Source organism: Pseudomonas sp. D47, from assembly GCF_045447305.1.
Classification (GTDB): Bacteria; Pseudomonadota; Gammaproteobacteria; order Pseudomonadales; family Pseudomonadaceae; genus Aquipseudomonas.
In genome coordinates this window covers 57172-114842 of record NZ_JBJGXU010000012.1, presented here as the reverse complement: position 1 = coordinate 114842, position 57671 = coordinate 57172, and the positions used below count along the sequence as shown (strand labels likewise).

General features: G+C 62.0%; 48 protein-coding genes and 2 pseudogenes (1 of these 50 running past the window's edge). 25 read left to right on the top strand and 25 right to left on the bottom strand.

Annotated elements, in window-relative coordinates:
• The 3 genes from ACI77I_RS11270 to ACI77I_RS11260 form a co-directional block, all read left to right on the top strand.
• Positions 1 to 682, top strand: partial view of an ABC transporter ATP-binding protein gene (locus tag ACI77I_RS11270; RefSeq protein WP_242150867.1) — the 3' portion only. The gene continues 158 nt to the left of window position 1, outside the view; 682 of the gene's 840 nt are visible here — the last part of the coding sequence; its start codon lies off the left edge, out of view; the stop codon is at positions 680 to 682.
• Between the two features lie 4 nt (positions 683 to 686).
• The gene (locus tag ACI77I_RS11265; protein WP_029296543.1) at positions 687 to 1184 is read left to right on the top strand and encodes an Lrp/AsnC family transcriptional regulator; all 498 of its coding nucleotides are present in this window, start codon (positions 687 to 689) and stop codon (positions 1182 to 1184) included.
• 114 nt (positions 1185 to 1298) lie between these two features.
• On the top strand, positions 1299 to 1739 hold the full coding sequence (locus ACI77I_RS11260; RefSeq protein ID WP_406997514.1) for a hypothetical protein: 441 nt from the start codon (positions 1299 to 1301) through the stop codon (positions 1737 to 1739).
• Here ACI77I_RS11260 and ACI77I_RS11255 read toward each other — a convergent pair.
• The 4 genes from ACI77I_RS11255 to ACI77I_RS11240 all read right to left on the bottom strand — a co-directional run bounded on the left by ACI77I_RS11255 (position 1736) and on the right by ACI77I_RS11240 (position 5807).
• Positions 1736 to 2584 carry a TIGR03915 family putative DNA repair protein gene (locus tag ACI77I_RS11255; RefSeq protein WP_094951332.1) on the bottom strand — a complete coding sequence of 283 codons (849 nt, stop codon included), beginning with the start codon at positions 2582 to 2584 and terminating at the stop codon, positions 1736 to 1738. The genes ACI77I_RS11260 and ACI77I_RS11255 overlap by 4 nt on opposite strands.
• A complete protein-coding gene (locus ACI77I_RS11250) occupies positions 2581 to 3801 on the bottom strand; it encodes a putative DNA modification/repair radical SAM protein (RefSeq protein ID WP_094951331.1) in 1221 nt (406 codons plus the stop codon). The genes ACI77I_RS11255 and ACI77I_RS11250 overlap by 4 nt, the downstream gene beginning before the upstream one ends.
• Positions 3802 to 3867: 66 nt before the next feature.
• Complete coding sequence (locus ACI77I_RS11245) at positions 3868 to 5205, bottom strand: lysine N(6)-hydroxylase/L-ornithine N(5)-oxygenase family protein (protein WP_094951330.1); 1338 nt, start codon at positions 5203 to 5205, stop codon at positions 3868 to 3870.
• Between the two features lie 119 nt (positions 5206 to 5324).
• A complete protein-coding gene (locus ACI77I_RS11240; protein ID WP_094951329.1) occupies positions 5325 to 5807 on the bottom strand; it encodes a sigma-70 family RNA polymerase sigma factor in 483 nt (160 codons plus the stop codon).
• A gap of 256 nt (positions 5808 to 6063) precedes the next feature.
• Between ACI77I_RS11240 and ACI77I_RS11235 the strand changes: the two genes are divergently transcribed.
• From ACI77I_RS11235 to ACI77I_RS11165, 15 genes are all read left to right on the top strand, one after another.
• A complete protein-coding gene (locus ACI77I_RS11235) occupies positions 6064 to 7236 on the top strand; it encodes an efflux RND transporter periplasmic adaptor subunit (protein ID WP_094951328.1) in 1173 nt (390 codons plus the stop codon).
• 1 nt (position 7237) lies between these two features.
• Positions 7238 to 9211: a MacB family efflux pump subunit gene (locus tag ACI77I_RS11230; RefSeq protein ID WP_406997513.1), complete on the top strand. Its 1974-nt coding sequence runs from the start codon at positions 7238 to 7240 to the stop codon at positions 9209 to 9211.
• Entirely contained in the window at positions 9204 to 10619 is a 1416-nt protein-coding gene (locus tag ACI77I_RS11225; RefSeq protein ID WP_406997512.1) for an efflux transporter outer membrane subunit, read from the top strand. The genes ACI77I_RS11230 and ACI77I_RS11225 overlap by 8 nt, the downstream gene beginning before the upstream one ends.
• A gap of 102 nt (positions 10620 to 10721) precedes the next feature.
• The gene (locus ACI77I_RS11220; RefSeq protein ID WP_094951325.1) at positions 10722 to 11483 is read left to right on the top strand and encodes an alpha/beta fold hydrolase; all 762 of its coding nucleotides are present in this window, start codon (positions 10722 to 10724) and stop codon (positions 11481 to 11483) included.
• 109 nt (positions 11484 to 11592) lie between these two features.
• A complete protein-coding gene (locus ACI77I_RS11215) occupies positions 11593 to 12360 on the top strand; it encodes a FadR/GntR family transcriptional regulator (protein WP_406997511.1) in 768 nt (255 codons plus the stop codon).
• 177 nt (positions 12361 to 12537) lie between these two features.
• On the top strand, positions 12538 to 13740 hold the full coding sequence (locus ACI77I_RS11210) for an ABC transporter substrate-binding protein (RefSeq protein ID WP_406997510.1): 1203 nt from the start codon (positions 12538 to 12540) through the stop codon (positions 13738 to 13740).
• Between the two features lie 58 nt (positions 13741 to 13798).
• Positions 13799 to 14659 (top strand): branched-chain amino acid ABC transporter permease, encoded by an 861-nt coding sequence (locus ACI77I_RS11205; RefSeq protein WP_406997509.1) that lies wholly within the window; start codon positions 13799 to 13801, stop codon positions 14657 to 14659.
• 1 nt (position 14660) lies between these two features.
• Positions 14661 to 15671: a branched-chain amino acid ABC transporter permease gene (locus ACI77I_RS11200; protein WP_406997508.1), complete on the top strand. Its 1011-nt coding sequence runs from the start codon at positions 14661 to 14663 to the stop codon at positions 15669 to 15671.
• The gene (locus ACI77I_RS11195) at positions 15668 to 16417 is read left to right on the top strand and encodes an ABC transporter ATP-binding protein (protein ID WP_094951320.1); all 750 of its coding nucleotides are present in this window, start codon (positions 15668 to 15670) and stop codon (positions 16415 to 16417) included. The genes ACI77I_RS11200 and ACI77I_RS11195 overlap by 4 nt, the downstream gene beginning before the upstream one ends.
• Complete coding sequence (locus ACI77I_RS11190) at positions 16417 to 17112, top strand: ABC transporter ATP-binding protein (protein WP_094951319.1); 696 nt, start codon at positions 16417 to 16419, stop codon at positions 17110 to 17112. The genes ACI77I_RS11195 and ACI77I_RS11190 overlap by 1 nt, the downstream gene beginning before the upstream one ends.
• Before the next feature lie 13 nt (positions 17113 to 17125).
• Positions 17126 to 18394, top strand: coding sequence for a Zn-dependent hydrolase (locus ACI77I_RS11185; protein WP_406997507.1), 1269 nt, complete (start codon positions 17126 to 17128; stop codon positions 18392 to 18394).
• Positions 18391 to 19791 carry an amidase gene (locus ACI77I_RS11180; RefSeq protein ID WP_406997506.1) on the top strand — a complete coding sequence of 467 codons (1401 nt, stop codon included), beginning with the start codon at positions 18391 to 18393 and terminating at the stop codon, positions 19789 to 19791. The genes ACI77I_RS11185 and ACI77I_RS11180 overlap by 4 nt, the downstream gene beginning before the upstream one ends.
• A 92-nt stretch (positions 19792 to 19883) precedes the next feature.
• Positions 19884 to 20159: a hypothetical protein gene (locus tag ACI77I_RS11175; protein WP_176462947.1), complete on the top strand. Its 276-nt coding sequence runs from the start codon at positions 19884 to 19886 to the stop codon at positions 20157 to 20159.
• A gap of 272 nt (positions 20160 to 20431) precedes the next feature.
• The gene (locus tag ACI77I_RS11170; protein ID WP_406997505.1) at positions 20432 to 21295 is read left to right on the top strand and encodes a LysR family transcriptional regulator; all 864 of its coding nucleotides are present in this window, start codon (positions 20432 to 20434) and stop codon (positions 21293 to 21295) included.
• A gap of 58 nt (positions 21296 to 21353) precedes the next feature.
• On the top strand, positions 21354 to 22358 hold the full coding sequence (locus tag ACI77I_RS11165) for a LacI family DNA-binding transcriptional regulator (protein ID WP_406997504.1): 1005 nt from the start codon (positions 21354 to 21356) through the stop codon (positions 22356 to 22358).
• Here the strand turns inward: ACI77I_RS11165 and ACI77I_RS11160 are convergent.
• The 6 genes from ACI77I_RS11160 to ACI77I_RS11135 form a co-directional block, all read right to left on the bottom strand.
• A complete protein-coding gene (locus tag ACI77I_RS11160) occupies positions 22355 to 23080 on the bottom strand; it encodes an SDR family oxidoreductase (protein WP_083357830.1) in 726 nt (241 codons plus the stop codon). The two genes, ACI77I_RS11165 and ACI77I_RS11160, sit on opposite strands and share 4 nt — an antisense overlap.
• A 77-nt stretch (positions 23081 to 23157) precedes the next feature.
• Positions 23158 to 24690, bottom strand: coding sequence for an FGGY-family carbohydrate kinase (locus tag ACI77I_RS11155; RefSeq protein ID WP_406997503.1), 1533 nt, complete (start codon positions 24688 to 24690; stop codon positions 23158 to 23160).
• A gap of 1 nt (position 24691) precedes the next feature.
• Complete coding sequence (locus ACI77I_RS11150; RefSeq protein WP_094951548.1) at positions 24692 to 25771, bottom strand: alcohol dehydrogenase catalytic domain-containing protein; 1080 nt, start codon at positions 25769 to 25771, stop codon at positions 24692 to 24694.
• Positions 25772 to 25797: 26 nt separating this feature from the next.
• A complete protein-coding gene (locus ACI77I_RS11145; RefSeq protein WP_094951553.1) occupies positions 25798 to 26790 on the bottom strand; it encodes an ABC transporter permease in 993 nt (330 codons plus the stop codon).
• A complete protein-coding gene (locus ACI77I_RS11140) occupies positions 26756 to 28264 on the bottom strand; it encodes a sugar ABC transporter ATP-binding protein (protein WP_094951547.1) in 1509 nt (502 codons plus the stop codon). The genes ACI77I_RS11145 and ACI77I_RS11140 overlap by 35 nt, the downstream gene beginning before the upstream one ends.
• Before the next feature lie 64 nt (positions 28265 to 28328).
• Positions 28329 to 29252: a substrate-binding domain-containing protein gene (locus tag ACI77I_RS11135; RefSeq protein WP_242150892.1), complete on the bottom strand. Its 924-nt coding sequence runs from the start codon at positions 29250 to 29252 to the stop codon at positions 28329 to 28331.
• A gap of 330 nt (positions 29253 to 29582) precedes the next feature.
• Between ACI77I_RS11135 and ACI77I_RS11130 the strand changes: the two genes are divergently transcribed.
• Positions 29583 to 30254 (top strand): sterol desaturase family protein, encoded by a 672-nt coding sequence (locus ACI77I_RS11130; RefSeq protein WP_094951545.1) that lies wholly within the window; start codon positions 29583 to 29585, stop codon positions 30252 to 30254.
• Positions 30255 to 30318: 64 nt separating this feature from the next.
• On the opposite strand, the gene ACI77I_RS11125 is transcribed toward ACI77I_RS11130, so the two are convergent.
• From ACI77I_RS11125 to ACI77I_RS11110, 4 genes are all read right to left on the bottom strand, one after another.
• Entirely contained in the window at positions 30319 to 31764 is a 1446-nt protein-coding gene (locus ACI77I_RS11125) for a hypothetical protein (RefSeq protein WP_406997502.1), read from the bottom strand.
• A 260-nt stretch (positions 31765 to 32024) separates the two neighbouring features.
• The gene (locus tag ACI77I_RS11120) at positions 32025 to 33089 is read right to left on the bottom strand and encodes a lipocalin-like domain-containing protein (protein WP_406997501.1); all 1065 of its coding nucleotides are present in this window, start codon (positions 33087 to 33089) and stop codon (positions 32025 to 32027) included.
• Complete coding sequence (locus ACI77I_RS11115; RefSeq protein ID WP_406997500.1) at positions 33079 to 35541, bottom strand: FtsX-like permease family protein; 2463 nt, start codon at positions 35539 to 35541, stop codon at positions 33079 to 33081. Before ACI77I_RS11115 ends, ACI77I_RS11120 begins: the two co-directional genes overlap by 11 nt.
• 1 nt (position 35542) lies before the next feature.
• The gene (locus ACI77I_RS11110) at positions 35543 to 36211 is read right to left on the bottom strand and encodes an ABC transporter ATP-binding protein (RefSeq protein WP_242150905.1); all 669 of its coding nucleotides are present in this window, start codon (positions 36209 to 36211) and stop codon (positions 35543 to 35545) included.
• 276 nt (positions 36212 to 36487) lie between these two features.
• Between ACI77I_RS11110 and ACI77I_RS11105 the strand changes: the two genes are divergently transcribed.
• The 3 genes from ACI77I_RS11105 (at position 36488) to ACI77I_RS11095 (ending at position 40550) form a co-directional block, all read left to right on the top strand.
• A complete protein-coding gene (locus ACI77I_RS11105; protein WP_406997499.1) occupies positions 36488 to 37165 on the top strand; it encodes a histidine phosphatase family protein in 678 nt (225 codons plus the stop codon).
• Between the two features lie 186 nt (positions 37166 to 37351).
• Positions 37352 to 39007, top strand: a complete 1656-nt coding sequence (gene arnT / locus ACI77I_RS11100; RefSeq protein ID WP_406997498.1) for a lipid IV(A) 4-amino-4-deoxy-L-arabinosyltransferase — start codon at positions 37352 to 37354, stop codon at positions 39005 to 39007.
• Between the two features lie 25 nt (positions 39008 to 39032).
• A complete protein-coding gene (locus ACI77I_RS11095) occupies positions 39033 to 40550 on the top strand; it encodes a glycosyltransferase family 39 protein (protein WP_263273563.1) in 1518 nt (505 codons plus the stop codon).
• On the opposite strand, the gene ACI77I_RS11090 is transcribed toward ACI77I_RS11095, so the two are convergent.
• From ACI77I_RS11090 to ACI77I_RS11075, 4 genes and pseudogenes are all read right to left on the bottom strand, one after another.
• A complete protein-coding gene (locus tag ACI77I_RS11090; protein ID WP_406997497.1) occupies positions 40531 to 40728 on the bottom strand; it encodes a hypothetical protein in 198 nt (65 codons plus the stop codon). The genes ACI77I_RS11095 and ACI77I_RS11090 overlap by 20 nt on opposite strands.
• A gap of 65 nt (positions 40729 to 40793) precedes the next feature.
• Positions 40794 to 41765, bottom strand: a complete 972-nt coding sequence (locus ACI77I_RS11085; RefSeq protein ID WP_406997496.1) for a hypothetical protein — start codon at positions 41763 to 41765, stop codon at positions 40794 to 40796.
• A gap of 375 nt (positions 41766 to 42140) precedes the next feature.
• Positions 42141 to 46403, bottom strand: coding sequence for an amino acid adenylation domain-containing protein (locus ACI77I_RS11080; protein WP_406997495.1), 4263 nt, complete (start codon positions 46401 to 46403; stop codon positions 42141 to 42143).
• Between the two features lie 37 nt (positions 46404 to 46440).
• A pseudogene (locus tag ACI77I_RS11075) lies at positions 46441 to 48534 on the bottom strand (condensation domain-containing protein); the annotation flags it as partial.
• Between the two features lie 490 nt (positions 48535 to 49024).
• On the opposite strand from ACI77I_RS11075, the gene ACI77I_RS11070 reads away from it, so the two are divergent.
• Both ACI77I_RS11070 and ACI77I_RS11065 read left to right on the top strand, forming a co-directional pair.
• A complete protein-coding gene (locus tag ACI77I_RS11070) occupies positions 49025 to 49819 on the top strand; it encodes a helix-turn-helix transcriptional regulator (protein WP_406997494.1) in 795 nt (264 codons plus the stop codon).
• Positions 49819 to 51240 carry an efflux transporter outer membrane subunit gene (locus ACI77I_RS11065; protein ID WP_406997493.1) on the top strand — a complete coding sequence of 474 codons (1422 nt, stop codon included), beginning with the start codon at positions 49819 to 49821 and terminating at the stop codon, positions 51238 to 51240. The genes ACI77I_RS11070 and ACI77I_RS11065 overlap by 1 nt, the downstream gene beginning before the upstream one ends.
• Before the next feature lie 5 nt (positions 51241 to 51245).
• On the opposite strand, the gene ACI77I_RS11060 is transcribed toward ACI77I_RS11065, so the two are convergent.
• Entirely contained in the window at positions 51246 to 51647 is a 402-nt protein-coding gene (locus ACI77I_RS11060; protein ID WP_094951534.1) for a RidA family protein, read from the bottom strand.
• Positions 51648 to 51866: 219 nt separating this feature from the next.
• Positions 51867 to 52141 (bottom strand): annotated as a pseudogene (locus ACI77I_RS11055) (hypothetical protein); the annotation flags it as partial.
• Positions 52142 to 52452: 311 nt separating this feature from the next.
• Between ACI77I_RS11055 and ACI77I_RS11050 the strand changes: the two are divergent.
• Complete coding sequence (locus ACI77I_RS11050) at positions 52453 to 53004, top strand: Dabb family protein (protein WP_094951533.1); 552 nt, start codon at positions 52453 to 52455, stop codon at positions 53002 to 53004.
• 60 nt (positions 53005 to 53064) lie between these two features.
• Here ACI77I_RS11050 and ACI77I_RS11045 read toward each other — a convergent pair whose 3' ends face one another.
• From ACI77I_RS11045 to ACI77I_RS11025, 5 genes are all read right to left on the bottom strand, one after another.
• Positions 53065 to 53994 carry a pyridoxamine 5'-phosphate oxidase family protein gene (locus ACI77I_RS11045; RefSeq protein WP_406997492.1) on the bottom strand — a complete coding sequence of 310 codons (930 nt, stop codon included), beginning with the start codon at positions 53992 to 53994 and terminating at the stop codon, positions 53065 to 53067.
• 79 nt (positions 53995 to 54073) lie between these two features.
• On the bottom strand, positions 54074 to 54958 hold the full coding sequence (locus ACI77I_RS11040) for a LysR family transcriptional regulator (protein WP_406997491.1): 885 nt from the start codon (positions 54956 to 54958) through the stop codon (positions 54074 to 54076).
• 16 nt (positions 54959 to 54974) lie between these two features.
• Positions 54975 to 55895, bottom strand: a complete 921-nt coding sequence (locus ACI77I_RS11035) for a LysR family transcriptional regulator (RefSeq protein WP_242150936.1) — start codon at positions 55893 to 55895, stop codon at positions 54975 to 54977.
• 34 nt (positions 55896 to 55929) lie between these two features.
• On the bottom strand, positions 55930 to 56562 hold the full coding sequence (locus tag ACI77I_RS11030) for a glutathione S-transferase family protein (protein ID WP_094951529.1): 633 nt from the start codon (positions 56560 to 56562) through the stop codon (positions 55930 to 55932).
• Positions 56563 to 56666: 104 nt separating this feature from the next.
• Positions 56667 to 57539, bottom strand: coding sequence for a LysR family transcriptional regulator (locus ACI77I_RS11025; protein WP_406997490.1), 873 nt, complete (start codon positions 57537 to 57539; stop codon positions 56667 to 56669).
• Positions 57540 to 57671 lie beyond the last annotated feature (132 nt).

Here is a 57671-nt window from a genome sequence, read left to right as displayed (position 1 = left end):
CCAGGGCGATGTGATCAGCCTGATCGGCGCCAGCGGCTCGGGCAAAAGCACGATGCTGCGCTGCATCAACTTTCTCGAACAGCCAGACGCCGGGGTGATTACTCTCGACGGCATCAGCATCGAAATGCAGCCAGGCCGCGCCGGCACCCGCGCGCCGCAGCAGGCGCAATTGCAGAACCTGCGCACGCGCCTGGCCATGGTGTTCCAGCACTTCAACCTATGGAGCCACATGACCGTGCTGGAAAACATCACAATGGCCCCGCGCCGCGTGCTGAATGTCAGCGCGGCCGAGGCAGAAAAACGCGCGCGCATGTACCTGGACAAAGTCGGCTTACCGGGCCGTGTGGCAGACCAATACCCGGCGTTTCTCTCCGGCGGCCAGCAACAGCGCGTGGCCATCGCACGGGCGCTGGCGATGGAGCCGGAAATCATTCTGTTCGACGAACCAACGTCAGCGCTGGACCCTGAACTTGTAGGAGAAGTCCTCAAAGTCATACAGACGTTGGCCGAGGAAGGTCGTACCATGCTGATGGTCACCCACGAAATGGGCTTTGCCCGCCAGGTGTCCAGCCAAGTGCTGTTCTTGCACCAGGGCCGTGTCGAGGAGCAAGGCGGCGCCGAGATTCTCGACCACCCCAGCAGCGAGCGCTTGCAGCAATTTCTTTCCAATCGTTTGAAGTGAACTCATGGATACCAAGGCCAACGGACCCCACTCTTCCCCTGCGCTGGACCGCATCGATGAGGCCATCATCGACGTGTTGCGGCACCAAGGGCGTATCACCTACGAAAAACTCTCGTCGCTGGTGCATTTGACGCCCAGGCCCTGCCTGGAACGGGTGCGCAAATTGGAACGACGCGGCGTGATTCGCGGTTACGGGGCGATCATCGATGTGCAGATGGTCTCGCCGGGGCTGTCGCTGCTGGTGCTGGTGGCCTTGTCCAATCAGAGCGGGCGCTCGGCGCAGAAGGCTTTCGAGGCGTGCGTCAAAGCTTGCCCGCAGGTGTTCGAATGCCAACTGATCAGCGGGCCGTTCGACTACAGCCTGCGCATGCGCTGCCGCGATATGGAGCATTACCGGGTGCTGACGGAGACGTGGTTGAATAATGACGAGTTGCACATTGATAAGTTGGTGGCGCATCCGGAGTTGGCGGTGGTCAAAAACACCGCGACTGAGCTGGCCTGAACACCGTCCATCGCTATAAATCGCTCCCACGCAGAGCGTGGGAACGACCATCATGTTGCAGTTTGAAACACCACGATGTTATACCGAGCTTACTGCTGGTTGGCCGTTTCAAGGATGAACACCATCAAAACGTCATTATTGATTTGCGCACTGTTCACTTGCCTCCTCTCGCCTGCCGCTCAGGCAGCCCCACCCGGCAGCGACGCTTCAGCCGCGTGGTTTAAGGTAGTCGTCGGGATATTGTCGGGGGCTTCTTGTCAGAATCGCCTGGTGCCTGCAGAACGAGAACGGTGTATTCGCAAAAACCGCGAACAGGCCTGTCGTGATTTCCCGGAGGGCATCGAGAAAGAGAACTGCCTGAAAGAGCTGCCTGGCGTTGCAAGCCAACCCACCCCTTCAGGCACTCAACCTTCCGGCGCCGATTACGCATTGAAGAATGTGATACCTGCCAGCACTCAAGACTTTCGCCCGCCGGTTAAAACCGATGACCTGGATTCGCCGCTGAAGCAGTTCATCAGCCCTCCCGCGCAAAGCCCCACCCCGCGCACGAACTAAACAACAGCTCCCGCATTGATAGGGTTCGCAATTCGCTTACCGGGCTTGGCGCCTACAAGCTTCGCCTGCCCATCTTTCTGTTTGCCCGTCCGCGCCTCACTGATCAACCCCGGGATCAACTTACCCTCCGGCAAGTTCTTCCAGAACCGGCTGGGCAAGTGCCCCTCCATTACCTTGGGGTTCAAGCGCGCCGGGTTGAAGATGTGGCTGTAGTAGGTCAGCCACATGGCGCTATGCGGGTCTTCGACATTTTGCGCCAGTTGCTGCCACGCCTCGGGGCACTGCCGTTGATGAATCAACTGCTCACCATCGTAGTAAACCCCATCCAACGGCGTGGCGATCATCCAGCGATGGCGGCCCATGCGCCCGATAAAGTGCTGGCTGGCTGATTTCAATATGTCGTGGGCCGGCTCATGCCAGGCCACGTACTCCGGCAGCTCAGGGCCAGCCTCTGCGGGCACGGCAATAAACCGCACAAATGCATGCAAGTGATGGGCTTCGCGGCTGACCTGCTTGATCCGCCGCTGTAATTCGCTGCCCAGTTTGTCACCTGCCAGCATGGCCGTACGGTCGCCATGACTGACCCGCCACAACACCTCGTAGAGCAAACTCCAACGCTGATCGCCGTGATAGCAAGCCGCCGATTCCAGCAGTTCCAACAAGGCTTTGGGAATCCGCGCCTGGAACGGCCCAAGCTGTTCAGGAATGGACTCGTCGGTGGCAAACAGGTCCGCCACGTGCACCTCACCCCAGCTTACTTTGCTGGGGTCGACCTGATGGCTGAGCAGCCAGCGCGCCTGCTCACGCCAGGTGCTGAACAGGTTGTCGCATTCCAGGCTGATCATCCCCACAACCCCATTTGCTGTGGCTGCGGGCGATCGCGCAGTTGCTCGCGCAGCAGCACGCTGGTGCTCTCGGCCTGTTGCGGGTGGTAGTCGCTGGTGATGAAAAACGGCTTGGCCTTGGCCAGCACGCAGCGCATGCGCGCCAGGTCTTCGAAACGGATCTTGCGCTCGCGGCGCAGGTCCACCAGGCGCTGAGTGGTGCGCAGGCCGATGCCGGGGATTCGCGCGATCAAGGTCGGTTCGGCGCGGTTCAGATCCAGGGGAAACACCTCGCGATGCTCCAGGGCCCAGGCCAGCTTGGGGTCGATATCCAGCGCCAGATGGCCCGGCCCTTGGAACAGTTCGTTGGCACTGAAGCCGTAACTACGCAGCAGAAAGTCCGCCTGGTACAAGCGGTGTTCGCGCATCAACGGCGGCGCGGCCAGGGGCACGCTTTTCGGGCTGTTGGGGATGGGGCTGAACGCCGAGTAATACACGCGGCGCAGCTTGTAGTTGCCATACAGCGCTTCGGCGCCATGCAAGATGGTGCTGTCGTCGGTGTCGTCGGCGCCGACAATCATCTGCGTGCTCTGCCCGGCCGGGGCGAAACGCGGCGCGCGTGGCTCGTTGAGGACGGTTTGCTCGCCGGTATAAATGGTCTGCATGGCTTGCTTGATCGAAACGATCTGCTTCTCCGGCGCCAGGGTTTGCAGGCTGGCATCGGTGGGCAGTTCGATATTCACGCTGAGCCGGTCAGCATAGCGCCCGGCCTCGGCGATCAGCGCCGGGTCGGCTTCGGGAATGGTCTTGAGGTGAATGTAGCCGCGAAAGTCATGCTCTTCGCGCAGCAGTTTCGCCACCCGCACCAACTGTTCCATGGTGTAGTCGGCCGAACGGATGATGCCGGAACTGAGGAACAGCCCGCTGACGCAATTGCGCCGGTAGAAATCCAGGGTCAGGGTGACCACCTCCTCCGGGCTGAAACGTGCACGGGGCACGTCGCTGGAGCGGCGATTGACGCAGTATTGGCAGTCGTAGAGGCAGAAATTGGTCAGCAACACCTTGAGCAGCGACACGCAACGGCCGTCCGGGGTGTAGCTGTGGCAGATGCCCATGCCATCGGTCGAACCCAGGCCGGCTTTGCCTTCGGAGCTGCGCTTGGGCGCGCCACTGCTGGCGCAGGAAGCGTCGTACTTGGCGGCGTCGGCGAGGATGCTGAGTTTTTCGATCAATTGCATGGAGGGCTACCGATACTGGTTTTTTGTACAGTATCAGCGAGCCCCCGATGTCACAAGTGTTGCCTGTCAGCTCGCAGTGGCGAGCAACACGTCCTGCACCGAACGCGCTTTGCCACGGTGACGGTCATGCTCATACAACGACGCCGCAATCTCATCCGCGCGAATCGGCAGTACCGACAGCAAGGTATCGCTCAACCCATGGCTGGCCTGGCTGAAGCCCTGGATATAGATGCCGGCCTTGCAGCGCTCGTCGGTGACGATGCGGTAGTCGCGCGCCACCTCGAAGTCGCCCATGTAGGCTTCCAAGGGTGCCAGCAGTTCGCGGTGCATCTGGCGTTCGTAGCCGGTGGCCAGGATCACGGCATCGTAATGGCTGACACTGGTTTCGCCGCTGGCGTTGTTGCGCAAGGCCAGTTCGATGCCCAGCGGGCTGGCGCTGGCTTTCTCGACCACGGTCATGGTGCGGAAAGCCTGGCGAGCAACGCCGGAGACTTTCTGGCGATAGAAAATGCCATAGATGCGCTCGATCAGGTCCAGGTCCACCACCGAATAGTTGGTGTTCTGGTATTCCGCCACCAGGCGCTCGCGCTCGGCGCCGACTTGCTGGAACACCAGGTCAGTAAACGCCGGCGAGAACACTTCGTTGACGAACGGGCTGTCATCGGCGGGCTTGAGCGCCGAACCGCGCAGGATCATGTCGACCTGCACCGATGGGAAGCTGTCGTTGAGGTCGATAAAGGCTTCAGCCGCGCTCTGACCACCGCCGATGATTGCAATGCGCATCGCCTTGCCTTCAACGCACGGCTGTTGGGCCATACGCGCCAGGTATTGGGAATGGTGGAACACCCGGCCGTCATCCTTGAGGCCTTTGAACGCTTCGGGTACACGCGGTGTGCCGCCGGCGCTGACCACCACCGAACGGGTGGTGCGCACATGCTGGTCACCCTGCGCATCCCGGGAGATCACGCGCAATGCTTCAACCTGTTGCTGATGCAGGATCGGCTCGATGGCCAGCACTTCCTCGCCATAGCTGGCCTGCGGCTGGAACTGCCCCGCGACCCAGCGCAGGTAGTCGTTGTACTCCATGCGGCACGGGTAAAAGGTGCCCAGGTTGATGAAGTCCACCAGCCGGTCATGGGCTTTGAGGTAGTTGACGAAGGAGTACGGGCTGGTGGGGTTGCGCAAGGTCACCAAGTCCTTGAGGAACGAAATCTGCAGCTCGCTCTGGGTCACCAGGGTATTGCCGTGCCAGCGGTAGTCGGCCTGTTTATCGAGAAACAGAACGTCCAGTTTGCCCTGGGCTTTTTCGCGCTCCTGCAGGGCGATGGCCAGCGCCAGGTTCGAAGGGCCGAAACCGATACCGATCAGGTCGTGAACCGCGGGCGAAGCAATTGCCTGTGTCATTCCAGTGTCCTCTGGATAAGCCCCTTGGCGGTGGGGCGGGAATACCTTCAAGACCTGAACAACAGGTCATGTGTTGATAGGAAACGAGGACAATGAAATAAAATTTAACTGATCGTTGATCAGTGCGCTTCCCACTCACGCATGCGCACCCGGCAATGCTTCATGGCGTTGACGATATGTTTTTCCACCACGCTGCGGGAAATACTCAGGCGCTCGGCGATTTGCAGGTGGGACAGGCCCTCGAGTTTGCGCAGCAGGAAGCTGTCGCGGCAGGCCGCCGGCAGTTCGGCCAGGGCACGTTCGAGCATTTCCAGGCGTTGGCCCTGATCGTGGCTGACATGCGGTGAACTGGGGGCGAAACGCCCTTCGTTATCGAGCACCTCAAGGGGTTCGCACTGGCGCAAAGCGTTGCGCCGGTGGCCGTCGATCACCAGGTTAAGTGCCGTGCGGTACAAAAACGCGCGCGGTTGGTCGATCGGCGTGTCGCTTGCGCGCTCCAGCACCCGGACATAAGCGTCATGCACCACATCCTCGGCCACCTGACGGTTGCCCAGCTTGGCGTTGAGGAAACACACCAGCTCGCGATAGTAGTTTTCCAACATGACTCCCGGCCGCCAGGGGAGGCGGCATCTAATCCTTGAGTGCTAAAGAAGGCAGGCCATGAATGATGGCAGTTTGAGTACGTGCAATTTATAGTAATTCTCATCTAGTTTTAAAGAAGTCTTGCATTAACGTACGATTTTTTTATTCGATAGAGCTGTTACCGCGTATGTAAACACCTAAATTCTCGGGCAATTTTCTCGTATAACTGTCAGCCCTCCGCCAATGCGGCCTCAATTTCCTGGCTGGAACCAACGCATGAAACGCCCTCGCCCCGCCCGACGCGCCCTGCTTGTTGTCGCGTGCCTGTTCCCCATCCTTGCGGTGGTGGCCTGGCAAGTGCTGCCGCCGGGCCGCGACAGCCTGCCCACGGTCACCGTAACCCGCGGCAACATTGAAAACAGCGTCACCGCACTGGGCACCCTGCAACCACGCCGGTATGTCGACGTGGGCGCCCAGGCGTCCGGGCAGATCCGCAAAATCCACGTGGAAGCGGGTGACCACGTCGAGGAAGGCGAGCTGCTGGTGGAAATTGACCCCGCCACGCAACAGGCCAAGCTCGATGCCAGCCGCTACGCCATTGAAAACCTCAAGGCCCAGTTGCAGGAGCAGAAAGCCCAGCACGAACTCGCCCGCCAGAAATACCAGCGCCAGCAACGCCTGGTTGCAGGCAACGCCACCCGCGAAGAAGACGTGCAAACCGCCAGGGCCGAACTAACTGCCACCCAGGCCCGGGTCGACATGTTCCAGGCGCAGATCCGCCAGGCCCAGGCCAGCCTGCGCAGTGACGAGGCTGAGCTGGGCTATACACGCATCTACGCGCCCATGAGCGGCACCGTGGTGGCGGTGGACGCGCGGGTCGGCCAGACGCTCAACGCCCAGCAACAGACGCCGCTGATCCTGCGCATCGCCAAATTGTCGCCGATGACCGTGTGGGCCGAGGTGTCCGAAGCCGACATCGGCCACGTTAAACCAGGCATGAGCGCCTATTTCACCACCCTCGCCGGCGGCAAACGGCGCTGGACCAGCACCGTGCGCCAGATCCTGCCGATCCCGCCCAAGCCGCTCAATGAAGCCAGCCAGGGCAATGGCAGCCCCAACAGCACCAGCAAAACCGGCAGCGGCCGCGTAGTGCTGTACACCGTGCTGCTGGACGTGGACAACAGCGACAACGCGTTGATGGCCGAGATGACCACCCAGGTGTTTTTCGTCGCCAGCCAAGTCAAGGACGCCCTTACTGTGCCGGTCGCCGCCCTGCTCGGCAGCCAAGGCAGCGACAAGCAGATCGCCCGGGTCGTGGCCAAAAACGGCGCCATCCAGGAACGCGAAGTGCGCCTGGGCATCAGCGACCGCCTGCGGGTAGAAGTGCTGGACGGCCTGAACGAAGGTGATCACCTGCTGATCGGCCCGGCCGACGGCAGCGGAGGTTGATTTGACCACGCCGCTGATTGAACTCAAGAACATCTGCAAATCTTACGGCGGCGGCGACAGCCCGCAGGTCGATGTATTGCGCGGGATCGACCTGTCGATCCATGCCGGGGAGTTCGTCGCCATCGTCGGCGCCTCGGGCTCCGGCAAATCCACGCTAATGAATATCCTCGGCTGCCTCGACCGCCCCACCGTGGGCGACTACCTGTTCGCCGGGGAAAACGTCGCGCACCTGGACAGCGACGCACTGGCCTGGCTGCGCCGCGAAGCCTTTGGTTTCGTGTTCCAGGGTTACCACCTGATCCCGTCGGGCTCGGCCCAGGAAAACGTCGAGATGCCGGCGATCTATGCCGGCATCAGCGCCGCCGAACGCCACGCCCGCGCCAAGGCCCTGCTCACCCGCCTGGGCCTGGCTGACCGTACCAACAACCGCCCGCACCAGCTCTCCGGTGGCCAGCAACAGCGCGTCTCGATTGCCCGCGCACTGATGAACGGTGGGCATATCATCCTCGCCGACGAACCCACCGGTGCCCTCGACAGCCACAGCGGCGCCGAGGTGATGCTGCTGCTGGATGAACTGGCAAGCCAGGGCCACGTGGTCATTTTGATTACCCACGACCGCGAAGTCGCGGCGCACGCCAACCGCATCATCGAGATCAGCGATGGCCTGATCATCAGCGACTCAGCGCGCAGTGACACCCACGTGCCCGTCACGGCCAACAGCGACGCACTGCAAGCCGTGGACCTGCGCCAGCGCCTGGCCGACGGGGCCGAACACAACGGCGCCTGGAAAGCCGAACTGCTGGACGCGGTGCAAGCGGCCTGGCGGGTGATGTGGATCAACCGCTTCCGCACCGCGCTGACGCTGTTGGGGATCATCATCGGCGTGGCGTCGGTGGTGGTGATGCTGGCGGTGGGCGAAGGCAGCAAGCGCCAGGTCATGGCGCAGATGGGCGCGTTCGGTTCCAACATCATCTACCTCAGTGGTTCATCGCCTAACCCGCGTACGCCGCCGGGCATCGTGACCCTCAACGACGTCGCGGCCTTGGCGGAACTGCCCCAGGTCAAGCGCATCATGCCGGTCAACGGTAGCTACGCCGGGGTGCGCTTCGGCAACCTGGACTACCTGGCGTACGTGGGCGGCAATGACGTCAACTTCCCGGAGATTTTCAACTGGCCGGTGGTTGAGGGCAGCTACTTCACTGCGGCCGACGAGCGGGCCGGGGCTACGGTCGCGGTGATCGGCCATCGTATCCGCGAGAAACTGTTCAAGAACGTCGCCAGCCCGCTTGGCCAATACATCTTGATCGAAAACGTGCCATTCCAGATCATTGGCGTGCTGGCGGAAAAAGGCTCCAGCTCCGGCAGTGAAGACAGCGACGACCGTGTCGCCATCCCCTACACCGCCGCCAGCGTGCGCCTGTTCGGCACCTATAACCCCGAATACGTGGTAATTGCCGCCGCCGATGCGCGCAAGGTGCATGAGGCCGAACAGGCTATCGACCAGTTGATGCTCAAACTGCACAATGGCAAGCGTGACTACCAGCTGACCAACAGCGCTGCGATGATCCAGGCCGAGGCGCGCACGGCGAACACGCTGTCGTTGATGCTCGGTTCGATTGCGGCAATTTCCCTACTGGTGGGCGGGATCGGCGTGATGAATATCATGCTGATGACCGTGCGTGAACGCACCCGCGAAATTGGCATTCGCATGGCCACCGGTGCGCGTCAGCGCGACATCCTGCGCCAGTTTCTCACCGAGGCGGTAATGCTCTCGGTGGTCGGCGGTCTGTGCGGCGTCGCATTGGCGCTGCTGGTCGGCGGCGTGCTGGTGCTGGCCGAAGTGGCCGTGCAGTTTTCCCTGGTGGCGGTATTGGGCGCATTTGGCTGTGCGCTGGTCACCGGTGTCGTATTCGGCTTTATGCCGGCCCGTAAAGCTGCCCGGCTCGATCCGGTTAAGGCGTTGACCAGTGAATAAACAAACCCTCACACCGCGCTTGTCGGTGCTCAGCCTGTGCCTGTTGCTCAACGCCTGCGCCGGTAACCCGCCTGCCGTCGACAGCGGCATTGCGCCGCCTGCTGCGTGGCAATACGCCGAGCGAGAGGCAGCCCAGGCGACCAACCAGCGCTGGTGGACACAATTCGGCAGCCCGCAACTCAACCGCCTGATCGATCAGGCGCGGCGTGACAGCTATAACGTGGCCGCCGCCATGGCGCGGGTGCGCCAGGCCCAGGCCAGTGCCGTGATTGCCGGCGCGCCCTTGTTACCCGAGGTGAATTTCAACCTCACCGCCAGCCGTCAAAAGCTGCTGCGCGGCAGCGGCAACTCGACATTGGATGCCACGCAAAGCGACAAGACCGTCGACAGCTTCGGCGCCAATCTGACGGCCAGCTATGAAGTGGATTTCTGGGGTGGCCGCGCCGCCGCCCGCGATAGCGCCGTGCAAACCCTGCGCGCCAGCGAATTCGACCAGGCCACGGTAGAGCTAACCCTGCTCAGCAACGTGGCCGACCGCTACGCGCAAACCCTCGCTGCACGCCAACAACTACAGATCGCCGCGTTGAACCTGGCGAACGCGCGCAATGTGCTCGACCTGGTGCAAACCCGCTTCGATGCCGGCTCCGCCACTGCCCTGGAACTGGCCCAACAGAAAAGCCTGGTGGCCAGCCAGCAACGGCAACTGCCGCTGATTCAGCAAGTGGCGCAAGAATCGCAGATCACGCTGGCCGGCCTGCTCGGCCAGCCCGTGCAAGCCCTCAACCTGGGTACCGAGCCATTCCAGGCGCTGACTTGGCCGACCATTGGCCCGGGCGTGCCCAGCCAACTGCTGAGCCGTCGCCCTGACCTGGCCCAGGCCGAAGCACAGCTGGCCGCGGCCAGTGCCGACGTCACGGTGGCACGCGCGGCGATGCTGCCCACAGTGACCTTGGGCGCGACCCTGGGCTCAGGTTCGGACAAGGCCGCAGACATTTTACGCAGCCCGTTCTACACCCTGACCTCGGGCCTGGTGGCGCCGATTTTCAACAATGGCCGTTTAAGCGCCGAACGCGACAAGGCTCGCGCGCGCCAGGACGAGCTGCTGCAAACCTATCGCGGCGCAATCATCAATGGCTTTGCCGACGTGGAGAAATCCCTCAGCAGCATCACGCGCCTGGATGAGCAGCGCCAATGGCAAGCCGAAGAATTGCTGCAGGCCCAGACCGCCTTCCAGATCGCCGAAAGCCGCTACCAGGCGGGTGCCGAAGATTTGCTGACTGTGCTGGAAACCCAACGCACGCTGTACGCGGCCCAGGACTTGAACGTGCAACTGCGGCTGTCACGCCTGCAAGCCAGCATTGCGCTGTACAAAGCATTAGGCGGCGGCTGGAACGCCGACACCCGATAACAAAACTCCGATTTCCTACACAAACCGTTTAATAAACCTACATTCGTCTACCCCTGGTACTTGGTAAAAAGCCGTCCTCAGACGTCTGCCCGGTACCTCTAGATGAAACCCAGCGTTTTTGTAAAAAGCCTGGCGTGCCTCTGCCTCTGGCTGATCGCAGGCCGGGGGTTTGCCGAGCCCCTGATCGCGCCCACCGCGATTGACTGGCTGTTGGATTGCCCCTTCCCCGCCTTTCACCAACCGGACCCCGAGGTGCTGGATCGCACCCAATGCGGCAGCGTGAGCGTGCCCCGCGACTATGCCGCGCCCAAGCGCGGCAACGTGCGCCTGGCCCTGACCCGTGTCGGTGCCCGGCACCCGCTCAACCGCGAAGGCGTGGTGTTCATCCAGGCCGGCGAGCCGCAAAAAGGCCAAGGCGTTACCTTTGCCATCCATTTGGTCAGCCGCTGGGAGTCCTACGCCACCCAGGCCTATCGCACCTTGACCAACCGTTATGACGTGATTGAACTGAGCGCCCGCGACCTGAGCGAGGAATCCGGAGTCGAGCAAGCTGCGCGAGATATGGAATTTGTACGCGCACAACTGGGCGAGGCGCAGCTCAACTACCTCGGCAACGCCGATGCCACCCGGCTCGGCAGCCGCTATACGGCGTTGTTTCCCGAGCGCGTCGCACGCATGGTCTTGGTCAACGCCGGGCGAGCTGAGCCACCGCCCACCGGCGTCGAGCAATTGCTGCTCAAGGACTCGACTAAGCCCGGCACCGCCACCGCCGGGTGCGTCAACCGCTGGGTGGGCGATTTCCTGGTATCCGGCAAACAGCCACCCGCCTCCACACGCTGCCTCGACCTCGGCAGCTGGGAATAGTCACCGCGTTTACGACCTCTTAATGCCGAAAACGACACCCTGCGTTGACGCTCTCGCCCAATCGTTATTAAGTACTATTAATCCGCATTAATAGGATCAATAGACCACCATGCTCAGCCGCCCTTTGCGCCGCAAACGCCAGAAGCTCTCCGATGTGATTGTGGAGTCGGTCAAGCGCTCGATCGTCACCGACGCCTTGAAACCCGGCGATCGCCTGCCCACGGAGCGCGAGCTGATGGAAAGCTTCCAGTGCTCCAAAGGCTCAGCCCGTGAGGCGCTCAAGGCCCTGGAAGTGGAAGGTTTGGTGAGCACGCGCACCGGCCCCAGTGGCGGGGCTTACTTGAACCAGGCCGGCACCGAGCCCGCCAGCCGCGCGTTGCGTAACTACCTGCACTTCCAACATCTGGATGGCGAGCAGGTGTACCAGCTGCGCAAGGTCATCGAAGTGGAACTGGCGGTGTCGGTGCTCGGGCGCCTGAGCGAAGAGGATTACCAGGCCCTGCAAGACAACGTGGATTTTTGCAGCGCGCCGGAAGACAGCGAAGCCGGCCAGCGCGAACAACGCCTGGCAGAGTTGGAGTTCCACAACCTGCTGGCCAAGGCCTGCCCCAACCCGCTGCTGAGTTTCATGGCGCAGTTTCTCAACGACTTGCTGCGCGATCTGGTGGTGCTGAAAAAAGCTTACAAACCCAAGCGCAAGCAGTTCGACGCGGCCAACCTCGACTACCACAAGCAGTTGCTGAGCGCCTTTCGCGCGGGTGATGAACGCGCGGTGCGCAGCTTGATGCACGAACATATGTGCGATGCCGAACACCACATGACTGCGCTGGAAGGCGAGGTCAGCCCGCACTTTTTGCTGGAGTTTGATCACTCTTAAGAACACCACAGATCCACCTGTGCAAACCCAATCAATGTGGGAGCTGGCAAGCCAGCTACCACATTTGACCGAGTCGCCCAATAAATCGCCTTATCCAATAAAAGGCCTGCCCACAGGCCCTGCTCCACCGTATCGCCATTGCCGCTCCTGCCAATAACTAAACCAGGGAGTCACCCCATGCAGCGTCGTACGTTGTTGAAAGCCAGTCTCACCGCCGCCGCCGCGCTCAGCCTTCCGCTGAGTGTGCGCTCTGCATTCGCCGCCGAGCCCTTTACCTTTTACGGCCTCAAGTCCATGTCCGGCGCCTTTGCCAGCTATGGCAAGTTTGCCGACATGGGTTCGCGCCTGGCGGTGGAACAACACCCGCAGATTCTCGGGCGGGCGCTGAACTACAAAGTCATCGACACCGAAGGCAACGCCGGCAAGGCGGTGCGCAAGGTGCAGGAGGCCATCCAGCAGGACGGCGCGCGGTTCTTCCAGGGTTGCACGCTGTCGTCATCGGCATTGGCGGTGGCCAAGGAAGTCAGCAAGGTCGGCGGCGTGTTCATGACCCCGGTGGGTGCCGATGAAGTTACCGGTAAGGACTGCAACAGCGCGACGTTTCGCTGGTCGGTGCCCACCTACGGCGCGATTCGCGAAACCATCGTGCCGCTGATCAAGCTGCTGCCGGACGCCAAGCGCTGGTACACCATCACCCCGCAATACGTGTTCGGCGAGGCCTTGCTCGAAGGCGCCAAGACCGTGCTCAAGGAAAGCGGCCTGGAGCACGTCGGCAACAGCTACCACTCGTTGCAAGAGCAGGAGTTCTCCGGTTACCTGACCAACGCCATCGCCGCCAAGCCTGACGTGCTGGTGCTGCTCAACTTCGGCAGCCAGTCGTCCAACACCCTGCGCCAGGCAGTGAACTTCGGCATCAAGGAGCGCATGAAAGTGCTGCTGGTGTGGTCTGCCGGCCTCGACCAGTTCCAGGAGCTGGGCAGCGACGTGCTCGAAGGCGTGTACCTCGGCGCGCAGTACTGGCACCAGGTCGACAGCCCGCTCAACCGCGAACTGGTCAAGCTGACCCAGGCCAAATATGGCATCAACCCTACCTACCCGCTGGCTGCTGACTACATCAGCACCAAGGTCATGCTCGACACCATCATCGCCACCGGCAGCGTTGATGGCCCGACCGTGGCCAAGGCCATGCAAGACCTGAGCTTCGACGGCCCGACCGGCAAGGAATCAATCCGTGCCGGCGACCACCAGGTGATCAAGGATTACTACCTGATGATCGGCAAAGCCGCCGGCGACATGGCCGACAAGGACGACCTGGCCAAAGTGCTCAGCGCCGGCCAGTCGTTCCCGCCGGTCGAGGCGACGGGCTGCACGCTCGCCTGATCCCCTGAAACAGTGCACCGCAGGGCTGCGCGAGCAGCCTCCTGCTGAGGGTTCCTGCATGCTTAATCTTTACCTGTTCCAGATTCTCAACGGCCTTGGCTTGGGGATGATCTACTTCCTGATCGCGGTCGGGCTGACGATCATTTTCGGCCTGCTCAACTTCGTCAACTTCGCCCACGGCGCGTTCTTCCTGCTGGGCGCCTACATCTGCTACACCGCCGTAAGCCTCACCGGCAACTTCTGGCTGGCGCTGCTGATCGCGCCGCTGGTGGTGGCCGCACTGGCGTGGGTGATCGAGCGCGTGTTGATCCAGCGAATTTACCACCTGCCGCACATGTTCCAGATCCTGGTGACCCTGGGGATCGCACTGATCATCCAGGAAGCCAGCGTGATGATCTGGGGCCCGGTCGGTAAAAGCGTCGCCGTGCCGGACCTGCTGCGCGGCGTGCTAGTGGTCGGCGACTTCGTCTACCCCTACTACCGCCTGTTCCTCATTGTGTTCTCCGGGCTGGTCGGCCTGGGCCTGTGGCTGCTGCTGGAACGCACGCGCTTTGGCGCCCTGGTGCGGGCCGGCAGTGAAAGCACTGAAACCGTGTCGCTGCTGGGCACCAATATCTTGCGCCTGTTCTCCATGACCTTCGCCCTCGGCGTGGCCCTGGCCGGCGTGGCCGGTGTGCTGTTTGCGCCCTTGCGCGGTGCGCAACCCTTCGTCGGCCCGGAGATTCTCGGCGTGGCCTTCGTGGTGGTGGTAATCGGCGGCATGGGTTCGTTCAGCGGCGCGCTGGTCGGCGGTTTACTGGTGGGCGTGGTGCAAAGCCTGATGACCACACTCTGGCCCCAAGGCGCGAGCCTGATGATCTACGGCGCAATGGCCGTGGTGATTCTGGTACGCCCTTACGGCCTGTTTGGGAGAGCCTGACATGAGCGAGAAAAACCCCCTGCCATTTGCTAAAACCCAGTCCAAAGCCATGTTGCTGTGGGTGCTGGCGGTGCTCATCGGCTTGCCGTTGATCTTGCCCTCGGCAACCTTGGCCACCGAAATCCTGATCTTCGCCATGGCCGCCCTGGCCTGCAACCTGTTGCTGGGCTACACCGGCCTGTTGTCTTTCGGCCAAGGCATCTTCTTCGGTGCCGGCGCCTACTGCGCGGCGCTGCTGATGATCCACCTGCAACTGGGCCTGTTCACCGCCCTGCTCGGCGCCGCCGTGGCCGGTGGGTTCCTGGCGTTGCTGGTGGGCGCCCTGGCGATTCGGCGCACCGGCATTTACTTCGTGATGCTGACCCTGGCGTTCAGCCAGATGGCCTACTTCGTCGCCTACACCTTGAGCGACTGGACCGGCGGTGACAGCGGCCTGCTCAGCGTGCCGCGCCCGGAAATCCGCATCGGTGAAACCGTGCTGCTGTCGCTGGCCGACGCCCGCGCGTTCTACGGCTTTGTCGCGGTGCTGTTCCTGCTGATCTTTATCGGCGCGCGCCGGGTGATCGCCTCGCCGTTCGGCAGCACCTTGATGGCGATCCGCGAAAACGAAACCCGCGCCTCGGCGATCGGCTACGACACGCGCCACTTCAAGATCCTGGTGTTCGTGCTGTCCGGCGCGGTCACGGGGATTGCCGGGGCGTTGTACGCGATGCTGCTGCACTTTGTGCCGCTGTCGAATATCGACCTGGCGATGTCCGAAAACATCCTGATCATGACCATCGTCGGCGGCACCGGCTCGCTGTTCGGCTCCTTGCTGGGCGCCGGTTCCATCGTGCTGCTGGGGGATTTCCTCTCCGACCTGTGGCCGCGCTGGCTGATGCTGTTGGGGGTGATCCTGATCCTGGTGGTGATCTTCATGCGCGGTGGCTTGTGGGGCGGGTTGTCGTCGCTGTTCGAACGCGTACGTGGCAGTCGCAAAACCGCCGTCGTCGCCAAGGAGCAAGGGCTATGAGCATCCTATTGGAAACTAAAAACCTGGCGCTGGCCTACGGCGCGTTCCATGCGGTGAACGGCGTCAACCTCAAGGTCGAAGCCGGCACCATCCACACCATCATCGGCCCCAACGGCGCGGGCAAGACCAGCCTGTTCCACTGCCTCACCGGCGAACGCCAGGCCACCGCCGGGGCGATTCATTTCGACGGCAAGAACCTGATGCGCAAACCGGCTCACGCCCGCGTCGGCCTGGGCATGGCGCGCTCGTTCCAGCTCACCAGCCTGTTCCAGAACCTCAGCGTGCGCGAGAACCTGCGCCTGGCCGCCCAAGGCCGCGACGGTGCGCGCGCCCTGAATTTCTGGCGCCGGGTCGACAGCAAGCGCGAACACCTGGAGATGGCCGACCAGGTACTGGAGCGCCTGCAGCTCACCGCCCGCGCCGACACCCTGGCTGGCGAGTTGTCCCACGGCCAGCAACGCGTGCTCGAGGTGGGCATGTCGATCTGCTCCAAGCCCAAACTGTTGATGCTCGACGAGCCCACCTCGGGCATGGGCATCGATGACATCCCGATCATGACCCAACTGATCAGCGACCTGGGCCGCGACCACACGGTGCTGTTGATCGAACACAACATGAGCATCGTCATGTCCATCAGCCAACGCATCACCGTGATGAGCCACGGCCAGATCCTGGTGGAAGGCACGCCGCAATTTGTGCGCGCCGATGAGCGCGTGCGCACTGCATACCTTGGGGAGGCTGCCTGATGCTGATCGTCGAGAACATCCATTCCTACTACGACAAGAGCCATGTGCTGGAAGGCGTGTCGCTGACCGTCAACCCCGGCGAGCTGGTGACGTTGCTGGGGCGTAATGGCGCCGGCAAGACCACCACACTGCGCAGCATCCTCGGGATTATCTGCCCGCGCCAGGGCCAGATTCATTTCAACGGCCAGGCGCTGGTGGGGCAAAAGATCTTTGAAATCGCCCGCCGGGGTTTGGCGCTGGTGCCGGAAAATCGCGGGATCTTCCGCCTGCTCACCGTCGAAGAAAACCTGCGCATCGCCGTGCGTAAGACCAGCCGCTGGCAGCTGGAAGATGTGTACGGCATGTTCCCGCGCCTCAAGGAGCGGCGCAAAAACGCCGGCCACGCCCTCTCCGGCGGCGAGCAACAGATGCTCGCCATCGCCCGCGCGCTGCTCAACGACCCCAAGCTGCTGATCCTCGATGAGCCCACCGAAGGCCTGGCGCCGGTGATCGTCGACGAGCTGGTGAAGATCCTGCGCAAGGTCAAGGACGACGGCCTGCCGGTGCTGCTGGTGGAACAGAACCTGATGGTCTGCGACAAGCTCGCCGACCGCCATTACGTACTCGAACAAGGCCGCGTGGTCTACGAGGGCAGTGCTGCTGCGTTCCGCGCCGACCCGACGATCAAGAACCGCTACTTGGCGCTGAGCGCCTGACCGGAGACTGCCCATGAAGAGTTTTGCGCAACCGCTCCAGAGCAACGCCCCGCTGATCAACCGCGACCGCCTGTGGCAATCGCTGATGGACCTGGCCCAACTCGGCGCTACCGTCAAAGGCGGCGTGTGCCGTCTGGCGCTCACCGATCTGGACCGCCAGGCCCGCGACCTGTTTGTGCAGTGGTGCGAGGCGGCCGGGTGCAGCGTGAGTGTCGACGCCATCGGCAATATTTTCGCCCGTCGCGCAGGGCGTAATCCCGCCCTGCCCCCGGTGATGACCGGCAGCCATATCGACACCCAACCCACCGGCGGCAAATTTGACGGCTGCTACGGGGTGATGGCCGGGCTGGAAGTGATCCGCACCTTGAATGACCTCAGCATTGAGACCCAAGCGCCGATTGAAGTGGTGGTGTGGACCAACGAAGAAGGCTCGCGCTTCCCGCCGTGCATGATGGGCTCCGGGGTCTTTGCCGGTCAGTTCGACTTGCAGGACACCCTCGACAAACTCGACGAGCAAGGCCTGTCGGTGGGAGCCGAACTGCAGCGCATCGGCTATGCCGGTTCGCGCGCGGTGCTCGGCCACGCGGTGGGCGCATATTTCGAGGCACACATCGAGCAAGGCCCGGTGTTGGAAGACCAGGCCACCACCATCGGCGTGGTCATGGGTTGCCTGGGCCAGAAGTGGTTCGACCTGACCCTCACCGGCGTCGAAGCCCACGCCGGCCCCACGCCCATGCACCTGCGCAAGGACGCGCTGGTCGGCGCCGCCGAGGTGGTCAGCGCGGTGAACCGTATCGCCCATCAGCAACAACCGCACGCTTGCGGCACCGTTGGCTGCCTGAGCCTGCACCCAGGTTCACGCAACGTGATTCCCGGCCAGGTGCACATGACCCTCGACCTGCGTCACCTGCATGCCGACAAGCTGCAGGCCATGGTCGATGAAGTGCGCGGCGTGATCGAAGCCACCGCTGCCCGGCATGGGTTGACGTTTGAACTGACGCCCACCGCCGACTTCCCGCCGCTGGACTTCAACCCGGCCTGCGTCAACGCGGTGCGCGATGGCGCAGCAGCTTTGGGCTTGAGCCATATGGACATCGTCAGCGGCGCCGGGCATGACGCGATTTTCGTCGCCGAACTCGGCCCGGCCGGGATGATTTTTGTGCCGTGCGAAGGCGGCATCAGCCACAACGAAATCGAAAACGCTGCGCCGGATGACCTGGCGGCAGGCTGCGCGGTATTGCTGCGCGCCATGGTCAACGCGGCACAAGGGGAGCTGGCATGAGTGAGATGGGGCAACTGACAGCGGTGCAACTGCTGCAGCATTTTCGTGACAAGAGCCTGTCGCCGGTGGAGGTCACCGAAGACGCTTTGCTGCGTATCGAGCGCTACAACCCGGTGGTGAACGCCTACTGCCATGTCGATCCGGAAGGCGCATTGAACGCTGCGCGCGCCTCGGAGCAACGCTGGCTCAAGGGCCAACCCTGCGGCGCGCTGGACGGTGTGCCTGCATCCATCAAAGACCTGACGTTGACGCTCGGCATGCCCACCCGCAAGGGCTCGCGCACATCATCCGCCGACGGGCCGTGGAACGTGGATGCGCCCTTCTCAGCCTTGATGCGCAAGGCCGGCGCGGTGTTGCTGGGCAAGACCACCACCCCGGAATTCGGCTGGAAAGGCGTCACCGACAACCCGCTGTACGGCATCACCCGCAACCCGTGGGACACGCGCACCACGGCGGGTGGCTCATCCGGTGGCGCGGGGGCGGCGGCGGCGTTGAACCTGGGCGTGCTGCACCAGGGCAGCGATGCCGGCGGCTCGATTCGGATTCCGTGTGCGTTTACCGGCACTTTCGGCATCAAGCCGACCTTCGGCTATGTGCCGCAATGGCCAGCCAGTTCCATGACCATTCTGTCGCACCTGGGGCCGATGACCCGCACGGTGGAAGACACCGTGCTGATGCTGCAAACCGTCGCGCAGCCGGATGCGCGCGATGGCCTGATCGGCGCGCCACGGACCACGCCATGGCTCACCCCAGGTACAGATTTGAAAGGCTTGCGTGTGGCCTACAGCCCCACATTCGGTTATGTGGATGTCGATCCGCAAGTGGCCAAAGTCGTCGCCCAAGCGGTTGACGGTTTGGTGCAACTGGGCGCACATGTCGAGCAGATCGACCCGGGGTTCAGTGACCCTCTGCAGGTGTTCAGTACCTTATGGGCCGCCGGCGCCGCACGCCTGACCAGCACGATGAGCGAGGCGCAAAAACAGCTGCTGGACCCGGGCCTGCTGCGCATTGCACAACGCGGCGAGCACCTGAGCCTGGGCGACTTTAACCACGCCCTCGAAGCGCGTGCTGCACTGGTCGCGCGGATGGCCGCGTTCCACGAGCATTACGATGTGCTGGTTTCGCCGATGATGCCGATCACCGCGTTCGAGGCTGGGCACAACGTGCCGCCGGGTTCCGGTATGACTGAGTGGATGCAATGGACGCCGTTTACCTATCCCTTCAACCTCACCCAGCAACCGGCGGCGTCGGTGCCGTGCGGGCTGGCGGCGAATGGCTTGCCGGTGGGCCTGCATGTGGTGGCCGCGCGGTTTGCGGATGAACAGGTGCTGCGGGTGTGCCAGGCCTATGCAAAAGCGTTCCCCACCGACCACCTTGAAGCACCGTGCGTGCTCTGAACTGTGGCTTTCGACCGCGGGTTGCGCTGTGCATCTGTGGTTGGATCTGGCTTATAATTCGCGCTTCAATTTTGTTGCGCGGATTGTTTCTGATGCTATTCACTAGGACCGTTCTGGCGAGTGCAGTGCTCGCCATCCTGCCGGCCATGGCCCACGCCACAGCGCTGGACCTGACCTACGAAGCCCCTGCCACCGAGGCTGCGCCACAGGCTGCACCGGCGACGGCCAAATCGTTGTTCCCGGTTACGACCCAGCCGCCGGTGACATTCGAGTACAACTGCAAGGGCCCACGCTGCACATATGAACATGACCTGGAGCAGCGTCATGAAGACCAGACGACGCAAAGCTGGTCCGTCGGTTTTCAGTGACGGTCAGATAATCTTTAGCTGAGTTTTTGGGTAGATTGAGTACATATCCGTTGCTGCGGTCACGGCGGCTATTGGTTCCGCCCTTACGGCGGGTCACTTTTGGAAAAGAGCCCCAAAAGTAACCCGCCGTAAGGGCGGAACCCTACGAAGCCGTTACCGCAGCAACGGATATGTACCCAATCCGCCTAAAGAAGCACCATCACAGGCAACCCACCTCCCACAGCGTTGAACACATTCCACTACAATGCCCCCCATTCATCCCCGGGGGCTTCATGGACATCGAACTGGCACGCACCTTCCTCGAAATAACCCGCTGCGGCAGCCTGGCCGCAGCGGCCGAGAAACTGCACGTCACCCAGACCGCCATCACCGCACGCGTGAAAAACCTCGAAAGCCAGCTCAACAGCACGCTGTTCATCCGCAACCGCGCCGGTGCACGCCTGACCGCCGACGGCGAGGCCTTTGTGGTCTACGCCAACCAGCTGCTGCAAACCTGGGAAGCCGCAAAACGTGACCTACCGCTGCCCGACGGCTACCGCAATGTGCTGCATATCGGCGGTGAGGTCAGCCTGTGCAGCCCACTGATGCTCGGCTGGGCCCAAGCCCTGCGCGAACATATCCCGGGGCACGCCTTGCGTACCGAAGTACGCGAAGGCGAATATCTGCTGCGCCAACTGGAACTGGGCGTGCTCGACGCCGCCCTAGTGTTCCAACCCCAATACTGGCCAGGGTTGCAGGTGGAGCAGGTGCTGGAAGAGAAACTGATCCTGGTGCAGTTGGTGAGCAAACCCGACCCGTACGTCTACATCGACTGGGGCCCAGGGTTTCGCCAGCAGCATGACGCCGCCCTACCCGACAAGGCCCGCGCCGCGCTGAGTTTCAACCTCGGGCCGCTAGCCTTGCAGTACATCCTGGAAAACGGCGGCGCCGGTTATTTCCGCACGCGCGTGGTGCAAAGCTACCTGGACAGCGGCGTGATGCAGCGCGTGCCGAAGGCGCCGGAGTTCAGTTTCCCGACTTACCTGGTGTACTCACGGGCGCGGGATTCGGCGGTGTTGCAACAGGCACTGGCGTTGCTGCGCGATGTGGTCAAAGCCGAAAGTGACTGGTCACAACGCTGGGACCCGCTGATTTGAATCACCCTACACCTGCGCGCATGCTAGCCTGCGGATGTTTCCTTTTGCAGCCTTAGCGATGAACAAGAAAAAGTCCGTCACCATCAGCGACATCGCCAAACGGGTCGGCATGACCACCATCACGGTGTCCCGCGCGCTGAGCAAGCCCGACCTGGTCAAACCCGCCACCCTGGCGCGCATTCTCGAAGTCGCGCGGGAGCTGGATTACGTGCCGAACGCCTTTGCCCGTGGGCTCAAGCGCAGTGAAAGCCTGATCATCGGCGTGATCACGGCGTCGGTGGACAACCCGTTCTACAGCGAAATGATCAAGGCGATTTCCCGCGAGGCCAAACAGCACGGCTACACCATCATGCTGGTGGACACCGACGAGCTCGAAGAACTGGAAAGCAAAGCCGTCGACACCCTGCTAGGCTACCGCGTGGCGGGGATCATCTTGTCGCCGGTCTCCGATGAGCCGAGCTACCAGCCTGATTACCTGGAGCGCCTGGGCAACGGCAAAACCCCGGTGGTGCTGCTCGACCGTACGATTCACGACAGCCCGTTCAGCCGTGTGGTGCTCGACAACTACCACAGCGGCATCCAGGCCGCGCACTACCTGCTGCGCCAGACACCCGAGCTCAAGCGCCTGCTGGTGCTGACCGGGCCCGCGCATTCGCGTATCACTGTGGAGCGCCTCAAGGGCCTGCGCGAAGTGCTCGCCGACCATCCGCATATTCAGGTTGAAGTGCAGGCCGGCGACTACACGCTGATGCCGTCGTACCTGCACACCCTCGACTACCTGGCCAAACACACGGCGCCGGACGCGATCATGGGCTTCAACCAGTTGATCACCCTCGGCGCGTTGCGCGCCTTGCGCATGCACAACATCCCCCACGACAGCCTGACCATCTGCGGCATTGACCGCCTGCCCTTCGCCGATATCTTCGGTGTGCCCATCGCCTGCGTGGCCCACGACGCCTCCTTGGCCGGCAGCAGCGCGGTACGCCTGCTGCTTGATCGCCTGGAAGATCCGTACAAACCACGGGACAAAGTGGTGATCACAGGCGTTTTGGAAAACGGCTAGCGGCTGGTGTAGCCGCCATCAATCGGCAGGCTTACGCCGCTGATCATGCTCGCGGCGTCGCTGAGCAGGAATAGCACCGGCAGTGCGACTTCCACGGTTTCAGCGAAACGCCCCAACGGAATGGCTGCCAGCGCTGGGTCGCGCTTGGCCGGGTCGGACCAGGCCCTGGTCGCCATGGGTGTGAGCGTGACGGTGGGGTTAACGCTGTTGACGCGTATACCGAAACGGCCCCATTCGGCGCATTGCACGCGGGTGATCGCGTCCAGTGCGGCTTTGGAGGCGCAGTAGGCGAGGTGATCGTCCAGCGCGACCAATGAGGCTTGGCTGGAGACATTGACGATGCTGCCGGCGACTTTCGCTTCGATCATCTTGGCCGCCACCCGACTGGCGACCTGGGCGGCGGCGCGGGCGTTGACCTGCATCACCGGGTCGAAAGCATCAGCGCTGATCGCCGCGGCGGGTTCCAAGCGCGAGATGCCGGCGCAGTTGACCAGGCCGTGCAGTGGCGGCAGGTCATGCAGGGCTTTGTCGAGCGCGGCGCTGTCGGCGATGTCCACACAGACCGTGTTGCAGCCCAGTTTGGCCAAGGCCTCGGCGTCACGGCCGAGGGCAAAGACCTCGGCGCCGCTGGCGATCAGTTGCAGGGCGATTTGGTGGCCGATGCCACTGCTCGCGCCGGTGACGAGGATGCGCTGGTGGGTGAAGTTGAAGGCTGCGTTCATGGTCACTATTCCATAGGCAATGAAGATCCCCTGTGGGAGCTGGCTTGACTGCTCCCACATTTTTGGACCGCGTTGTTTCAGTTGTTTTGCAGGCTGTGCATGATGGGTTTGAGGGCTGGATACAGCTTTAGATACGCCGCAAACGCCTGGTCATAGACCGCGACATTCTCGCGCTTGGGTTGCGCGCGCAGTTCCAACTGCACCCAGCCCGTCTCCATCTCCCCGTCACTCACCAACCCCACCGTATGCGCCGCCAGCAACGCCGCGCCCAGCGCCGCTTCCACCTCCTGCACAATGGTGTAGACCGGGTAGCGGGTGACATCCGCAATAATCTGCATCCACAAATCCGAATGGCTCGCGCCACCCACCACAATCAGGCGCGGGTCCAGCGAGTGGGCGCCTTGCGTGCCGGCTTCGATGTTGTGGCGCAGGGCGAAACTCACGCCTTCGAGCACCGCGCGGTACAGGTGGATGCGGCTGTGGTACAGGTTCAGCCCGACAAAACTGCCGCTGGCGCGGTCATCCCACACCGGGCTGCGTTCGCCCATCAAGTACGGCAGGAACAACAAGCCTTCGCTGCCCGCCGGCACCTTCATCGCGCTCTGCTCCAGCAACACCAGGCTGTCCTGCCCGGTGGCTTTGGCCTGCTGCTCCTCGGCCTGGCAGAACTGCTCGCGAAACCAGCTGACCGACGCCCCGGCGGTGATCGCGCCGCCAAAGATGTACAGGTCCCGGTGGCCGTTGTAGACATGCGGCATGCTCACCAACCCGTGACGCGCGTCCACCTGCTGGTTCAGGTAGCCCCAGCACATACTGGTGCCGATCATCGCCACGTGGTTGCCCGGTTGCGTGACACCGGCCGCCAACGTTGCCATGGCCGCATCGACGCCACCGGCAAGAATCGGCGTCCCCGCCTGTAAACCAAGGCGCGTAGCCCAGGTTTCCAGCAGCCCGCCTACGACTTCACCGGAATACACCAGCCGCTCGGGCATCATCGCCAACGGAATCTCGAGTGCCGCCAGCATCTCCTCGGACCAGCGCCGTTGCGCCACGTCGTAGACGCCGCCAATATTGCCGGCGCTGCTGTGGTCCACCGCCAGCTCACCGGTCAGGCACCAGTTGATATAGCTGTTGGGCGGCAGCAGGTAACGTGTTTCTGCCCACACTTGCGGCTGATGCTGCTTGAGCCAGAGCATCTTGGTGAAGCCGTAGTAGCTGTCCACCGAGTTGCCCGTGACCGCGAACAAACGCTCCAGGTCCACATGCTCGCGCACCCACGCCACCTGCTCGCCGGCGCGGCGGTCCATCCAGATCAGGCACGGGTGCAGCGGCGTGATCTGCGCATCCACGGCAATTCCCGAGCCGCCGTACAGGCTGCTGATGCACAGTGCCTTGACCTGCTGCGCGGCCACGCCGGCCTTGGCCATGCACTGCGCCACGCACGCCTCGACGGCCTCCAGCCAGACCTGCGGCCATTGTTCGGCCCAGCGCACTTTCGGGGTATCCACGCGATACCCCTGGCTGTGCTGGGTGATGATCGTGCCTTGAGCATCCACGAGCAGCGCCTTGGTGCTCTGGGTTCCTATGTCCACACCCATCACATAATTCATTTCAAATCACCGGTTTCAACAGCACCTTGATCGACTTGGTCGAGTTGGCCAGCTCGAACGCTTCGGCAAAGTTATCCAGCGGGAAGTCATGGGTGACGATGCCTTTGGAGGTGACCAGGCCGCGTTCGAACAGGTCAATGGCGATCGGGTAGCAATACGGGCCGAGGTGCGCGCCACGCACGTCCAGTTCCTTGCGGTCACCGATGATCGACCAGTCGACGCTGGTTTCGGCGCCGAACACGCTGAACTCGACAAAGCGCCCGAGCTTGCGGATCAGGTCCAGGCCTTGGGTCACACCGGCCGGCACGCCGGTGGTTTCGATGTACACGTCGCAGCCGTAATGATCGGTGAGGCCGTTGATGATCTCGCGGGCGTTGTCGCGCGATGGGTTGATCACCACGTCGGCGCCGAATTGCTTGGCCAGCTCAAGGCGCTCGTCGACCATGTCGATCACCACCAGTTTTTTCGGCGTCTTCAATGCGGCGACCTGGACCATGCACAGTCCGAGCGTGCCGGCACCGGCAATCACCACCACGTCATCGAGCTGGATTTCACCGCGGTTGACGGTGTGGATCGAGCAGGCCATCGGCTCCACCAGCGCCGAGTCTTCCAGCGACACCGATTCGGGAATTTTGTGCACGATGGCGGTCTTGGGAATGCGCATGTACTGGGCCATGCCGCCTTCGGCCACTTCACGCTGGAAGCCGAAGATGTTGTGCACTTCGCACATCCAGTATTTGCCCGACTTGCAGAAGCGGCACTTGGCGCACGGCACGATCTGCTCGGCGATCACTTTGTCGCCGACGGCGACTTCAAAGTGCTCCTCGGCGCCCTCGCCCACTTCAACCACATAGCCGAAAAACTCATGGCCCGGCACTACGGGCGCTTTGACCCACGGGTTGTCGCCGCCCCAGAACATCGCCGCGCCCGAGTGGCATTTGCAGTCACTGGCGCAGATGCCGCAGGCGGCGATGCGGATCACCAGTTCATTGGGGCGCGCCTGGGGTTTGCTGATGCGCTGCAGGCGATAGTCTTTGGGGCCGTGGCAAACGACGGCTTGCATTTCGGTGTGCTTGTCCATGGGTGCAGTCCTGTAGTCAGATGAGTTTATTTATGGCGCTGACGGCTGATAAAGATCGCCAGCAAAATGATTGCGCCTTTGATCACGCTCTGAACGTAGGGCGATACGCCGAGCATGTTCAGGCCGTTGTTCAATACGCCGAGCAACATCGCGCCGAGCAAGGTGCCGACGATGACCCCGCGCCCGCCGGCAATCGAGGCGCCGCCGAGTACCACGGCAGCAATCGCATCCAGCTCGAACGACACGCCGGCATTCGGCTGGCCGCTCATCAAGCGTGAGGTCAGCACCAACCCGGCAATCGCCGCCGTCAGGCCGCTGATGCCATACACCAGCAGCTTGAAGCGCGCCGCGCGCACGCCCGACAAACGCACCGCTTCTTCATTGCCGCCGATGGCATAGATGTAGCGGCCGATGCGCGTGTGCTGCAGCAGCACGTAGGCGGCGAAGTAGGTGATGAGCATGATCAGGATCGGCACTTCGATGCCGAACAGGCGTTGGCGGCCGAAGAAGCCGAACCACTCCGGCAACCCGGAAATCGGGTAACCGTCGGTGTACATCAGGCCCAGGCCACGGGCGATGCCCATGGTCGCCAGGGTGACGATGATCGGCGGCATGTGCAGGTAGGCGACGAACAGCCCGTTGCCGATGCCGAAGGCCACGCCAATCAGCATCCCGGCGCCAATCGCCAGGCCCGGCGGCAGGCCCGCGACCATCAAACCGGCGGTCAAGGTGCCGGACAGCGCCATCACCGGCCCTACCGACAAGTCGATGCCACCGGTGAGAATCACGCAGGTCATGCCCACCGCGATAATCGCGTTGATCGACACCTGGCGAGCAATGTTCGACAGGTTGCTGGTGGTCAGGAAGGTGTCGCTGGCGAGGATCATTACCAGGGTCACCACCACCAGACCCACGAATGGATAGAAGGCCGGCGAGCGCACCAGCCGCGCCAGGTGCAGGCGCAGCCGGCCGGTGTCGCCGGTGTTAATGGACGTATTCACTTGAGCCCCCTGTTGCATGGCGCATGACCTCTTGTGGGTTGACGGCAGACGCTTCGAGTACCTTGACGATGGCGCCTTTGTGGAACACGGCGACGCGGTCGCACATGCCGATGACTTCGGGCAGTTCAGAGGAAATCATGATGATGGCGTAACCCTGTTCGGTGAGGCTGCGCATCAAGGCGTAGATCTGCGCCTTGGCGCCGACGTCGATGCCGCGCGTGGGTTCGTCGAACACCAGCACGTCGCAGTGGTGGTTGATCCAGCGCGCAATCACAACCTTTTGCTGGTTGCCGCCGCTGAGGTTGAACACTCGGCTCTCGCCGCTGGGCGCTTTGATCGACAGCTGGCGCATCAGGTCTTCGACGCTGGCGCACTCCTTGGCCTTGTCGATCAGCCCCGAGGCGTTCTGGTATTTGGGCAGGTTGTTCAGGGAGATGTTTTCGCGAATGCTGAAATCGGTGATCAAGCCTTCGCTCTTGCGGCTTTCGGGCAGCAGGCCGATGCCGTGGGCCAGGGCTTGGGCCGGGTCATCAAGGGTGACTTTTTCGCCACGCAGCCACACCTCTTTGCTGACTGAGGGCAGCGCGCCCATCATGCCCAGTGCCAGTTCGGTGCGGCCGGAACCGACCAAACCGGCAAACCCGAGGATCTCGCCTTTGTGCAGTTGGAAGCTGTTGTGGGGGCCGTTACGCACCAGTTGGATGTCCTTGACCTCCAGTAACAACGGGCCACGCGCTGTGGTCGGTTTGGGCGGAAAACTGCTTTCCAGGCGACGGCCGACCATCATCTCGACGAGGCGGTCGATGTCACTGTCAGCCACATCGGTTACGCCGACATTGCCGCCGTCGCGCAATACGCTGATGCGGTCGCAAACCTGGAAGATTTCCTCAAGGTGATGAGAGATAAAAATCACCGCCACGCCTTGGCGCTTGAGTTCGCGCATGATCTCGAACAGCAGCTCGGCTTCGCTGGGCGTCAGCGTCGCGGTCGGTTCATCAAGCACCAGCAGGCGCGCATCCAGGGCCAGGGCCTTGGCAATTTCGACAAACTGCTGCTCGGCCACACTCAGGTGCTTGACCGCGCATTGCAGGTCGATGCTCACGCCCAAACGCTTGAACAACGCCTCGGCCGCCTCGACCATCTCGCGCTTGCGCAGCAGGCCGAAGCGATTGCTCAACTCGTGGCCGAGAAAGATATTTTCCACCGCCGTGAGGTAGGGAATCAGGCTGAACTCCTGGAACACGATGCCAATACCGGCGGCAATCGCATCGCGGTAGGTTGCGAACTGCTGCGCCTGGCCGTCGATCAGGATCTGCCCTTCGTCCTGATGTTCGACACCGCCGAGGATCTTCATCAGGGTCGACTTGCCCGCGCCATTTTCGCCGAGCAAGGCATGAATCTCGCCGCGCTCCACTTGCAAGTTGATGGCCTTGAGGGCCTGTACGCCCGGGTAACGCTTACAGATATTTTCCAGCTTGAGAAGACTGCTCATACCACCGACCTCGTATTCAGAAGGAATGACCTAGGCCCCACGGATCACGTGGGGCCTGGGCGATTTACCAGCTGAAGTCCTTGGCTTTGGCCTGGTCGATCAAGGTGATGTCCACCGGGATGGTGGCGGGCACTTGCGAGCCCCACTTCTTGGCCAGGGCGATGCCCAGGGCCAGACGGATCTGGTCGCGCGGGTATTGCGCCGAGGTGGCGATGAACTTGCTGCCGGGTTTCTGGATCGCCTTGATCGCTTCCGGCGCGCCGTCGACGCTCACCAGTTTCACGTCCAGGCCACTGGCTTCGATGGCCGAGAGCGCGCCGAGGGAGCCGTTGTCATTCACGCTGAAAATGCCTTTGAGCGTGGGCTGGGCCTGCAGCATGTTTTCGGTGACGGTCAGCGCCTGGTCACGTTCCTGCTTGCCGTTCTGGATGCTCACGATTTTGATGTCCGGGTGCTTGGCCACGGCCTCTTTGCAGCCGCGCACACGCTCGAGGATCGGCACCACGGCGATGCCGTCGAGGATCGCGATGTTGCCTTTGTCGCCGATATTCTTGGCCAGGTATTCACAGGCCTGGAAGCCGGCGTCGAAGTTCTTCGAACCGACGAAGGAGTCCAGCGGGCCGTCGGCCTGGGCGTCTACCGCGACCACCACCACACCGGCGGCGTGGGCGGATTTGACCGCCGACTGCACGCCGACCGAATCGGTGGGGTTGATCAGCAGGATGTCGATGCCTTTTTGCAGCATGTCTTCGACGTCGCTGACTTGCTTGGACACGTCGTGGCGAGCGTCAGTGATGATCAGTTTTGCACCGATGGTTGCACTGGCTTCTTCCAGGGCGTTTTTCATGGTGACGAAATAGGGGTTGTTGATTTCCTGGAAGGAGGCGCCGATACGGATGGGTTTGGCGGCGTCGGCGAACGCTGGGGAGGTAGAGCCGAGGGTGATGCTAACAGCCAGTAAACACAGGGTCTTCGGGAGCATTTTCATGGCGTAGTTCTCTGTTTTGTTTTTATTTTTAGAGCAAATGTTATCGATAACATTTTGCGAGAAACTAGCAAGTAAATGGAGGCTGTGCAAGCCCCCATTGGTCGCCCGGGGCTGGATACCCTTCCTGGCCCACCCTGATCAAATGTGGGAGCTGGCTTGCCTGCGATGGCATCCACTCGCTATGCCTGGTACACCGAGGTACCTGCATCGCAGCGGTGCGGCGACCCGACAAGCCAGCTCCCACCTTTGATCGCGTAGCCGGCAAAAACTCGCACATTCCCCACCACCAACTAAGCTCACCCTCTAACAAAAAACACCGAGCTGACCGCCATGGCCCACCCTACCGAGACCTTCCGCGCCCGTTATCGCGCCAACGTGAATCCCCATTACAACCCATGGCTCCACGCCTGTTTCGTGCTCGGCTACGGCATTTTCTGCATCACCCTGGCCTGGTCCTCCACCGAACACATCACCCCACTCCAGTGGCTGACGGTGCCCCTGACCCTGGTGTTCTTCAACCTGTGTATCTACCTCGTCCACCGCCACCTCGGCCACCACAAACACGCCCTCGCCAAACTGTTTTACGCGCGCCACACCGGCGACCATCACAGCTTCTTCACCCCCGGCCATATGACCTACGACAGCCCCCGGGACTGGCGCGTGATCCTGTTCCCCGCCTGGCTGATCGTGCTGCACAGCCTGGCTATCACCTTCCCCGCCTGGTGGCTGCTCAAACACCTGAGCCCGAACGTCGCCGGGCTGTTTGCCGGGTGCATGATCCTGGGCTATCTGCTTTACGAAGTGTTCCACGCCTGCGAACACCTGCCCGCCGAACACCGCGTGGCTCGCCTGCCGTGGATTCGCCAGATGCACCAACTGCACGCCCTGCATCATCGGCGCGAGCTGATGCAGGGGCGCAATTTCAATATCGTGCTACCGCTGATGGATTACCTGTTCGGCACCCTGCACTGGGAGCCTGCCCCACGCGACAACTCAAAGTAGGCGCTCACCAACGAAAAAGGGGCAGTCCAAATGGACTGCCCCCTGCCTCACTCAAGTCAATCGATCAGCGCACGATGCGCTGGCTGCAGATATGACCCAGGCTGACGTACTGCGAGATATTGCCGCCCACGCCCACACCCGGAAACTCCTTGAGCTCGATGCGCCAGCCACCCTCGTTGAACCAGGTATCCCAGTTGTACGTCTGGCCGGACCCACTGTCCGGGTAGACCACGTGGTAGTCGCCGGAGCAAGTGCCCAGGTCGACATTGCCCGAAGCTGCACCAGTGATGCCGGTCCTGGCCTCGTAATTGACCCAGTTGTAGGGGCCACTGAAGCGCTTGTCGACCCGAAGTACCGGGGTGACACCGCGCAAGGGTGCACCGGTACTGTCAGACCATCGGGTGCTCCAGCTCAGGCTGCGCGCCGCCTGGGTGGCCAGTTGGTAGATCGAGCTGGGGATGCGCACCACGTTGTCGCCGTTTACGTCGTACTGGTCCAGGCGTGGCGCCGAACCCAGGCTCAACTTATATTGCGCCTGCGGGTTCAGTGCTACCGCCGGGTTGGCCCGCACACGCACCTTGACGGTGTAGCCCGGGGTCAAGTTCGGGTAAGTCGAGGTGGAACCTTGCGGGACTTCCACCCAGTTATTGCCATCAAAGCGCTCGAAAATCCACTGGTTGCGTGTGCCCGCGCCGTCATCGCCGAGGAACATACCCACGCCTTGGCCGCGCAACGAGGTGAAGTCGAAGTAATCGACATCGTTGACGCTATCGAGGTTGCCCGACACCTGGTTCAACCCATCCGGCAGCGCAAATGCGGTTTGCGGGGTGTCGTTGGGTTCATAAGCATCGATATTGCTATCCACCGCCACGCCGAAACTGAACTGCGAGTTGCTCGCGGTATTGGCCACCATGAACCAGTAATAGTCACCGGCCGCCAGCACACCGTTGAGGTATTCATCGGCATTGCCAGCGTTATCGGAGGTGCCCAATGGCGTCAGGTTACCCTGGCCATCATCGTGGAACAGGGTCAATGACATGTCGGTACCGGCGCTCTGGTTCAGCAACTGTACCTGGATCCGCGCGTTTTTCGGCAGGTTGAAGTGGTAGGCGATTTGCGCACCGGTCTCCACCCCGGTAAGGGTGTACAGCGTGTTGATATCCAGGGTTGGAAACAGCGGCGTGAATGCAGCAATCGCAGCGTCTTTCATTTGCGCCTGGTCGGGTTTCTTCAACTCGCCAACCTTGGTGTCGACCGCCACGTTGCTGGGGGCCGCCTTGCTCGCAGGCGCCTTGGCCTTGCCGGCCTTCGCCGCGTTGAGCTTTTGCTTGAGCGCGTCCGAAACCTGGATCGACTCCAGCGTACCGCCGGGGTTCAGCGCGTTACCCACGGCCTGCTTGAGCGTTTCTGCGCTGAGTTTCGGGAGGCTTGGTTCGGCCAGGGCGAAGGCCGAAACGAAGCAGGAGGCCGCCATGGCCGCGCCCAGCATAAAGGCTTTTTTCGATTTCATTTTTTATCCATCCATAGTTAAAAAATTGAAGCTCAGGTGACATCCGGTCACCTAGGGTGAAATGTAGGACACTACTGGATAACTGAACAGTGCTTTTTTTGAAAAAATAGCCGCCTGGAAAAATAGGTGCAGAAAAACGAACGTCTTCTAAAGCCACTATCAATCATTAGTCCCATGCGACTAAACCTGACGCGTCGCCGGTTTCGTCCCCAGAGTTGCTGCCCGCCTGGCAGAGAAACAGCGCCTACAAAAAGGCGCGTTTAATACCCCGTCATCTCCAGATAGCCCACGCCACCTTCAAACTGCACGGGCCCTTCCCAGTACGGGATGCTCAGGTTCATCCACGCCTTCGGGTTGACGGCCTGGGGGGTGATATCCAGGTGTTTGCTTGGGATTTTCAGCGACCAGCGCGTAGGAACAGGACGCCCGTCGATGGCGGTGGTGGACAAGGGTGTGAGCTGAATATCTTCATTGCGCAGGGTCTGGGTGTGGCCCTGCGGGTCGATCCAGGTGCCGGTCAGGTAACCCGCGCCGTCTTTTTGCCGCACCCGAAACAGCATCAACTGCTCGCCACGGTCCAGGTGCAGGGAAAACCAGTCCCAGCCAGTTTGGCTGGCCGCCAGAGGTTGGCTGCTCCATTCGCGGTCGAGCCAGGCGGGGCCACTGACCTGGTAGGTCTTGCCGTCGAGGCTGACGCTGCCGGCCGCGGTAAAAAATGGCTGGCTGTAGTAGTAGGACGCTTGCCCCTGATCGGACTTGCGGCTGTAGCCGTTATCGCCTTGCAGCACCAACGGGCGGCTGGAGGTCAGGTGCAAGTCGTAGGCGAACTGCGGGCCGCAGGCAGTGAGTTGCATATCCGCCAAGGCGCTCACGGCGCCGGGGCGGGTGACGAAATTCCAGTCGTCGATCCAGGCATTGAATGGCACGGCCTGGGCCCCCGCTTGCCCGATGCCGCCACGGGCGAAGCGTTCGGCGGCGTAGTGCTGGGTGGCGGACGTCACGGCGGCGTGGCCAAGCCAGATGGTGGAGTCGTGCCAGCCGGGCTGCGTCGGCCCCGCCTTCAGCGCGTTGCGAAACAGCGTCCATTGCACGCCGAACACATTGCCTTGGGCGTCCTTGAGGTTGGCGGTGACGTACCACCACTCGATGCGAAAGCCATCATGGGGGCCGTGATCCTCAGGAAAGCTGAACACTTTACCGGGCACCACCTGGGCAAAGTCCGCGGCATCGTTGCCCAGGCCTGCGAAGCTTTCTGGCGGCGCTGGCGCCTTGTCACAGGCCGTCAGCAGCAACACAGCAGCCCACAGCAGCGCTTTAATCTTCATTGGCAAACGTCCTCAGCAAATCCGCCGGGCGGCTGCGGTACAACTGCCACAGCGGCCAGGCCGAGGCCAGCAAGGTGGCCAGCAGCGCCAGACCCAACAATTGCGCAAGCTGCCACGGGAATACCTGCAACGGCAGGCGCCAGCCGAATGCCTGCACGTTGATCACCGCGTCCAGGCACCACGCCAGCAGCAGGCCCAACGGCAACGCCAACACCAAGGTCAGCACCGCCAGCAGCCAGGTCTGGCCGAGGTTGAGCACCATCAATTGCCGACGCGTCACACCCAGCGCCCACAGCGGCGCGAGTTGGCCCAGGCGGCTTTGGCTCTGGGTCAGCAAGCTGATAAACAACGCCACCCCGGCGACGCCGAGGGTGAGGCTGTTCAACGCAGCCGTTGCGGCAAAGGTGCGTTCGAACACCTGGCTCGACCAGCCTTTGAGTTGCTGTTGATCGACGATGCGGCTGTCTTCCAATGCAAACGCACGTTGCACCTCGCGCACCAGCGGCGGCACATTCTGCGGCAGCACCCGCAGGTTGAAGCGGGCCGGTGTCAGCCCCGGCCAGTGCGCCAGCAGGTGCTTGGCATTGACCAGCAGATGGCCTTTGGGGTTGCCGTAGTCGGCGTAAACCCCCACCACCTTGGGGGACCAAACGCCCTCAGGCGTGGGAATAACGACCGCATCGCCGAGTCGCACCTTCAAGCGCCGCGCCAGTTGTTCGCTGAGCATCACCGTGTCGCCTTGCAGCAACTGGTCCCAAGGCTCGCTCACGCGCTCCAATAACGGCCAGTGCTGACGATAAGTGGGGTCGTCGACCACGCCGAACACGTCCGCCGGCCAGCCCTGCAACTGCACCGCGACCTGCCAGGTGGGCAGCACCGCTTGCACGAGCGGTTGCTGCGCCAACCAGGTGCTGAGCTGCTCGGCCTGGGCCGGGGTTTGCGGGTTGAGGTACAGCTCGGCCGTGAGACGTTGCTCCAACCAGTTATTGAAGGTCTGGCGAAAGCCCGAGGTCATCGAACCTGCACCGATGTTCGCCGCCAAGGCCAGCAGCAACGCCATCAGCGCCAGGCTCAAGGCCGGCAACTGCTGGCGGCAGTCGGCCAAAAACCACTGACCGAGCACTGAACGGCTACGCCCGAGCACCGCCGTCAGCAGGCCGTTGAGCACCACCGGCAAACCGAGCGCTGCCCCCAACAGCAAAGCCGCCATCAACACAAACCCGGCAGCCAGGCTGTCGCCCAGCCACAGCGCCAGCAGCGCGATCACCAGCGCGGTCGCCGCCACCCAACCCTGGCGCCGCAGCCAGCGCCCGTGCGCGTCATGCCAGGCTTGGGCATTGGCCAGCGCCAGCAGCGGCAAACGCGCCGCCCGCCACAGGCTGCTGCCACCTGCGAGCAATGCGCCGAGCAGGCTCAGGCCCAAGCCGGCCATCCACCACCATGGGCTGAGGCTCAATTGGCCCGGCACCTCGGCGCCGTACAGGCCGCGTAAACTGGCGGCCACATCCGGCAGCAACAGGCTGGCCAGCAGGTAACCGCTGGCGACGCCGAGCACGCCACCGAGCAACGACAACACGCCGAGTTCGACGCCCAGGCTCAGGATCAGCATGCGCGCACTGACCCCGCAGGCACGCAAGGTGCGCAGCAATCCACGGCGTTGCTCCAGTGCCAGGCCGATGGCGGCGTGCACAATAAACAAGCCCACCACAAACGACAAAAAGCCCAGGGCGTCGAGGTTCAGGTGAAAGCTTTCGGTGAGGCGCGCAAGGTTGTTGTCCTCGCCCTGCTTGAGTTGCAGCGCGGCAGGCGGTGTGGGATGGCGGGCGGCAAAGGCCTTGTCCAGCAGCAGGCGCGACAGTTGGCCGGGCATTTCCAGCAGCGGCTGGGCGAAGCCGATATCGGTCAGCAACAGGCCCGGCGCCATGTCCGGTTGAGCCTGCAACGGCGGCAAGGCCTGCCCGCTCGCGGTCAGCGGTTGCTCACCTTCGTGCAACCCCAGGGCCAACAAGGTTTGCGGTGCGATCCAGGTACGCCCCGGCGGGTTGAAAAAAGCCAGCATTTGCGCCTGGCTCAGGCGCTGCCCCGCCACCGCGCCGCCGCCGGGCAACGACAGCGGGTCGATGCCCATCAGCTGCAGGCGTTGTACTTCATGCCCCTTGAGCAGCAACCGGCCCTGCACCACCGGCGACACCGGCCAACCAGCGCGGCGCAGCTCGGCAAACAGTGCTTGGGGGAAGCTGGCGCCGTCTGGCGCACTCAGGCTGGCTTGCGGCTCACCGCCGATCAGTTGGCTGGCGCGTGCATAACTGTCCCGCGCCTGGCTGTTAAGGGCCTGCACACCGGTCAACAGCGCGGTCGCCAGCCACAGGCCGGTCAGCACGCTGAAAAACTGCACCGGGTGGCGCCGCCAATGGCTGATCAGCGCACGCAACGCCCAATAAAACACCGCCATCTCAGCGCGCGTCCGCAGGCACGACACGACCGCGGTGCAACACCACTTGCTGGTCCAGGCGCGCGGCGATGCGCGGGCTGTGCGTGACCATCAACAGGCTGGTGGGGCTGTCGCGCAACAGGTCGAGCAACAGTTGCAGCACTTCATCGCTGGTGGCTTCGTCGAGATTGCCGGTCGGCTCATCGGCCAGCAGCAAGCCAGGGCGCGACGCCAACGCACGCCCCACCGCAACCCGTTGCTGTTGGCCGCCGGACAGTTGCTCGGGATAGCGCCTGAGCAAATCGCCCAACCCCAGGCGCTCCACCAACTGCGCCTGCCACTGCGGATCAAAGCGCCCCGCCAACCGCGCCTGGAATGCCAGGTTGTCGTCCACGCGCAAACTGCCGATCAGGTTGAACTGTTGGAACACCAGGCCGATTTCAGTCCGCCGCCAGTGGGCCAGCTGCGCTTCGCTGAGTTGGTCCAGGCGCTGCTCGCCCACCTGAATGCTGCCGCCATCCACCTGATCAAGCCCGGCCACCAGATGCAGCAATGTGCTTTTTCCGCTGCCGGACTCGCCCATCAGCGCAAGGCTGCTACGCTCGCCCAGGAACAAGTCAACGCCCGCCAGCACTGCAAGCGGGCCCTGCGGGGTGGCGTAGCTTTTTAGGACACCTTGCACCTGCAACATAAGAACGCTCGTTCGAAGGACTCCGAACGAGCATAACGGCTGACCGTCGGCCCTACGCAAATTTTTCACATGGATTTCACTGCTTGCCCACCCTCGCCCCTCTAAATTGCCCGCCACGCGCCGATACTCGGCAACTTATTAGTTGCCAGCCACGGCAACTTTTAACCGCCAGATGTTCAGCAAAAAGACAGCAGCCCTGTGACAGCCTCCCATTCCCTTATGGGAATTCGTCAATGCGTTGCGCCTACTTAATAAAAAACACTGCTGACAGTGCCCATGGTGAATGATGTGGTTGACCTTACTCTGACCAAACCGCGCTCACGCCGGGGCTATTTCAAAAAAATGCAAAAGTGGTGGGCGGGTCTCGCCGTCATTGCCCTGCTGCTCACCGCTTTCCTGATGTGGCCGTCATCGCCGCGTGACCTGGGCGTCGGCAATCGCTTGCTGACCTCACAAGTGCTGCCCGCCTGGCGCGACGGCGACCTGATTGTGCTGGTGCGCCACGAAGAGCGATGCGACCGCTCGACAAACCCCTGCTTCGGTTCACCTGAAGGCCTGACAGTCTTAGGCACTCAACGCGCCCAAGAGCTGGGCAAGGCCTTTACGAAGCTGGGCATGGGCTACAGCGATGTGCTTGCCAGCCCCGCCCTGCGCACCGTTCAGACCTCGCAGTTTATGTTCGGCAAAGCAGCCGATCTGACTACCAGCGAAAAAGCTATCTGCGGCAAGGACATGGGTGAAGAACTGCTCAGCCACAAACAGCCCGCACGCAACCTGGTTTTTGTCACCCACAGTGGCTGTATCGCCGATTTCGAAACAACGCTGGGCTTCCCCCGCGCGGCGTTCCCTCAGTACGGCAGCGCCCTGTTCATACGCGTAGAAGCCAACGGCAAGTTCGAGACACTGGGCATCATGAACAGCCAAGCCTGGGCCGCCGTACTGAAAAAGCTCTAACACTTTTTTACATATATCACGTCCCATGTTCAGGAATACGACAGGCCTGCTCTGGCAAGTTTAGTTGCACCTGTTACTTCTGGACGTCATGAATACTTTCATCGACTTAGTGAACTTTGTGATCCTTTCTACTCTTACTAACCTGCCCCCTTACTTCACCTTTAAACGTCAAGGAGCGACGTTTTCATGACCCGCCTAAAACCCTTACCGCTATTGTTACTGGCCTTCGCCGTGTTTTATCTATTGCCCATGGGCCTGCACGGTTTATGGACCCCGGATGAAACCCGCTACGCCCAGATCAGCCAGGAAATGCTCCTGAGCGGCAACTGGATCGCACCGCACTTCATGGGTGTGCGCTATTTCGAAAAACCCGCTGCCGGCTATTGGCTGATCGCCCTTGGCCAGGCAGTGTTTGGCGAAAACCTGTTCGGCGTGCGCATCGCCTCGGCGTTGACCACCGGCCTGAGCGTGATACTGGCTTACCTCATCGCACGCCGCCTGTGGAACGACCCACGCAAGAGCTTCGCCTGCGCCCTGCTCTACATGAGCTTTGGGCTGGTGGCCGGGCAAGCGGGTTACTCCAACCTCGACCCGCAATTCACCTTATGGGTCAACCTCAGCCTGGTTGCGCTGTGGTTTGCGCTGGACAACCGCACCTCGCGTGGCCGGATGGGCGCCTGGGCAGTGCTGGGCGTGGCCTGCGCCATGGGTTTTATGACCAAGGGCTTTCTGGCCTGGCTGTTGCCCGTGCTGATTGCCGTGCCGTACATGCTTTGGCAGCGACGCTTGGGTGAATTGCTGCGCTACGGCCCGATCGCCATTGGGGTCGCGCTGCTGCTGTGCCTGCCGTGGGTGTGGGCGATTCATCTGCAGGAACCGGACTACTGGCGCTTCTTTTTCTGGCACGAGCACATCCGCCGCTTTTCCTCCGACAAAGCACAGCATGCGCGGGCCTGGTGGTTCTTCCTGCCGATCATGGTCGTGGCGTGCCTGCCGTGGGCGGCGTTGTTGCCAAGCACAGCACTCAAGGCCTGGAAAGACAAAGGCCAGCCGGCGATTATTTTCCTCGGCTTGTGGTTGCTGCTGCCCCTGGTTTTTTTCAGCCTGAGCAACGGCAAGCTGCCCACCTACATCATGCCGTGCCTGCTGCCGCTGGCGTTGCTGATGGGCCATGCCGTGACCGACCTGATCAACCGCGGCAAAATCCGCGCCCTGCGGGTCAACGGCCTGCTCAACCTCGCCATCGGCGTGGCTGCGATGGCGGCACTGATTTACCTGCAAATCGATGACCCGCTGTACAGCAACAGCCACGCTGAGATGTACAGCCTGTCCCTGACCTTTATCGTGCTGCTGGGTTGGATACTGGCCAACGTGCTGCAAGCCTTCCGCCCGCTGACGCTGTGGGCCATGCCCGCACTGGGCATCGGCTTGCTGGTCGCCCTGCTGCCGGCTGGCATGCCGGAAGAAGTCACGGATACCGCAATGCCCGATCAGTTCGTCCTCCAGCATCTGGATGAACTGCAACAAACCCATGCTCTTATCAGCAATGAACTGGGCTCGGCGTCCGCATTGTCCTGGCGACTGCGGCGGCCTGAAGTGGCTTTTTATGACACCCGGGGCGAACTGAGCTACGGCCTCAAATATGCGGATTCGGTGCACCGCAAAGTCGATCTGGACAGCATTCAGACCTGGCTCGCCGATGCGCGACAGCAAGGTTCGGTCGGGGTGCTGATGCGCGTCAGAAGCACCAGCGAGCATCGCGAAGAAGGGCAATTGCCGCCGGGAGGCAAGCGCTATCGCAAAGGCGCCATGCTACTGATCATCTACCCGAAAATTCCTTAACGTTACGCCCACGGCGAGTAAGCCCATGAGTTTCTGGAAAACCGAACGCGGCGCCCTGGTGCTGCTGCTGGGCGTCTCGGCGCTGCTTCTGCTGCTGGGGCTGGGCAGTCGCGACCTGTGGGGGCCGGAAACTCGGTGGGCCAACATCGCATTGCAGATGTTGCAGAGTGGCGACTACTTCGACCCTTATCTCAAAGGCGCGCCGTACTACGACAAGCCGCTGCCGTCCTACTGGCTGATCACCGCCTCTGCCAACCTGATGGGCGGGCTTGGCCCATGGTCGCTGCGCCTGTCGTCGGTGATCGCGGCGTGGTTGAGCGTCTGGCTGGTGTACCTGATCGGCGAACGCCTGTTTCGTAAAGGCACCGGGCTGATCGCCGGCTGGATGCTGGCCACCACCTTCTACTTTCTGTTCTGGGCGCGGGTCGCCACCGCCGATGTACTGACTGTGTGTGGCGTGCTGGCGTCGGTGTGGTGGTATTGGCGCGGGCCGGATGACACCCGGCTGGGGCGCTACACGGTGTTTTTTCTGCTGCTGGCGGCGACGTCGCTGTTCAAAGGCTTGATCGGCTTTGTGCTGCCGGGCCTGGTGCTGTTGCCGCACCTGCTCAGCGAACACCGCTACAAACGCCACCTCAACCTGCGCCTGCTGCTGGCGATGCTGATTGCCGCGGCGTTCTATGCGATTCCCTTCGTGCTGTCACATGTGTATGGGGCGCCGACCTACGGCGAGAGCGGCCTTGACCTGGTGTTCAAGGAAAACGTGGTGCGTTTTTTCGACCCGTTCGACCATATGGGGCCGATCTACACCTACCTGATCTACCTGCCCGCCTACACCCTGCCCTGGGCGCCGTGCTGGCTGCTCGGCGTGTGGCTGGCGCTGCGTCACTGGCGCCAAACGCCACCCAACGTGCGCTGGCTGGTATGGGGCCTGGGCCTGCTGTTTGTGTTCTTTACCGCCAGCGGCAGCCGCCGCAGTTACTACGTGCTGCCGCTGGTACCGTTTGCCCAATTGTTGGGCGCCTGGTGGCTGAGTGAACGCCTGCAGAAAAAACCGGCCAGTTGGCCGCGCTGGCAAAAGGGTTTTGGCATCACCGCCGGGTTGTTGCTGTTGGTGCTGGGCGTGCTCTACCCCTGGACCACCGGCAATGGCGGCGTAACCCGCTTTGCCGAGGATGTGCAAGCCGAGGCGGTGAAAAGCGCGCCGTGGAATCAATGGCAGATGGTGCTGGTGGAGGTCGATAACAAGTTGCCGATGTACCTGCAAAATGGCGGCAAACCGTTCTATTACGTGAGCGAGAACCAAGACTTCCCGCGCCAGGGCGACAGCGCCGCACTCATGGCCTGGCTGGTAAAAACCAGCGGCCAGGGGTTTGACCCGCAGCACACCATCATCGTCGCGCAGTACTCCAAGGACGACCCGACGCCGTTGGCCTACCTGGGCGCGGATCACAAGGTGATTACCACGCAGCCGGACAATGGCGAGCGGCTGTTTCAGAAACGTTCAGGCGGCAGCGTGGCATTCATTCCTGTGCCACGCTGACAGGCCCCATCAGAAGGCCACGGGCATTCATCAGTGTGTGGAACGCCGCCAGCACCGCCTGCAGTTTTTCCAGCCTCAGTGGGTGGCCGTACGCGCCCAGGGCGACCTTCGCGAACACGACGCCCACTACGCACGCACCGCCGAATTTCTGCACGCGGCAGCTGGCAGTGTCAGCCAACCTGTGGGCCGGCGTGGGGTTGGTACGCGTCGGTGACTATCAAAGCCTCCACCCGCAGAGCGCTATTACTTTTGGTGTAAAGCGGAAAAACCTTTATTGGCGAACTGTCCCACCCGGGCCGCTTCAGAGCCCGGGCGCGTGTAATGGACGCTCGATAGAAACGCTTCAGAAATAAGGGGAACCCAAATTGACAGACCATCTATCTTGCCGTTATCGGGGGTAGATTCTTCGCCACCTTTTCTGTCGATAACTTGCAGCACTCGCTCTGCAGTAGCAGCAAGATCAGCTCTGACGGAAGGAGGGAGAGAGGCGCGCTCCCAATCCCCGCCTACTCGCGACTTGAAGGCGTCCAGTTCTTCATCATTCAGGGCCGCGTAAAGCCCCTTGAACAAAGGGCCCGCTGTAATTTCTTCCACCGTGCGCTTGTCATCAATCGCTCGGCCGATGGAAAAACTCTCCAGCGCGTCATAACCACGCCTACCGAACGCCATCAGGCGGCCCGCTTCGGAGGAAGAACGATGGGAGCCGACAGTGTCCAAAAAACCATCTCCAATACGCGCGCTTCCGACCCTTTCTACGCCTGCATCGTTATCAATGTAATTAACCACACGTGCCAGGCGAAACATGGCGTCAGCACGAGATTGGGGGTCAGTATTGTCGGAGCTGAAGTCACCCACCTGCCCCTTCAGATCATCAATCAATGTAGCCCTGCGCGCCTGACCTTGCGCACTTCTATCCCAACTCGCCGAGAGTATTCCCCGGCTCAAAATTGGGTTGTCGTAGTAGACCTCCATTGCTGAGCGATGATCATCCGCGGGCCTGGCTTCCTCGCGCGAAGGCAGGTTAGACACGTTGAGTTCACCTAGCACTGCCGGGGGCTTTGGCGAGAGTGTAGACACCGTACGAACGGGGTTTGTATCGAAGGTTAACGTTGGGGTTTGCGCATTGGGGTGGCTGGTTTTATGCGCGTGATGATAAAAGCCTTGAGGCTGAGAATTACTAACGGACAGGGTCATATGCACCTTCTTGATCAACATCTTGCGGCGTCCAGACGGGTACGCCGAGCTATCGGTGATAGCTGTCTGTGCGGTGGTCAGGACACTGAAGGTGGTTCCACTGAATGTACGACTGGATTTTACGCCTGCGAATGCTCCATACCCTCGGCTGATTCATCAGTGTGTACCTTGGGGTTAGTGGCATTTGGTCATGGTTTGTAAAGGGCCAGTAAGCTGTGTCTCTTTTAATTGCAGAAAGAAGACTTGAATCTTCGAAATTGTGGTGAGCTGCTACCTAAACACTGTAAAAAAATGTGGGAGCTGGCTTGCCTGCGATGGCATCAACGGTGTGTCACTGATACACCGAGGTGCCTGCATCGCACGCAAGCCAGCTCCCACATTGGCCATGCCCAGTACTCAAATTCGGCGGCGTCGGTTGAGTTGAGGGATGGCGGTTTGAGGCACTTCCACCTGTTGCACCTGTGTCGCAGTGCAAGCCGCGAGCTGCGCCAGTGTCGGCTGGCTGAACAAAGTCCGCGCATCCACTTCCAACCCAGCCTTACGCATCCGCGCCACCAGATTCACCGCCAGCAAGGAATGCCCACCCAGCTCGAAGAAGTGGTCATGCCGCCCTACCCGCTCCAGCTTCAACACATCCGCCCAAATGCCTGACATCAAGGTTTCCAATTCGCCCACGGGCGCTTCATAAGCCCGGCTGACCACTGCATCAAACCCAGGTTCGGGCAGTGCCTTACGATCGAGTTTGCCCGCTGGGTTGAGCGGCAACACATCAAGCTGCACAAAGGCCGCCGGCACCATATATTCCGGCAATTGCTCCAGCACATAGGCTCGCAAGGCATCCAGGCCCGGCGCTTGCCCACGCAGGGTGAAGTACGCCACCAAACGCTCATCACGAATCAGCACCGCCACTTCACGCAATGCCGGGTGCGCCGCCAGGCGTGACTCGATTTCACCCAGCTCCAGCCGCACGCCGCGCAGCTTGACCTGGAAGTCATTGCGCCCCAAGAACTCCAGGTTGCCGTCCGACAGGTAACGCACCAAGTCGCCGGTGCGGTACAGCCGGTCACCGGCCACAAACGGGCTGTCGATAAAGCGCTCGGCGGTCATCTGCTCCAAGCCCAAATAACCCCGGGCCACGCCAACGCCGCCGATGTGCAATTGGCCGCTGACGCCCATCGGCACTGGCGCGTCGTGGTCGTCCAACACATACAGACGCGTGTTGTTAATCGCCCGGCCAATCGGCAGTTGCAGGGCAGGCACAGGCTCGCCGGGTTCCAAGGTCCAGGCACTGCTGTCCACCGTGGCTTCGGTAGGGCCATAGACGTTGTGCAAACGCACCTTGGGCAAGCGCGCCTGCACGCCACGGGCCAGGGCTTGGGTCAGTTCGCCGCCGCCGCACAGCACGTCGGTGAGGCTGGTGCACAAGGCCGACTCTTCCAGCTCGAGGAACTGCTGCAACATCGCCGGCACGAACTTGATTACCGTGACCTGCTGCTCGCGAATCACCTGCGCCAGGTAAGCCGGTTCACGATGCCCATCGGGCCGTGCAAGCACCAGGCGCATACCGTTGGCGAGCGGCCAGAACAGTTCCCACACCGAGCCGTCGAAGCTGAACGGCGCACGCTGCAACAAGGCGCCGCCTTCGGCATTTGGGCACAGCTGGGAGCCCCAGCGCATCAGGTTGCCAAGGCCGCGGTGTTCGATCATCACGCCTTTTGGCGTGCCGGTGGAGCCCGAGGTGTACATCACGTAGGCCAGGTTGGCGACGGTCAAGCCGGGCACCGAAGGATTACAGATGGGCGCCTGGCTCCAGCCGTTGTGGTCAAAATCGATCACCGGGATAAACACCTCGCCTGGCAGCTCGCGGGTGGCGGCGTGCACCAGCAGCGCCACCGGTTGGCTGTCGTTGAGCATGTAGGCCAGGCGCTCGCGTGGGTAGCCTGGGTCGAGCGGCACATAGGCGCCGCCCGCCTTGAGAATCCCCAGCAAACCGACGACCAGATCCAACCCGCGCTCGACGCACAGCGCCACCCGCGAATCCGGCTGCACCCCGCGCTCACGCAGGTGGAAGGCGAGCTGATTCGCGCGTTCGTTCAGCTCGCGGTAAGTCAGTTGTTGCTCGCCAGCCTGCACCGCGATGGCATGCGGGATGTGCCGCGCGCGGGCTTCGAACAACGCCGGTAGCGTGAGGGTCTCGGGATAGTCAGTGTCGGTGGCGTTGAAGTCCACCAATAGCCTGTGCAGTTCGCTGGCAGGCAGCACCTGCACGGCGCGCAATGGCGTGCTGGGTGCGCGTTCAAGTGCATGCGCCAGGCCGTGCAAGGCCGTGTCGAGGTAGCCCAGCAGGCGCTCTGCGCCGACCTTGCGCGGCGCCTTGGCCTTGAGGCGAAAGCCGCTGGCAATGTCGTCAACGGTGAGCATCAGCGGGTAACTGAGGATGTCTTCGCTGCTGAGCAAGGCAATGCCCGGCACCAGGTTCAAGTCTGTGTCGGCAGAGGTGTGGCGGTAGTTGAGCAGGCTGTTGAACAGCGGCGACGCGCTGCTGCAACGCTGAGCCAACGCGAGCGAGGCCTGTTCATGGGCGAGCAAGGCGCTGAGCTGCACGTGGGTGTCGTGGAGTGCATCGAGCACGGTTTGCCCGGCCAGGCGCACGCGCAACGGCAAGGTGTTGATGAACATGCCCAACGCGCGGTCGGCGCCCTCGCCCGCCTGCAAACGACCCAGCAGTACGGTGCCGAACACCACGTCATCGCGGCCCGCGACGCGGCTGAGCACGTGCGCCCAGGCCAGGTGAAACAGGCTGGCCGCACTCACACCCAAGGCTCGCGCCTGCGCCCGCAAGCGTTGGTTGAGGGACTCGCTGAGCGGCTGTTCGAACGCTTCAATTTCAGCCCGATCCACCTGGCGGTCCTGCAAGCCGAACGCCAGAGTCGGCTCGTCAATATCGGCCAGGCGCTCGCGGAAGAACGCCTCGTGCGCAGCCTGACGCGCCGGTGAACGGGTCTGCGCGACCACGTTGCGATACGGCACCGGCGCCGGCAGTTGCGCCTGCTGGCCGAGCAGGTGGGCGCGGATTTCATCCACCAGCACGGTGGTCGAGGTGGCGTCGTTGACCAGGTGATGGAAGCGTAACTTAGCAATCCAACGCTGGTTGTGCGGTTCTTCGGCGTAGTCCAGGGCCATCAAGGGCGCCTGGCGCAAATCCAGCGGTGCAGGCTGGGCGCGCAGGGGGTCAACCCGCAACTGCGCTTCGCGCCATACCACTTGCATCGGCTGCTCAAGGGCATCCCACACCAGGCTGGTGCGCAGGATGTCGTGACGGTTGATCACCTGTTGCAAGGCTTGGGCAAACGCATCCAACTGCTCGCGGCTGGCAAAGCTGAACATCGCGTGTTGCTGGTACGGATCGCGTTCGTCGGTGAGGTGGTGATACAGCAAGCCTTCCTGCAACGGCGCCAGCGGGTAGATTTCCTGCACATTGGCGGCCCCTCCTGGAATGCCCGCGACGATGCGATCAAGGCTGGCCTGATCCAGCTCGGCCAGCGCGAGCTTATCTGCCGTGATGTGAGTGCAACCCAGCGGAATTCGATTGGCTGACACCTGCTCTTCGCGGCCGACACTGGCTGCTGCCAGCGCCGCGAGGGTCGGCTGGCCGAACAATACCGGCACGTCGGCGCGCAACCCGGCATCACGCATGCGCTGCACCAGTTGCACGGCCAGCAGCGAGTGCCCGCCCAGTTCGAAGAAATGGTCGTGGCGCCCCACCTGCTGAACCTGCAGCAGCTCGGTCCAGATCTGCGCCAGGGTGGTTTCCGCGCCCTCGTGCGGCGCTTCAAATAGGCGCGTGACGAACGCGGCTTGCGTGGGTGCAGGCAAAGCCTTGCGGTCGAGTTTGCCGTTGGCGGTGAGGGGCAACACGTCTAGCCTCACATAGGCGACAGGCAGCATGTAGTCCGGCAACGAGGCTTGCAGATGGGCGCGCAGCGCTTCGATATCAACGCTGTGCTGCTCGATAAACCAGGCCAGCAATTGCCCTTCGCGACACTGCACCACGGCTTCCTTGAGCGCCGGATGGGTGGCCAACGCGGCTTCGATTTCGCCCAACTCGATCCGCACGCCACGGATTTTCACTTGGTCGTCATTGCGGCCCAGGTAGTCAAGGTTGCCGTCCGGCAGCCACCGCGCCAGATCGCCGGTGCGGTACATGCGGCCATCATTAAAGGGATCTTCAAGGAAACGCTCGGCACTCAGTTCAGGCCGATTCAGGTAACCTCGCGCCACACCCTTGCCACCGACGTACAACTCCCCCGACACGCCGATGGGTACCGGCCGTTGGTGCTCATCCAGCAAGTAGACCTTGGCATTGGCCACAGGCGCGCCGATATGCAGCGGCCGGCCCGCCTCGACACGCCCGGAAGTGGCGACCACCGTGGCTTCGGTGGGGCCGTAGTTGTTGATCACCTCGAAGGTCTGCGCCCGAGGGAAGGCGCGCAGGCGGTCGCCGCCGATCAGCAAGGTGCGCAGGGTCGGGTGATCCAGGCGCTGGCTGAACGCGTACTCGGCCACCGGTGTCGGCAGGAAGCACACCTCCAACGGCTGCGCGCGCCACCAGCTCAGCAGTGCATCAAGGTCCAGCGCGTCATCCTGTGCCGGCGGCAAGTGCAGCGTCGCGCCTACACACAACGGCCACCGGTGTCGGCAGGAAGCACACCTCCAACGGCTGCGCGCGCCACCAGCTCAGCAGTGCATCAAGGTCCAGCGCGTCATCCTGTGCCGGCGGCAAGTGCAGCGTCGCGCCTACACACAACGCCGGCCAGACTTCCCAGGCCATCGCATCAAAACCAAACCCGGCCAGGCTGGCGGTGTGGCTGCCCGCGTGCAGGTTGAACGCCTGGCAGTGCCAGTCCACCAGGTTCAACACGCTGTGGTGCTCGACCATCACGCCCTTGGGCAGCCCGGTGGAGCCGGAGGTGTAGATCACATAGGCAAGATTGGACGGCGTGACCGCGACGCGCGGGCTGTTGGCGAGGTACACGGCCGGGCCGCCCAGGCGAAGCACCGGAACATCCAAGGCCGGCAGGCGATGCAGTAAATTCTGTTGGGTCAGCACCGCCACGGGGGCGCTGTCGTGCAGCAAATAGTTCAGGCGCTCGGCGGGATGGGCCGGGTCCACAGGCACATAGCAGGCGCCGGACTTGAGGATCGCCAACAGCCCGACCAAAGTGTCCAGCCCGCGCCGGGCCACAATCGCCACGCGGTCATCCGGCTGTACGCCGTGCTCCAGCAGTTGCTGGGCCAAGGCGTTGGCTTGTTGGTCGAGTTGGGTGTAGGTCAGTTGCCGGCCCTGAAACACCGCCGCTACGGCATCCGGTGTACGCGTGGCCTGGGCTTCGATCCGCCCGTGCAGGGTTTGCGTCGCAGCGTTGGGCTGCGCGGTAGCGTTCCACTGCTGCAACTGCGCCTGTTCGGCCGGCGTCACCAGGCAAAACTCAGCGACTGTCAACGCAGTATTTTCCAGCCCTTGCTCCAGCAGCCAGCTAAAGCGCTGCGCCAACGCCTGCACTTCGTCGTGCTTGAAGTACGCCTCGTTGTACACGCAGTGCAGGCACGCGGTGGCTTGGTAACGGTTGCTGCGCAGGTGGATAGCAATCGGCAGCGGTTCATGGTGGTTGGACACCTTGATCGCCCGGGCCTGCACCTGGCCGTAACGCAGGTCGTGGTCGTCCTGCTCGAAGGACACCGACAGATCGAACAACTGGCCGCGCCCGCTGCGGCGCAGGCCCAGCTCCCGGTTCATCTCGCTTAAAGGAAAACGCTGATGGCGCAAATCCTGTTTGAGCTGGTCGCGCACGCCGCGCACCAATGCGCTGAACGACAGCTGTTCGCTGAATTGAAAACGCACCGCACTGACCTGGGTGAACAAGCCCACAGTGGCGCGAAACCGCGCGTTGGAGCGGTTAAGAATCGGCAGCCCCACCACCCACTCATCACGCTGGCTGGTGCGGGTGAAATACACGTACATCGCCGCCAGCAACACATGGAACGCCGAGGCCTGGTAACGGTTGGCCACTTGCTCCATGCGGTTGAGCAGCGCCACCGGGAACGCTTCCACGAAGGTGTTGCTCGGCGCTTGGGCGGTGTGCCGGGGCGTCAATAACGGCTCGGGCAGTTGCTGGTATTTGTCCAGCCAATAGGCGCGGTCGCGGGCGTAACGGGCGGATTGGAGGTAGTGCTGGTCGGAGTCGATAAAGTCGATATAGGACGGCGCCTGCGGCTCCGGTTGCCGACCGTGTTGCAGGTCGGTGTAGAGGCGCGCCAGGGATTGCACCATTTGGCCAAAGCCCCAGCCGTCGAGAATCAGGTGATGGGCCTGGATGCCGAGGCGGTAGTGGTCTTCGTCGAGCTTGAACAGGAAACAATCAAACAGCGGCTCGCCGGCCATGGCATAGGGCCGGGCCATTTGCACCTGTATCCATGCCTGGGCTGCCGCCTGCGGGTCGGGCCGGGTGGAGAAGTCGTGCTGCGTCACCTCTACCGCCAACGCCGGGGCGAAGGTTTGCCGGGGCAAGCCGTGGGCGTCGGTGTGCAGCTGGGTACGCAACGCGTCGTGCTTGGCCACCAGCAATTCGACGGCGCGTTGGATCAAGTCCGGTGCTATGGCACCGGCAATATCCAAATAACCACCAATGTTGTACAGCGGCGAGTCGCCCACACGCATCTGGTCGAGCCAGATGTCCTGTTGGGCGGCGGTGAGGGGGAAGCTGGCCGGCAAGCTTGCGGAATGCTGCATAAGATCCTTCTCATGGGTGTCAGGCACTGGCCGCGCAGGGTGGCCCATTACGACGAATGTGCCGGATTTGAGCATGGGGGTCGGGGGCTGTCTGTCACCCGAAACCCGGACATCCAAACGGATAGAAACGGGCTTGGCTGAAGGTTCATTGCTGAAACGATTAAAGGGCTGTAGGAGATTGGCTATATCTGGCCGATATCAACTCGCCGAACGATTGCCATTAAATTATTTTCTCATTATTAATCAACTAGTTAATTCACTATAAAAAATCCACTGCGCTTTTCGTAGGCGGAATACCCCGTCAGAAACGTCGAATTAATGACGTGGTTTTTATGTCAACTTGTGTCCCTCGTTTCCGCTACATACGTAGGACAAATCCCTATGGCTAAATAAAATCTCGAACGCCGAGTAACGTTCAAGCAGTACGGAGCGACCCGACGCGGACCCAGGGTGCCCGTTGACGGTTTTCGACATCAAGGATGAGATGGCTATGAGTCTGACCCGTAGTATTGGCGACACCCACAGCCCGCATTTTTATGCCGAAATGGGAGAGTTGATTTCAAACAGCGGCCACGAAGACTTCGCTGCCAACATGCTGCATTTGGTGGACAAGTGGGTGCCCATTCATCTGGTTGACCTCAGTGAATGGACCCTGGATGAACTGCGCGACTGCGTGCGCGAGATCAAGCTGCTAGGCAGTGCCGGGCTGAAAAAAGATGTGTCTGCGCCGCAGGCTGTACACCCGCTGAGGGACCACCCACTGCTGCGGCAAATGCTGCGCATGCAGGACCCGCTGTTGATCCAGTTGAAGGCCAAGACCAACAGCGAGCACCCGCGTGGCAGTTCGCACCAGTGCAACCTGGTTTCGCGCCAGGGCAATCGCCGCTGTGTGATTTCGTTCTATCGCCTGCCGACCCAGCAGGGGTTTTCCCTGGCCGAGTTGTCGTTTCTCAAATGCCTGTCAGACACCCTGCTGCCGCTGATGGAGCGGCATGCGCAGATCCTGCGCCAGGCGTCGCACAACGAGATTGAGCCGGCCCACAACCCACTTGAGCAATCGCAGTTGCAGCGCGAGTTCTACAAGCGTTTGTCCCTCAGCGATATCACCCTGTCGGCGCGCGAGCAGGAGGTGTGCCTGGGCTTGTTGACCGGCGGCACCGTGCCGCAAATGGCGGAAAAACTCAGCGTAAAAAACAGCTCGATCGAAACCTACCTCAAGCGCGCCGCTGCCAAATTGGGCGTGAGTGGCCGGCATGGTTTGGCCAAATGGATGGTTGGCGCCTGATGAATAAATGGATGCTCACCAGCGTAAGCATGGCCTGGATGCTCGGCGGCTGTTCGTTGATCCCCGAGTACCAACGGCCGGCGGCGCCGGTGCCTGTGCAGTACCCCCAAGGCGGGGTCTACAGCCTGGCGCAGGCCGGTGCCGTGGCGGTTACACCGGACTGGCAGCAGCTGTTCCACGACCCGGCCTTGCAACAGCTGATTGGCGCAGCACTGGTCAACAACCGCGACCTGCGTGTCGCGGCGCTGAATGTGCAGGCCTTCCAGGCGCAGTACCGGATCCAACGTGCAGACCTGTTTCCGGCCGTGTCGGCCAGCGGTGCCGGCAAACGCCAGAAGTTGCCGGGGGGCGTGACTGGCACGGGCAAGTCCGCGATCACTTCCAACTATTCCGCCACCCTGGGGCTCAGCGCGTATGAACTGGACCTGTTCGGCCGTGTGCGCAGCCTCAGCGAACAGGCGATGCTCACGTATTTTGGCACCGAAGAAGCACGGCGCAGCACGCAACTGAGCCTGGTGGCCAATGTGGCGAATGCCTACCTGACCTGGCGCGCCGACCAGGAACTGCTGGCCCTGGCCCAGCAGACGCTGGTAGCCAACGACCACAGCTGGCAACTCACCAGCCGCAGCAAAAACGCGGGCAAGGCTTCAGCGCTGGACGTGGTGCAAGCGCGCACGGCCGTGGAAAGCACCCGCGCCAGCGTGGCCCGTTACGAACGCCAAGTCGCCCAAGACCTCAACAACCTCGCCCTGCTGGTGGGCGGCCCGGTGGATGAAAACCTGCCATCGCGGCCACTCGCCGCTGACTGGGTGGCGCGCGTGCCGGCCGGTTTGCCCTCAGACCTGCTGCAACGGCGCCCGGATATCCTCCAGGCCGAATATCAACTGCAGGCGGCCAACGCGAATATCGGTGCGGCCCGCGCGGCGTTCTTTCCTTCGGTCACCCTCACCGCCAATGCCGGCAGCGCGAGCAAGGAGCTGTCGGGGCTGTTCAAGGGTGGTTCGGGCACCTGGACCTTCCAGCCGCAGATCAACCTGCCGATCTTCAACGCCGGCAGCCTGCGCGCCAGCCTCGATTACGCGAAACTGCAAAAAGACATCAGCGTGGCGCAGTACGAAAAGTCGATCCAGACAGCGTTTCAGGAAGTCGCCGACGGCCTCGCTGCCCGCCAAACCTTCAACGACCAGTTGGAGGCGCAACGCGATTTCGTCGCCGCCAACCAGGCTTATTACGACCTGGCCCAACACCGCTACCGCAGCGGCGTGGACAGCAACCTGACGTTTCTCGATGCACAGCGTTCGTTGTTCAGTTCACAACAGGCGCTGATTGTGGACCGGCTGGCGCAGTTGGTGGCGGAGGTGAACCTGTATACGGCGTTGGGTGGCGCATGGGGGGATGCGTCGGTGCTGTCACGGCGCTGAGGTGATTAATGCGCAATCACCGCCTCCGCTTCAATCTCGATCAACCACTGCGGCAACGACAACCCGCTGACGATGATCCATGAAGACGGCGGCGGGTTGTGCGGGAAACGCTGGCGAAGGGCTTGCGCGATCGGCTCCTGCTGATCACGCGCAGGCTCGGCGATGTACAGCCGCAGCATGATCACATGGGCCAGATCGCCGCCGACCTCGGCCAGCACCTTTTCGATATTGTCTAACGCGGTGGCGGTTTGCTCGGCGATACCAGGCCCGACGGTTCGCTCTTCGGCATCCACACCCACCTGGCCGGAAAGCAGGATGCGCCGACCATCAGGCACTTCGATAGCCTGGCTGAAGCCGTATTGCAGGGAGTTGAATACCGTTGTGGGGTTGATGACCTTACGTTGCATGACGAGTCCTTGTTGTCGGTGGGAAAACAAGGCTAACCCATAGGCTTTGCTCAATCTGACGGTTCAACATCCAGCAACATTTTGGCAGAACTGTGTCGGGCGTATACCGTCGCTGAATAGAGCGGTGGTCCCTTGTGGGAGCGAGTTTAACTGCCAGCACCGCAGTGCTCTAGTTTGCTGTGGGAGCTGGCTTGCCTGCGATGCAGACACCTCGGTCTATCAGCGAGACACCGTTGATGCCATCGCAGCGGTGCGGCGGCGTTGGGTCACCCGCCAGACCTTATTGCCCACGTCATCCGCCACCAGCAGCGCGCCCTGTGCGTCCAGGGTCACTCCCAGTGGCCGACTTTGAGCTTCACCTGCGGCGTTGAGAACACCAGTCAGGAAGTCGATGGGCGTGCCAGCGGGTTGCGGTTCTACGAACCGTGCTCACCGACAAACACACCATTGGCAAACGCCGCCGGCATGCCACACGCATCGGAGAAGGTCAGGCCGGCACCGCCATCGGTGGCGCTTTCAGGCATCGGCGGGCGATTGCTTTCGGCGACCAATACATCGCCACTGGGCAGGTGTAGACCCCGCTCGGGTGATCGCGATTGTCGGCCAGGGCTGTGCCCTACGCCACCCGCCACACAGACTACTCTTACACAGGTTTCGGATTTCATCCGACCAACTGGTTAACAGCTCTGTCATACGCTGCCACACGGCGCCAGTCCTGAAGAGTGTGAGGTGTCACAGGCAGTACTCAAGATTAGACAGTGCCAATGGCCAACATTGAAGCAACCCAATATAAGGATACGACCCCATGATTCGTTTTGTTCGTAACACTCTTCAAACCACACTGTTCACCGCAGGGCTGCTGCTTGGTACCAACGCAGCATTCGCACAAACGCCGGCGCCTGATGCTCAAGCCGCCACCCAGAGACAAACACTGCAGGCTGAAATAACGCGCGAGGGTCTTAAACGCTTTACTGCACCAGGTTACAAACCCGGCCGCGTCGAACATATCGTGCTGTTTCGCTATAAAGATACGGTCACCGACAAACAAAAAGCCGAGGTCAAAAAACGTTTTCTGGCGCTTGAACAGATCGCCAAGCGGTCAGGCAAGCGTTACATCACATCCATCATCACCGGCAAACAGAACAGCGGCGAAGGTGTAGACCATGGGTTTGAACAAGCCTTCGTGGTGCGCTTCAAGTCCGAGGGTGATCGAAATTATTATGTGGGGGCGCCGATTGTAGAGGACGCGAAGTACTACGACCCTAAGCATGCCGAATTCAAAACGTTTGTCGGCCCACTGCTTGCCGAAGGCCAACAGGGCGTACTGGTCTTCGACTTTGCCGCTGACAAGCACTGATCGGCGCGCGCAGACAGGGGTGGATGAGACACTAGATCGAGCGTGTTCGCTGGCCTGGCATTAATTCCCCATCGCCAAGCTATGGGGCGAAAACCCTGCAAACTGCCACCTCAACGCCAATGCCGCCGGGCGGCGCACCATATGTTCAACGGTCACCGTCCACAACCGCTGCGCGCCCTCAAACGCCGCCACTTCGGGGCCGCTGAGGATCAGTGAGGTGCGCCCGGCAATCTGCAGCACGTCGCCCGACTCGAAATCGATAAACAACAACCCCGCCACCGGGTTCGCCGACAGGTTGCCCAAGGTATTGAAGAACAGGTTGCCGGCGAAGTCAGGGATGGTCAGCACGTTGCCGTCGACGCGCACAAAACCGGTATTGCCGCCGCGATGGGAGACGTCTACTGAACGTTGGCCTTGCACGTCAACGAAGCTTGCGACGAAGAAGGTGTCGGCGTTTCGGATCATGGCCTGTGCCGTATCATCCAGACTGTTGGAACGCTCGGCAAGGGTGCCGGGTTTACGCGCAATCGCATCGACCGGGCGCAGTTGGATGTACTTGGGGCAGTTGCCGAACGTGTGCACCACGTCGACCGAGAAACCCTCGTGATCGAGGCGGCCGATGCGGCCATTCATGCGGTTGCGGCGCCGGGTGTTGAGGTCGATGCCCAGCAGGCCCACAGACCCGCCACTGAGTATTGCAGGCAGCGCCGGGTCACCCTTGGACGGCATGCTGTCGACCTGTAACGTCTGTGGATCCGGGGAATGGGCAAACCCCGGCGCGCCTTCCAGCAGTGTCGCCCACGGGATGCCCTGTGCATCCACCGCACCGAGCACCAGATAAGGCAGCAACGGATAAAAATCCCGATGCTGTTCCGGCAAATGATCACGGATCACCTTGGGCCCAACCACTGCCATGCGCTCGGCAACGCCGGCACTTTCCTGCATCTGCCGTTCACCGGCATGCCAGGGGGATTGTTCGATCAGGTTCATGGCGATCACCTCATAGTGGATGGGCCCAGGCTAAGCTCAGCCACCCATCGAGAGAATACCCACGCCAGGCAATCCACTATTACGCCAACTGAAATGCCGGATGTTCACGCAGCGCCGCCACGCAGTGGTCGACAAAACTGCGCACGCGCATCGGCGCATTGCGGCCCTCGCGGTAGACCACGTGCACCGGCAACGGCGGCCCTTCAAAGGCTGGCAACACGCGGCGCAATTGGCCGCTCACCCGATGTTCGTGAACCGGGTAGCTCAGGCAGCGAATCAACCCTGCACCGTGCACGGCCGCATTGATCGTGCCTTGCACCGTGGCACAACTCAGGCGCGCGCGGGTCTTGAGTGAATAACCTTGAAAGTCCCAGTGCACCCGATCGGCGTTGGCGATCAGGTGGTGGCGCTTGAGGTCATCGGGGTGCATCGGCTCACCATGAGTGGCGAGGTAGCCGGGGCTGGCGCAAAGGATAGGCCGCACCTGCCCCACCGACCGGGCGATCAGCGACGAACTGGGCAGTTCGCCCACCAGTACCGCCACGTCCAGCCCCTCTTCGTGCAGGTTGGGGTAATAGTCGTGATAGCGGGCGACGAGACGCACGTCAGGGTAAAGGTCCATGTAAGCCGCCAACACCGGCGCCATCACGTAGCGGCTGAACAGCACCGGCAAAAATACCTGCAGATTGCCCTGGGGCTGCACGTGCAAGCCCTTGGCCGAGGCCTCGGCGGCGTCCACGGCGGCCAGTAGGCGCACACAGTCGGTCATGTAGGCGTTGCCCGCCTCGGTCAGGCTCACACCCTGCGTCGTACGCAGCAGCAAAGGCACGTGCAGGCGCGCTTCCAGGCGGGCAATCGCGCGGGCCAAAGTCGGGCCAGAGACCTGCGCATAACGCGCCGCCGAAGCCAGGCTGGGTTGCCCGGCAAGCGCCGCAAACAGCTGCATGTCGCGATAACGTTCCATTAGGCGCGCCGCTCCATCAGCCGCGCTGCTTCATCGCCGGGTTCAGGGCCGCGTCCTGCCCGAGGCGATGGGTGAGGAAGTCGACAAAGGTGTGGACCTTGGCCGGTACGCGGCCGCTCTTGAGGAACACCACCTGGATCGGTAGCGGCGCCGGTTCAAAATCCTCCAGCACGATCTCCAGCTCCCCTGCCGCCACCGAAGCCGCGACCTGGTAGGACAGCACCCGCGTCACGCCCCAACCCAGCCGCGCCACGTTAATCGCGGCATTGTTCGCCGTGACTACCAAACGCGGTTCGATGGGCACCGTCAGCGGCTGGCCGCCGTCGACAAACCGCCATTCACTCACCAACTGGCTGGAGGACGGGGTGACGACCTTCGCTTCACGCAGCTGCTCAGGCCGCGACGGGCGCCCGTGCTGGTCGAGATAACCGGGCGCGGCGCACACCACTCGGCGCACTTCGCCGACCTTGATCGCCTGCTGCCCCGGTTCCTGCAAATGGCCGATACGCACGGCCACGTCGACGCCTTCATCGGTCATGTTGACCACGCGGTCGACCAGCAAGGCGTTGATATTCACCAGGGGAAAGCGGTCCAGGTAATCGCCCAGCACTGGCGCCACATACAGCTCGCCGAACAGCACCGGCGCGGTCACCGTCAAGTGCCCACAGGGGATGGAATAACTGCCTGCCGCGGCTTCTTCAGCTTCATCCAATTCGGCGAGGATACGCCGACAATCTTCCAGGTAACGCTGACCGGCCTCGGTCAAGTGCAAGCTGCGGGTGGTGCGTGCCAGCAGTTGAGTGCCGATGCGTTGTTCCATGGCGGCGATGGCCCGGGTCACGCTCGGCGGCGAAGTGTTCAGGCGGCGCGCAGCAGCGGCGAAGCCCTCCTCCTCGGCCACCGCGAGAAACACCTGCATTTCATGAAATCGGTCCATCGGCGTTCACTCTAATAGCTACAGGGTATTCACATTACTGTGCTTGCAGGCCAACGGCCGTGCGCGGCATGCCCACGAAGCCCGGCAATGCTTCAATGCTGGTAAGCCAGGCGCGCACTTGAGGGTAGTCGGCCAGTGACACATTGCCTTCCGGCGCGTGGGCCACGTAGGTGTAAAAGGCGATATCGGCAATGCTCGGGTGTTCGCTGGCCAGGAAGCGGCTTTGGCTCAGTTGCTGCTCCACCAACTTCAACAGGGCGTGAGAGTGGTTGATCGCGGTGACGGTATCAACATCGGCGCCAAACACCACGGCCAGTCGCGCCGCAGCCGGCCCAGCGTGAAGTTGCCCGGCAGCGGCCGACAGCCAGCGCTGCACGCATGCTTGGCCGACAGGATCGGTCGGCAGCCACTGGCCGTTGCCATAGGTGTTCGCCAGGTAGACTAGGATCGCATTGGAATCGGCCAATACGGTGCCGTTGTCGTCAATCACGGGCACCTGGCCAAAGCTGTTGAGGCTGGCGATAAAATCCTGGGATTTCTGGGCGCCTTGCTTGAGGTCCACCAAGATAAATTCCTTGGGCAAGCCCAACAACGACAGCATCAGCTCAACCCGATGAGAGTGGCCGGACAGCGGGAAACCATAGAGTTTGATCGCAGGCTGAGACATGAAAGGCTCCAAAGGTGGGGGATCGAGGCCTGGCATAGTCTACCGCCGCCCTGATCGATGGAATCACCAGGATTTACAATCCAGTATTTCACCGGGTGAAACAATCATTCGCCAAATAATTCCACGATCAGATTAAACAACGTGGTTTTCACTGCGCTGTCCAACTCAGTCCAGGCCAGCCCGGTGCTGGCCTGATACGCCCCCAGTTCCAAGTGCCGCGACACACAATTGGCCGGCAATGCCCGCGCCGCTTGCTGCGGCAACACTCCAACGCCCAGCCCTGCCGAGACCAGCGCAAGCATGGTGGTGAACTCGCCCAGTTCCGAGGCGATGTCCAGGGCGATGCCCAACGCGTGGATAAACTCGTCGTAAAACCCCGGCGCGTAACGCCGCGCGAGGATGTACACCGGCACGTTGAGCAAATCCGTGGGCTGGAGTGTTTCCTGGGCCGCCAAGGGATGATCGATGGGCAAGGCCACGCAAAAGCTTTCGCGCAATACGGCGCGGGTCTGCACGCCAGGGTGCGCGGCGGGCAGGCGCATCAGGCCGAAATCCAGCTGGCCGTTTTTCAAGGCCGCGGCTTGATCGGGGCCGGGCATGTCCTTGAGCTCCAGTTCGATACGCGGGTAGCGCTGGTGCACCGCGCGGATCAACGCCGGCAACAGCTGCGGCAGCACCGAAGACACAAACCCCAGGCGCACCCGGCCGATTTCGCCACGGCTGGACGCCCGCGCCGCATCCGCCGCCCGCGCAGCCTGGTGCAACGTGGCCTGGGCTTCAGGCAGGAACGCGCGCCCCGCTTCAGTCAGCGTCACCGAGTGGCGATTGCGATCCAGCAGGCGCACACCCAGGCCACTTTCCAGCAACTTGATCTGCATGCTCAGCGCCGGTTGCACGATCGACAGCTGCACCGCCGCGCGGCCGAAATGCAGCTCCTGGGCGAGCACCACAAAGGCGCGCAAGTGCTTTAGCTCCATAAAGCCTTCCTGGTTATCACAGAATTTGATCACTCAATCATAAATGAACATTGGACCTGCAGCCCTCGCTGGAGTGAAGTGAAGCCCATCCAAGCAACCCTAAAACGGTTTTGCTTATAACACTAAGCACGC

Excerpts from the sequence above, each read along its gene's own strand:
- ACI77I_RS11265 (WP_029296543.1), top strand. The coding sequence starts at position 687 with ATGGATACCAAGGCCAACGGACCCCACTCTTCCCCTGCGCTGGACCGC.
- ACI77I_RS11260 (WP_406997514.1), top strand. The coding sequence starts at position 1,299 with ATGAACACCATCAAAACGTCATTATTGATTTGCGCACTGTTCACTTGC.
- ACI77I_RS11255 (WP_094951332.1), bottom strand. The coding sequence starts at position 2,584 with ATGATCAGCCTGGAATGCGACAACCTGTTCAGCACCTGGCGTGAGCAG.
- ACI77I_RS11250 (WP_094951331.1), bottom strand. The coding sequence starts at position 3,801 with ATGCAATTGATCGAAAAACTCAGCATCCTCGCCGACGCCGCCAAGTAC.
- ACI77I_RS11245 (WP_094951330.1), bottom strand. The coding sequence starts at position 5,205 with ATGACACAGGCAATTGCTTCGCCCGCGGTTCACGACCTGATCGGTATC.
- ACI77I_RS11240 (WP_094951329.1), bottom strand. The coding sequence starts at position 5,807 with ATGTTGGAAAACTACTATCGCGAGCTGGTGTGTTTCCTCAACGCCAAG.
- ACI77I_RS11235 (WP_094951328.1), top strand. The coding sequence starts at position 6,064 with ATGAAACGCCCTCGCCCCGCCCGACGCGCCCTGCTTGTTGTCGCGTGC.
- ACI77I_RS11220 (WP_094951325.1), top strand. The coding sequence starts at position 10,722 with ATGAAACCCAGCGTTTTTGTAAAAAGCCTGGCGTGCCTCTGCCTCTGG.
- ACI77I_RS11215 (WP_406997511.1), top strand. The coding sequence starts at position 11,593 with ATGCTCAGCCGCCCTTTGCGCCGCAAACGCCAGAAGCTCTCCGATGTG.
- ACI77I_RS11210 (WP_406997510.1), top strand. The coding sequence starts at position 12,538 with ATGCAGCGTCGTACGTTGTTGAAAGCCAGTCTCACCGCCGCCGCCGCG.
- ACI77I_RS11205 (WP_406997509.1), top strand. The coding sequence starts at position 13,799 with ATGCTTAATCTTTACCTGTTCCAGATTCTCAACGGCCTTGGCTTGGGG.
- ACI77I_RS11200 (WP_406997508.1), top strand. The coding sequence starts at position 14,661 with ATGAGCGAGAAAAACCCCCTGCCATTTGCTAAAACCCAGTCCAAAGCC.
- ACI77I_RS11195 (WP_094951320.1), top strand. The coding sequence starts at position 15,668 with ATGAGCATCCTATTGGAAACTAAAAACCTGGCGCTGGCCTACGGCGCG.
- ACI77I_RS11190 (WP_094951319.1), top strand. The coding sequence starts at position 16,417 with ATGCTGATCGTCGAGAACATCCATTCCTACTACGACAAGAGCCATGTG.
- ACI77I_RS11185 (WP_406997507.1), top strand. The coding sequence starts at position 17,126 with ATGAAGAGTTTTGCGCAACCGCTCCAGAGCAACGCCCCGCTGATCAAC.
- ACI77I_RS11180 (WP_406997506.1), top strand. The coding sequence starts at position 18,391 with ATGAGTGAGATGGGGCAACTGACAGCGGTGCAACTGCTGCAGCATTTT.
- ACI77I_RS11175 (WP_176462947.1), top strand. The coding sequence starts at position 19,884 with ATGCTATTCACTAGGACCGTTCTGGCGAGTGCAGTGCTCGCCATCCTG.
- ACI77I_RS11170 (WP_406997505.1), top strand. The coding sequence starts at position 20,432 with ATGGACATCGAACTGGCACGCACCTTCCTCGAAATAACCCGCTGCGGC.
- ACI77I_RS11165 (WP_406997504.1), top strand. The coding sequence starts at position 21,354 with ATGAACAAGAAAAAGTCCGTCACCATCAGCGACATCGCCAAACGGGTC.
- ACI77I_RS11160 (WP_083357830.1), bottom strand. The coding sequence starts at position 23,080 with ATGAACGCAGCCTTCAACTTCACCCACCAGCGCATCCTCGTCACCGGC.
- ACI77I_RS11155 (WP_406997503.1), bottom strand. The coding sequence starts at position 24,690 with ATGAATTATGTGATGGGTGTGGACATAGGAACCCAGAGCACCAAGGCG.
- ACI77I_RS11150 (WP_094951548.1), bottom strand. The coding sequence starts at position 25,771 with ATGGACAAGCACACCGAAATGCAAGCCGTCGTTTGCCACGGCCCCAAA.
- ACI77I_RS11145 (WP_094951553.1), bottom strand. The coding sequence starts at position 26,790 with ATGCAACAGGGGGCTCAAGTGAATACGTCCATTAACACCGGCGACACC.
- ACI77I_RS11140 (WP_094951547.1), bottom strand. The coding sequence starts at position 28,264 with ATGAGCAGTCTTCTCAAGCTGGAAAATATCTGTAAGCGTTACCCGGGC.
- ACI77I_RS11135 (WP_242150892.1), bottom strand. The coding sequence starts at position 29,252 with ATGAAAATGCTCCCGAAGACCCTGTGTTTACTGGCTGTTAGCATCACC.
- ACI77I_RS11130 (WP_094951545.1), top strand. The coding sequence starts at position 29,583 with ATGGCCCACCCTACCGAGACCTTCCGCGCCCGTTATCGCGCCAACGTG.
- ACI77I_RS11125 (WP_406997502.1), bottom strand. The coding sequence starts at position 31,764 with ATGAAATCGAAAAAAGCCTTTATGCTGGGCGCGGCCATGGCGGCCTCC.
- ACI77I_RS11120 (WP_406997501.1), bottom strand. The coding sequence starts at position 33,089 with ATGAAGATTAAAGCGCTGCTGTGGGCTGCTGTGTTGCTGCTGACGGCC.
- ACI77I_RS11115 (WP_406997500.1), bottom strand. The coding sequence starts at position 35,541 with ATGGCGGTGTTTTATTGGGCGTTGCGTGCGCTGATCAGCCATTGGCGG.
- ACI77I_RS11110 (WP_242150905.1), bottom strand. The coding sequence starts at position 36,211 with ATGTTGCAGGTGCAAGGTGTCCTAAAAAGCTACGCCACCCCGCAGGGC.
- ACI77I_RS11105 (WP_406997499.1), top strand. The coding sequence starts at position 36,488 with ATGGTGAATGATGTGGTTGACCTTACTCTGACCAAACCGCGCTCACGC.
- arnT (WP_406997498.1), top strand. The coding sequence starts at position 37,352 with ATGACCCGCCTAAAACCCTTACCGCTATTGTTACTGGCCTTCGCCGTG.
- ACI77I_RS11095 (WP_263273563.1), top strand. The coding sequence starts at position 39,033 with ATGAGTTTCTGGAAAACCGAACGCGGCGCCCTGGTGCTGCTGCTGGGC.
- ACI77I_RS11085 (WP_406997496.1), bottom strand. The coding sequence starts at position 41,765 with ATGTTGATCAAGAAGGTGCATATGACCCTGTCCGTTAGTAATTCTCAG.
- ACI77I_RS11070 (WP_406997494.1), top strand. The coding sequence starts at position 49,025 with ATGAGTCTGACCCGTAGTATTGGCGACACCCACAGCCCGCATTTTTAT.
- ACI77I_RS11065 (WP_406997493.1), top strand. The coding sequence starts at position 49,819 with ATGAATAAATGGATGCTCACCAGCGTAAGCATGGCCTGGATGCTCGGC.
- ACI77I_RS11060 (WP_094951534.1), bottom strand. The coding sequence starts at position 51,647 with ATGCAACGTAAGGTCATCAACCCCACAACGGTATTCAACTCCCTGCAA.
- ACI77I_RS11050 (WP_094951533.1), top strand. The coding sequence starts at position 52,453 with ATGATTCGTTTTGTTCGTAACACTCTTCAAACCACACTGTTCACCGCA.
- ACI77I_RS11045 (WP_406997492.1), bottom strand. The coding sequence starts at position 53,994 with ATGAACCTGATCGAACAATCCCCCTGGCATGCCGGTGAACGGCAGATG.
- ACI77I_RS11040 (WP_406997491.1), bottom strand. The coding sequence starts at position 54,958 with ATGGAACGTTATCGCGACATGCAGCTGTTTGCGGCGCTTGCCGGGCAA.
- ACI77I_RS11035 (WP_242150936.1), bottom strand. The coding sequence starts at position 55,895 with ATGGACCGATTTCATGAAATGCAGGTGTTTCTCGCGGTGGCCGAGGAG.
- ACI77I_RS11030 (WP_094951529.1), bottom strand. The coding sequence starts at position 56,562 with ATGTCTCAGCCTGCGATCAAACTCTATGGTTTCCCGCTGTCCGGCCAC.
- ACI77I_RS11025 (WP_406997490.1), bottom strand. The coding sequence starts at position 57,539 with ATGGAGCTAAAGCACTTGCGCGCCTTTGTGGTGCTCGCCCAGGAGCTG.